56 protein-coding genes and 1 tRNA gene (2 of these 57 only partly in view) are annotated in these 54133 nt (G+C 74.3%); 33 read left to right on the forward strand and 24 right to left on the reverse strand.

Features of this window, described 5'->3' with window-relative positions; all coding sequences use genetic code 11:
• Nucleotides 1–437, forward strand: the 3' portion of a protein-coding gene (locus tag ACH4TP_RS11410) for a GNAT family N-acetyltransferase (protein WP_398437212.1). Its footprint begins 103 nt before the window's first position; 437 of the gene's 540 nt are visible here — the last part of the coding sequence; its start codon lies off the left edge, out of view; the stop codon is at nt 435–437.
• Between the two features lie 5 nt (nt 438–442).
• Here the strand turns inward: ACH4TP_RS11410 and ACH4TP_RS11415 are convergent, their stop codons facing one another.
• A complete protein-coding gene (locus tag ACH4TP_RS11415; protein ID WP_389233233.1) occupies nt 443–775 on the reverse strand; it encodes a DUF6204 family protein in 333 nt (110 codons plus the stop codon).
• 191 nt (nt 776–966) lie between these two features.
• On the opposite strand from ACH4TP_RS11415, the gene ACH4TP_RS11420 reads away from it, so the two are divergent.
• Entirely contained in the window at nt 967–2922 is a 1956-nt protein-coding gene (locus ACH4TP_RS11420; RefSeq protein WP_398437214.1) for a DUF5107 domain-containing protein, read from the forward strand.
• 51 nt (nt 2923–2973) lie between these two features.
• Here ACH4TP_RS11420 and ACH4TP_RS11425 read toward each other — a convergent pair whose 3' ends face one another.
• Both ACH4TP_RS11425 and ACH4TP_RS11430 read right to left on the reverse strand, forming a co-directional pair.
• Complete coding sequence (locus ACH4TP_RS11425) at nt 2974–3810, reverse strand: methyltransferase domain-containing protein (RefSeq protein ID WP_389230558.1); 837 nt, start codon at nt 3808–3810, stop codon at nt 2974–2976.
• Nucleotides 3811–3900: 90 nt separating this feature from the next.
• The gene (locus ACH4TP_RS11430; protein WP_398192208.1) at nt 3901–4419 is read right to left on the reverse strand and encodes a GNAT family N-acetyltransferase; all 519 of its coding nucleotides are present in this window, start codon (nt 4417–4419) and stop codon (nt 3901–3903) included.
• A 164-nt stretch (nt 4420–4583) separates the two neighbouring features.
• Here ACH4TP_RS11430 and ACH4TP_RS11435 point away from each other — a divergent pair, with 164 nt between their 5' ends.
• The 3 genes from ACH4TP_RS11435 (at nt 4584) to ACH4TP_RS11445 (ending at nt 8389) form a co-directional block, all read left to right on the forward strand.
• The gene (locus ACH4TP_RS11435; RefSeq protein WP_398437216.1) at nt 4584–5801 is read left to right on the forward strand and encodes a sulfite oxidase; all 1218 of its coding nucleotides are present in this window, start codon (nt 4584–4586) and stop codon (nt 5799–5801) included.
• A gap of 82 nt (nt 5802–5883) precedes the next feature.
• Nucleotides 5884–7116, forward strand: a complete 1233-nt coding sequence (locus ACH4TP_RS11440) for an aminotransferase class I/II-fold pyridoxal phosphate-dependent enzyme (protein ID WP_389230567.1) — start codon at nt 5884–5886, stop codon at nt 7114–7116.
• A gap of 58 nt (nt 7117–7174) precedes the next feature.
• Nucleotides 7175–8389 carry an MBL fold metallo-hydrolase gene (locus ACH4TP_RS11445; protein ID WP_398437217.1) on the forward strand — a complete coding sequence of 405 codons (1215 nt, stop codon included), beginning with the start codon at nt 7175–7177 and terminating at the stop codon, nt 8387–8389.
• On the opposite strand, the gene ACH4TP_RS11450 is transcribed toward ACH4TP_RS11445, so the two are convergent.
• Nucleotides 8369–9010: a DedA family protein gene (locus ACH4TP_RS11450; RefSeq protein ID WP_389231280.1), complete on the reverse strand. Its 642-nt coding sequence runs from the start codon at nt 9008–9010 to the stop codon at nt 8369–8371. The genes ACH4TP_RS11445 and ACH4TP_RS11450 overlap by 21 nt on opposite strands.
• 106 nt (nt 9011–9116) lie before the next feature.
• Nucleotides 9117–9890, reverse strand: coding sequence for an MBL fold metallo-hydrolase (locus tag ACH4TP_RS11455; RefSeq protein WP_389230573.1), 774 nt, complete (start codon nt 9888–9890; stop codon nt 9117–9119).
• A gap of 126 nt (nt 9891–10016) precedes the next feature.
• Here ACH4TP_RS11455 and ACH4TP_RS11460 point away from each other — a divergent pair, with 126 nt between their 5' ends.
• The 5 genes from ACH4TP_RS11460 (at nt 10017) to ACH4TP_RS11480 (ending at nt 14816) form a co-directional block, all read left to right on the forward strand.
• Nucleotides 10017–10421 (forward strand): hypothetical protein, encoded by a 405-nt coding sequence (locus tag ACH4TP_RS11460; RefSeq protein WP_389230576.1) that lies wholly within the window; start codon nt 10017–10019, stop codon nt 10419–10421.
• A gap of 85 nt (nt 10422–10506) precedes the next feature.
• Nucleotides 10507–12657: a phage holin family protein gene (locus ACH4TP_RS11465; protein ID WP_398437219.1), complete on the forward strand. Its 2151-nt coding sequence runs from the start codon at nt 10507–10509 to the stop codon at nt 12655–12657.
• Between the two features lie 66 nt (nt 12658–12723).
• Complete coding sequence (locus ACH4TP_RS11470) at nt 12724–14133, forward strand: amino acid permease (RefSeq protein ID WP_389230582.1); 1410 nt, start codon at nt 12724–12726, stop codon at nt 14131–14133.
• A gap of 65 nt (nt 14134–14198) precedes the next feature.
• Complete coding sequence (locus tag ACH4TP_RS11475) at nt 14199–14582, forward strand: hypothetical protein (protein ID WP_398437221.1); 384 nt, start codon at nt 14199–14201, stop codon at nt 14580–14582.
• Between the two features lie 60 nt (nt 14583–14642).
• Nucleotides 14643–14816, forward strand: a complete 174-nt coding sequence (locus tag ACH4TP_RS11480) for a hypothetical protein (protein ID WP_398437223.1) — start codon at nt 14643–14645, stop codon at nt 14814–14816.
• Between the two features lie 186 nt (nt 14817–15002).
• Here ACH4TP_RS11480 and ACH4TP_RS11485 read toward each other — a convergent pair whose 3' ends face one another.
• Together ACH4TP_RS11485 and ACH4TP_RS11490 are read right to left on the reverse strand one after the other, a co-directional pair.
• Nucleotides 15003–15746, reverse strand: a complete 744-nt coding sequence (locus ACH4TP_RS11485; protein WP_398437224.1) for an IclR family transcriptional regulator — start codon at nt 15744–15746, stop codon at nt 15003–15005.
• 119 nt (nt 15747–15865) lie between these two features.
• The gene (locus tag ACH4TP_RS11490; protein WP_389230594.1) at nt 15866–17077 is read right to left on the reverse strand and encodes a low temperature requirement protein A; all 1212 of its coding nucleotides are present in this window, start codon (nt 17075–17077) and stop codon (nt 15866–15868) included.
• A gap of 264 nt (nt 17078–17341) precedes the next feature.
• On the opposite strand from ACH4TP_RS11490, the gene ACH4TP_RS11495 reads away from it, so the two are divergent.
• Nucleotides 17342–17767, forward strand: coding sequence for a hypothetical protein (locus ACH4TP_RS11495; protein WP_389230657.1), 426 nt, complete (start codon nt 17342–17344; stop codon nt 17765–17767).
• Here the strand turns inward: ACH4TP_RS11495 and ACH4TP_RS11500 are convergent.
• Entirely contained in the window at nt 17757–18563 is an 807-nt protein-coding gene (locus ACH4TP_RS11500) for a helix-turn-helix domain-containing protein (RefSeq protein WP_389230660.1), read from the reverse strand. The two genes, ACH4TP_RS11495 and ACH4TP_RS11500, sit on opposite strands and share 11 nt — an antisense overlap.
• Before the next feature lie 102 nt (nt 18564–18665).
• Between ACH4TP_RS11500 and ACH4TP_RS11505 the strand changes: the two genes are divergently transcribed.
• Nucleotides 18666–18971 (forward strand): 4a-hydroxytetrahydrobiopterin dehydratase, encoded by a 306-nt coding sequence (locus ACH4TP_RS11505; protein ID WP_389230663.1) that lies wholly within the window; start codon nt 18666–18668, stop codon nt 18969–18971.
• A 21-nt stretch (nt 18972–18992) separates the two neighbouring features.
• On the forward strand, nt 18993–19739 hold the full coding sequence (locus tag ACH4TP_RS11510; protein WP_398437228.1) for a class I SAM-dependent methyltransferase: 747 nt from the start codon (nt 18993–18995) through the stop codon (nt 19737–19739).
• Here the strand turns inward: ACH4TP_RS11510 and ACH4TP_RS11515 are convergent.
• A complete protein-coding gene (locus ACH4TP_RS11515) occupies nt 19726–20220 on the reverse strand; it encodes a hypothetical protein (protein WP_398437229.1) in 495 nt (164 codons plus the stop codon). The two genes, ACH4TP_RS11510 and ACH4TP_RS11515, sit on opposite strands and share 14 nt — an antisense overlap.
• Before the next feature lie 39 nt (nt 20221–20259).
• On the opposite strand from ACH4TP_RS11515, the gene ACH4TP_RS11520 reads away from it, so the two are divergent.
• Nucleotides 20260–21210, forward strand: a complete 951-nt coding sequence (locus ACH4TP_RS11520; RefSeq protein WP_398437837.1) for a helix-turn-helix transcriptional regulator — start codon at nt 20260–20262, stop codon at nt 21208–21210.
• A 225-nt stretch (nt 21211–21435) separates the two neighbouring features.
• Nucleotides 21436–22353 carry a class I SAM-dependent methyltransferase gene (locus ACH4TP_RS11525; protein ID WP_398192194.1) on the forward strand — a complete coding sequence of 306 codons (918 nt, stop codon included), beginning with the start codon at nt 21436–21438 and terminating at the stop codon, nt 22351–22353.
• Between the two features lie 18 nt (nt 22354–22371).
• On the opposite strand, the gene ACH4TP_RS11530 is transcribed toward ACH4TP_RS11525, so the two are convergent.
• The gene (locus ACH4TP_RS11530) at nt 22372–22836 is read right to left on the reverse strand and encodes an RICIN domain-containing protein (RefSeq protein ID WP_389230671.1); all 465 of its coding nucleotides are present in this window, start codon (nt 22834–22836) and stop codon (nt 22372–22374) included.
• Nucleotides 22837–23019: 183 nt separating this feature from the next.
• Between ACH4TP_RS11530 and ACH4TP_RS11535 the strand changes: the two genes are divergently transcribed.
• Nucleotides 23020–24294: an SUKH-4 family immunity protein gene (locus ACH4TP_RS11535; protein ID WP_398437231.1), complete on the forward strand. Its 1275-nt coding sequence runs from the start codon at nt 23020–23022 to the stop codon at nt 24292–24294.
• 205 nt (nt 24295–24499) lie between these two features.
• On the opposite strand, the gene ACH4TP_RS11540 is transcribed toward ACH4TP_RS11535, so the two are convergent.
• The 3 genes from ACH4TP_RS11540 to ACH4TP_RS11550 all read right to left on the reverse strand — a co-directional run bounded on the left by ACH4TP_RS11540 (nt 24500) and on the right by ACH4TP_RS11550 (nt 28489).
• Nucleotides 24500–25294, reverse strand: coding sequence for an aldo/keto reductase (locus tag ACH4TP_RS11540; RefSeq protein WP_389231287.1), 795 nt, complete (start codon nt 25292–25294; stop codon nt 24500–24502).
• Between the two features lie 140 nt (nt 25295–25434).
• Nucleotides 25435–27258: an AMP-dependent synthetase/ligase gene (locus tag ACH4TP_RS11545; RefSeq protein WP_398437234.1), complete on the reverse strand. Its 1824-nt coding sequence runs from the start codon at nt 27256–27258 to the stop codon at nt 25435–25437.
• Nucleotides 27259–27622: 364 nt separating this feature from the next.
• Nucleotides 27623–28489 carry a LysR substrate-binding domain-containing protein gene (locus tag ACH4TP_RS11550; protein WP_398192190.1) on the reverse strand — a complete coding sequence of 289 codons (867 nt, stop codon included), beginning with the start codon at nt 28487–28489 and terminating at the stop codon, nt 27623–27625.
• Between the two features lie 114 nt (nt 28490–28603).
• Between ACH4TP_RS11550 and ACH4TP_RS11555 the strand changes: the two genes are divergently transcribed.
• The 3 genes from ACH4TP_RS11555 to ACH4TP_RS11565 all read left to right on the forward strand — a co-directional run bounded on the left by ACH4TP_RS11555 (nt 28604) and on the right by ACH4TP_RS11565 (nt 30702).
• Nucleotides 28604–29722 carry a bile acid:sodium symporter family protein gene (locus tag ACH4TP_RS11555; RefSeq protein ID WP_398437235.1) on the forward strand — a complete coding sequence of 373 codons (1119 nt, stop codon included), beginning with the start codon at nt 28604–28606 and terminating at the stop codon, nt 29720–29722.
• Nucleotides 29723–29800: 78 nt separating this feature from the next.
• Nucleotides 29801–30322: an isochorismatase family protein gene (locus ACH4TP_RS11560; protein WP_389230686.1), complete on the forward strand. Its 522-nt coding sequence runs from the start codon at nt 29801–29803 to the stop codon at nt 30320–30322.
• Complete coding sequence (locus ACH4TP_RS11565) at nt 30319–30702, forward strand: (2Fe-2S) ferredoxin domain-containing protein (protein ID WP_389230689.1); 384 nt, start codon at nt 30319–30321, stop codon at nt 30700–30702. Before ACH4TP_RS11560 ends, ACH4TP_RS11565 begins: the two co-directional genes overlap by 4 nt.
• Here ACH4TP_RS11565 and fdhD read toward each other — a convergent pair.
• Nucleotides 30699–31535 (reverse strand): formate dehydrogenase accessory sulfurtransferase FdhD, encoded by an 837-nt coding sequence (gene fdhD, locus ACH4TP_RS11570; RefSeq protein WP_398437237.1) that lies wholly within the window; start codon nt 31533–31535, stop codon nt 30699–30701. The genes ACH4TP_RS11565 and fdhD overlap by 4 nt on opposite strands.
• 227 nt (nt 31536–31762) lie before the next feature.
• Here fdhD and ACH4TP_RS11575 point away from each other — a divergent pair, with 227 nt between their 5' ends.
• The 4 genes from ACH4TP_RS11575 to ACH4TP_RS11590 all read left to right on the forward strand — a co-directional run bounded on the left by ACH4TP_RS11575 (nt 31763) and on the right by ACH4TP_RS11590 (nt 34525).
• Nucleotides 31763–32707, forward strand: coding sequence for a beta-ketoacyl-ACP synthase III (locus ACH4TP_RS11575; RefSeq protein ID WP_398192184.1), 945 nt, complete (start codon nt 31763–31765; stop codon nt 32705–32707).
• A gap of 189 nt (nt 32708–32896) precedes the next feature.
• Nucleotides 32897–33439: a hypothetical protein gene (locus ACH4TP_RS11580; RefSeq protein ID WP_389230698.1), complete on the forward strand. Its 543-nt coding sequence runs from the start codon at nt 32897–32899 to the stop codon at nt 33437–33439.
• Nucleotides 33440–33530: 91 nt separating this feature from the next.
• Nucleotides 33531–34220, forward strand: a complete 690-nt coding sequence (locus ACH4TP_RS11585; RefSeq protein WP_389230701.1) for a class F sortase — start codon at nt 33531–33533, stop codon at nt 34218–34220.
• Nucleotides 34221–34437: 217 nt separating this feature from the next.
• Nucleotides 34438–34525, forward strand: a tRNA-Leu gene (locus ACH4TP_RS11590).
• A gap of 53 nt (nt 34526–34578) precedes the next feature.
• On the opposite strand, the gene ACH4TP_RS11595 is transcribed toward ACH4TP_RS11590, so the two are convergent.
• The 3 genes from ACH4TP_RS11595 to ACH4TP_RS11605 are packed head-to-tail and all read right to left on the reverse strand — an operon-like array spanning nt 34579 to nt 36215.
• Nucleotides 34579–35289: a class I SAM-dependent methyltransferase gene (locus ACH4TP_RS11595; protein ID WP_398192181.1), complete on the reverse strand. Its 711-nt coding sequence runs from the start codon at nt 35287–35289 to the stop codon at nt 34579–34581.
• Between the two features lie 27 nt (nt 35290–35316).
• Entirely contained in the window at nt 35317–35790 is a 474-nt protein-coding gene (locus ACH4TP_RS11600; protein WP_398192179.1) for a hypothetical protein, read from the reverse strand.
• Nucleotides 35784–36215 carry an ATP-binding protein gene (locus ACH4TP_RS11605; protein WP_398437240.1) on the reverse strand — a complete coding sequence of 144 codons (432 nt, stop codon included), beginning with the start codon at nt 36213–36215 and terminating at the stop codon, nt 35784–35786. Before ACH4TP_RS11605 ends, ACH4TP_RS11600 begins: the two co-directional genes overlap by 7 nt.
• 271 nt (nt 36216–36486) lie before the next feature.
• Here ACH4TP_RS11605 and ACH4TP_RS11610 point away from each other — a divergent pair, with 271 nt between their 5' ends.
• From ACH4TP_RS11610 to ACH4TP_RS11620, 3 genes are all read left to right on the forward strand, one after another.
• Nucleotides 36487–37362, forward strand: a complete 876-nt coding sequence (locus ACH4TP_RS11610; RefSeq protein WP_389230713.1) for a helix-turn-helix domain-containing protein — start codon at nt 36487–36489, stop codon at nt 37360–37362.
• Nucleotides 37363–37599, forward strand: coding sequence for a DUF397 domain-containing protein (locus tag ACH4TP_RS11615; protein WP_015037566.1), 237 nt, complete (start codon nt 37363–37365; stop codon nt 37597–37599).
• A 73-nt stretch (nt 37600–37672) separates the two neighbouring features.
• Nucleotides 37673–38479 carry an SAM-dependent methyltransferase gene (locus ACH4TP_RS11620; protein WP_389230716.1) on the forward strand — a complete coding sequence of 269 codons (807 nt, stop codon included), beginning with the start codon at nt 37673–37675 and terminating at the stop codon, nt 38477–38479.
• A 49-nt stretch (nt 38480–38528) separates the two neighbouring features.
• Here ACH4TP_RS11620 and ACH4TP_RS11625 read toward each other — a convergent pair whose 3' ends face one another.
• Together ACH4TP_RS11625 and ACH4TP_RS11630 are read right to left on the reverse strand one after the other, a co-directional pair.
• The gene (locus ACH4TP_RS11625; protein WP_398437242.1) at nt 38529–40418 is read right to left on the reverse strand and encodes a M64 family metallopeptidase; all 1890 of its coding nucleotides are present in this window, start codon (nt 40416–40418) and stop codon (nt 38529–38531) included.
• A 73-nt stretch (nt 40419–40491) separates the two neighbouring features.
• A complete protein-coding gene (locus ACH4TP_RS11630; protein WP_398437244.1) occupies nt 40492–41835 on the reverse strand; it encodes a 6-phospho-beta-glucosidase in 1344 nt (447 codons plus the stop codon).
• A gap of 116 nt (nt 41836–41951) precedes the next feature.
• Here ACH4TP_RS11630 and ACH4TP_RS11635 point away from each other — a divergent pair, with 116 nt between their 5' ends.
• On the forward strand, nt 41952–42389 hold the full coding sequence (locus ACH4TP_RS11635) for a YchJ family protein (protein ID WP_398437245.1): 438 nt from the start codon (nt 41952–41954) through the stop codon (nt 42387–42389).
• Nucleotides 42390–42410: 21 nt separating this feature from the next.
• On the opposite strand, the gene ACH4TP_RS11640 is transcribed toward ACH4TP_RS11635, so the two are convergent.
• From ACH4TP_RS11640 to ACH4TP_RS11650, 3 genes are all read right to left on the reverse strand, one after another.
• Entirely contained in the window at nt 42411–44504 is a 2094-nt protein-coding gene (locus tag ACH4TP_RS11640) for an MDR family MFS transporter (RefSeq protein ID WP_398437246.1), read from the reverse strand.
• Between the two features lie 64 nt (nt 44505–44568).
• A complete protein-coding gene (locus ACH4TP_RS11645; RefSeq protein WP_389231290.1) occupies nt 44569–44763 on the reverse strand; it encodes a hypothetical protein in 195 nt (64 codons plus the stop codon).
• 367 nt (nt 44764–45130) lie between these two features.
• A complete protein-coding gene (locus ACH4TP_RS11650) occupies nt 45131–46189 on the reverse strand; it encodes an ATP-dependent DNA ligase (protein WP_398437248.1) in 1059 nt (352 codons plus the stop codon).
• Between the two features lie 52 nt (nt 46190–46241).
• Here ACH4TP_RS11650 and ligD point away from each other — a divergent pair, with 52 nt between their 5' ends.
• Together ligD and ACH4TP_RS11660 are read left to right on the forward strand one after the other, a co-directional pair.
• Nucleotides 46242–47279: a non-homologous end-joining DNA ligase gene (gene ligD, locus ACH4TP_RS11655; protein WP_398437250.1), complete on the forward strand. Its 1038-nt coding sequence runs from the start codon at nt 46242–46244 to the stop codon at nt 47277–47279.
• Between the two features lie 110 nt (nt 47280–47389).
• Nucleotides 47390–48292, forward strand: coding sequence for an alpha/beta hydrolase (locus ACH4TP_RS11660; RefSeq protein ID WP_398437252.1), 903 nt, complete (start codon nt 47390–47392; stop codon nt 48290–48292).
• Between the two features lie 66 nt (nt 48293–48358).
• Here the strand turns inward: ACH4TP_RS11660 and ACH4TP_RS11665 are convergent, their stop codons facing one another.
• Complete coding sequence (locus tag ACH4TP_RS11665; RefSeq protein WP_398437253.1) at nt 48359–49045, reverse strand: TetR/AcrR family transcriptional regulator; 687 nt, start codon at nt 49043–49045, stop codon at nt 48359–48361.
• A gap of 55 nt (nt 49046–49100) precedes the next feature.
• Nucleotides 49101–49892 carry an IclR family transcriptional regulator gene (locus tag ACH4TP_RS11670; RefSeq protein ID WP_389230743.1) on the reverse strand — a complete coding sequence of 264 codons (792 nt, stop codon included), beginning with the start codon at nt 49890–49892 and terminating at the stop codon, nt 49101–49103.
• A gap of 579 nt (nt 49893–50471) precedes the next feature.
• On the opposite strand from ACH4TP_RS11670, the gene ACH4TP_RS11675 reads away from it, so the two are divergent.
• The 4 genes in view from ACH4TP_RS11675 to ACH4TP_RS11690 are tightly spaced (at most 45 nt apart) and all read left to right on the forward strand, a layout consistent with a single transcriptional unit that may run on beyond the window.
• Nucleotides 50472–51527, forward strand: a complete 1056-nt coding sequence (locus ACH4TP_RS11675) for an ABC transporter substrate-binding protein (protein WP_398437255.1) — start codon at nt 50472–50474, stop codon at nt 51525–51527.
• A 45-nt stretch (nt 51528–51572) separates the two neighbouring features.
• On the forward strand, nt 51573–52586 hold the full coding sequence (locus ACH4TP_RS11680; RefSeq protein ID WP_398437257.1) for an ABC transporter substrate-binding protein: 1014 nt from the start codon (nt 51573–51575) through the stop codon (nt 52584–52586).
• A complete protein-coding gene (locus ACH4TP_RS11685; RefSeq protein ID WP_398192160.1) occupies nt 52583–53428 on the forward strand; it encodes an ABC transporter permease in 846 nt (281 codons plus the stop codon). The genes ACH4TP_RS11680 and ACH4TP_RS11685 overlap by 4 nt, the downstream gene beginning before the upstream one ends.
• Nucleotides 53425–54133, forward strand: partial view of an ABC transporter ATP-binding protein gene (locus tag ACH4TP_RS11690; protein ID WP_398437259.1) — the 5' portion only. 35 nt of this gene lie beyond the right edge of the window; 709 of the gene's 744 nt are visible here — the first part of the coding sequence; it begins with the start codon at nt 53425–53427; its stop codon lies beyond the right edge, outside the window. Before ACH4TP_RS11685 ends, ACH4TP_RS11690 begins: the two co-directional genes overlap by 4 nt.

Genomic DNA, 54133 nt, shown 5'->3' on the forward strand with positions numbered 1-54133 from the left:
GCAGGGAGCTCCACCGGCCCTGGCTCTTCCCGCCGTGCACGGCCGAGGCGTACGCCGCCTACGCGGGCGCCCTGATCGAGGACCCGGCGCGGGCGGGCTTCCTGGTGTGCGAGCGCGACGGCGGCGGGATCGCCGGATTCGTCAACATCAACAACATCGTCCGCGGCGCCTTCCGCAGCGGCGCCCTCGGCTACGGCGCCTTCGCGCATGCCGCCGGGCGCGGGCTGCTGACCGAGGCCCTCGGGCTGCTCCTGGACCACGCCTTCGGGCCGATGGAACTGCACCGCCTGGAGGCGAACATCCAGCCCGGCAACACCGCCTCCCGCGCCCTCGTCCGCCGCGCCGGCTTCCGCCTGGAGGGCTTCTCGCCCGCGATGCTGCACATCGACGGGGCCTGGCGCGACCACGAACGCTGGGCGATCACGGCATCGGACTGAGGGGACTAGCGCTTGCGGTTGATCTTCATGGTGTCGAGGTCCGTCACCGTCGACCGCAGCGCCTTGTACCCGTGCCCCAGCTCCCGGAGCGCCGTCTCCACCCGGTCCTCCGCGATCGCGCCCGCCATCTCCTCGCCGTCCTCGGCGTCCGAGACGACGACCAGGCGGTACGAGAAGGCCTTCAGCGTCCGGTCGTAGGCCAGCGAGCCCTCCTCCGTGAACTGCATCGCCGCCATCCCGTGGTCGTCGACCTCGGCGAGCAGCCGGGCCCGGCTCTCCTCCGTCAGACCGTCGAACGTGCCGCGCACGATGACCCGGTAGGTGTGCTGCGTGCCCATGCCTCGTACTCCCTGTGCCACTGGTTCCCGGCCGCCGTCACGGCGGGCCGACCCTCCACACTACGGTGGGAGACGACGGCGGCCGTAGCGAATATCCGGGCGCGCCGACCCCGGGCCCTTTGCCGAAGCCTGACGCGGAGAACCGTGGAGAGCCCCTGGTCAGGACCGGCTCCGGCGTGTTCCATGGATCAATGACGACCGTACGACGTGCCGTACTGACGCTGCCCGTGGCCCCGTTGGGCCCGGACAACCCTCTTCCCGCACTGCGGGCCCCCGCCGGAGCCGGGGCCCACGCGGTCGACGCGCGGACCCTCGCGGAGCTCCCGCGCGACATGGCCCGGGGCATGGGGCGGGCGCCCCTGCGCAGCCTGCTCCCCGCCCCCGTGCGCGACGGCTACGGCCGCGAGCGCACGCCCGCGGACCTCGACACGATCGTGATCGAGAACGACCGGCTCCGGGTGACCGTGCTGCCCGGTCTCGGCGGCCGCGTCCACTCCCTGCACCACAAGCCCACCGGACGCGAACTCCTCTACCGCAACCCCGTTTTCCAGCCCGCCGCCTTCGCCCTCAACGGCGCCTGGTTCTCCGGCGGCATCGAGTGGAACATCGGGGCCACCGGCCACACCACCCTCTCCTGCTCGCCCCTGCACGCGGCGACCGTCCGCGCCCCCGACGGCGGCCCGATGCTCCGCCTGTGGGAGTGGGAGCGCCTGCGCGACCTGCCCTTCCAGGTCGACCTGTGGCTCCCGGAGGACTCCGACTTCCTGTACGTCGGCGTCCGCGTCCGCAACCCCCACGAGCGGACCGCCCCCGCCTACTGGTGGTCCAACACGGCCGTCCCGGAGGAGCGCAGGGTCCTCGCGCCCGCCGACGCGGCCTGGCACCACGGCTACGAACGCGGCCTGGACCGCCTCCCGGTGCCCGTCACCGAGGACGGCACCGACCGCTCGTACCCGCTGAACGGCGCCCACGCCGCCGACTTCTTCTACGACCTGCCCGAGGAGCGGCGCCGCTGGATCGCCGCCCTCGACGCGGACGGCCACGGCCTCGTCCAGACCTCCACCGACGCGCTGCGCGGCCGCAAGCTCTTCCTGTGGGGCACCGGGCGCGGCGGACGGCGCTGGCAGGAGTGGCTGACCGAACCCGGAACCCCCGGCTACGCCGAGATACAGGCCGGACTCGCCCGCACCCAGCTGGAGCACCTGGAGCTCGCGGGCGAAGGGGAGTTCAGCTGGCTGGAGGCGTACGGACCGCTCGCCGCCGACCCGGCCGCGGCGCTCGGCGACGACTGGGCGGCGGCCCGCGCGGACGTCGAACACCGGCTGGAGGCGGCGCTGCCCCGCGCCGCCGTCGACGCGGCGTACACCGCGTGGCGGGAGGGCGCGGCGGACGCCGAGCCGGAGACCGTCCTCGCGGCCGGCTCCGGCTGGGGAGCCCTCGAAGTCCTGCGCGGGGGATACGCGTTGCCGGGCACGCCCTTCCCCGAGTCGACGCTGGGCCCCGAGCAGGAGCCCTGGCGGGAGCTCCTGCGCACCGGCGTCCTGCCGCCCCCGGCGAAGGGCGCGGGACCCGGCGCCCCGCTGGTCGCCGCCCCCTGGCGGGACATGCTGGAGACCGCCCCGGCCGACCCGTCCACCGAGTACCACCTCGGCATCGCCCAGTGGCACGCCGGAGACCGCGCCCAGGCGGTACGGAGCTGGGAGCGCGGACTCCGGCGGGCCGAGGTGCGCTGGCCCCTGCTGTACTGCCTGGCCGTCGCCGACTGCGAGGACGGGCACCCGGCGCGCGCCGCCGAACGGTTCGCCGAGGCCTTCGACGACCACGAGGCCCACGACGCGGGCGAGGCCGTGGCGGCCGCCCTCGGACGCGAGGCCACCGCGGCGCTCCTCGCCACGGGCAGGGCCGGACAGGCCCGGGAGGTGTGGGCGCGGCTGCCCGACGAGGTCCGGGACAGGGGCGCCTTCCGTCTCCTGGAGCTCAGGATCCTGCTCGCCGAGGGCCGTACGGGCGAGGCCCGCGCCGTCTTCGACGCGGGCTTCGAGGTCGCGGACCTGCGCGAGGGCGCGGAGATCCTCGGCGAGGTCTGGGCGGAACTCACCGACGAACCCCTGCCGGACGCCTACGAGTTCAGGATGCGCCCGAGCTGACGAGCGGCGTCGGTCCGCCCGGAGTTCCGGGCGGACCGACGCCGGTACGGGTCAGGACACCCGGCACAGGATCTCGCCGTGCGGGACCATGAACCACGCGTCCTCCTGCTTGCCCCACTCCCGCCAGGCCTCCGCGATCGACGCCAGTTCGGCGGGGGTCGCGTGCCCGCCCCCGGCGGCCAGCTCGGCGTAGACGGAGGCCGTCGTGCGGTCCGCCCACAGGCCGCTCCACCAGTCCCGCTCCTCCGGGGTGGCGAAGCACCAGGTGGCGGCCGTCGTCGTGATCTCGGTGAAGCCGGCCTGCCGGGCCCAGGAGAACAGCCGCCGTCCCGCGTCCGGTTCGCCGCCGTTGGCGCGGGCGACCCGGCGGTACAGGTCCAGCCAGCCGTCCAGGGCGGGCCGCTCGGGGAACCAGGTGAAGGCCCCGTAGTCGCTGTCCCGGGCCGCGACCACCCCGCCGGGCCGGCACACGCGGCGCATCTCGCGCAGCGCCTGGACCGGGTCGCCGACGTGCTGCAGCACCTGGTGGGCGTGGACGACGTCGAAGGAGTCGTCGGGGAAGTCCAGGGCGTGGACGTCGGCGACGGCGAACTCGACGTTCTCCAGCCCGCGTTCGGCGGCGACCGCGCGGGCCTTGTCCAGGACGTCCTCGGCCGCGTCGACCGCGGTCACCCGGCCCGGCGCGACCAGCGCGGCCAGGTCGGCGCTGATGGTGCCGGGCCCGCAGCCCACGTCCAGGACGTCCAGGCCCGCGCGCAGTTCGGGCAGCAGATAGGCGGCGGAGTTGGCGGCGGTCCGCCAGCTGTGCGAGCGCAGGACCGACTCGTGGTGTCCATGCGTGTAGACGGCGGTCTCATGGGCCGCGGGCTGCGCGGAGGCGTGCGTCATCGAACCGACTCCCTCGGTGTGGGTGCGTGCCTCCACCGTACGCAGGGCAGCCGAATAATGAGACCTGCGTCTTGGGATGTGGACAGTCGGTCAGGTCAACAGGTCCCGCCGGTAACGGAGTTCCTCCAGGACCCGGCCGCCCGTCTCCTCCCGCACCGCCGTCCCGTCCGGCCGCCAGCCCGCGGCCTCGTAGAACCTCCGGCCGCGCGCGTTGCCCGCGAACACCCACAGTGCCGCCGCCCGGAACCCGGCCGCGGCGAGCGCCTCGGCGGACGCCGCCATGAGCGCCTGCCCGACGCCCGTCCCCCAGACCTCCGGCAGGGCGTACAACGCCGCCAGCTCCGCCGTGCTCCCCGGCGCGAACTCCCCGTCCGGCCAGGGCCGGAAGCAGGAGAACCCGACCATCCGCCCGCCGTCCCCCGTCGCCACGAGCACCGTGGGCCGGTCCGGGGCCGTGAGGCGGGCGCGCCAGGCGGTGGCGCGCTCCCCGACGTCCAGGGCGTCGAGGTACGGGGCGGGGAGCAGGTCGCGGTAGGCGGCCCGCCAGGACAGCACGTGGACGGCGGCGAGCTCGGCGGCGTCCTCGGGAAGCGCTTCACGTATCGGCATGAGGCATTCTGGCCCGGGAGGCACCGGGGCGACCCGCCGCCCCGTACGCCTGACGGACCCTCGTGTGACAGCACCGTGAACGGACCGTCCCGAGCGCCCTCGCGCCCCTAGGGTGGGCCCGCCGCCGAACGGCGGTCCGCCCCTCCGACGTGCCGAGGAGTCCCGTGCCCCACTCGTCCGCGCCCGCCCGCCGCTCCCTCCTGAAGCTGCTCGCAGCGGGCCCGGCGGTCTCCGCCCTCGGCGGGCTCGCCACCGCCGCCCCCGCGTACGCCGGTCCCGTGGACACCGTGGCGGACCCCGCGCCCGGCATCGTCAAGGACCTCCCGCCGGAGTACTTCACGGTGCGCGGGACCAACGCCGAGGCCCGCTTCGAGACCTTCGCCGACACCGGCCTCCTCACCCCCGCCGACCGCTTCTTCGTCCGCAACCACACCTCCACCCCCGTCCTCGACGCCACCGACTGGAAGCTGACCCTCTGGGGCGACGGACTGCACGGCCGCACCCCCGTCCACTTCACCTACGGGCAGCTCCGCGACCTGCCCTCCGTCACCCGGACGGCCCTGATCGAGTGCGCCGGGAACGGCCGCAGCCTCTACACCACCCAGCAGGGCGAGCCGGTCACCGGCACCCCCTGGACCCTCGGTGCCGTCGGAGCCGCCCGCTGGCGCGGCGTCCGCCTCTCCGACGTCCTCCACCGCGCCGGGATCGCCCACGACGCCGTCGACCTCCTGCCGCGCGGCCTGGACGCCCCGTACGTCTCCGGCGGCGTCGACTACGGCTCGGTCCGCCGCCCGCTGCCGGTCGCCAAGGCCCTCGACGACGTGATCCTCGCGTACGAGATGAACGGCGAGCCCCTCCCGTACGACCACGGCCACCCGGTCCGGCTCGTCGTGCCCTCCTGGGTCGGCATCGCCTCCGTCAAGTGGCTCGGCGACATCGAGGTCTCCACCCGGCCGCTCAGCTCGCCCTGGTCCACCACCTGGTACCGCCTCTTCGGCGACGCCCACCCCGCCGGCGGGAGCGCCCCGATCAGCCGCCAGACCCTCAAGTCCACCTACCAGCTGCCCTTCGGTGCCACCCTGGAGGCCGGCCGCCCCCACCGGCTCACCGGCCGCGCCTGGTCCGCCCTCGCACCCGTGCGGACCGTCGAGGTCTCCACCGACGGCGGCGCCCACTGGCGCCCCGCCCACCTCCACGACACCCCGCGCCGCGACGGCTGGGTCCGCTGGAGCGTGCCCTGGCGCCCCCGCGTCACCGGGCCGGTCACGCTGCTCTCCCGCACCACCGACGCCGCCGGCAACACCCAGCCCGAGCGGGCCGTCCCCAACACCCAGGGGTACCTCTTCAACGCGGTCGTGCGTCACCCGGTCACCGTCGCCTGAACGGGCGGAACCGCCTGAACCTTCGTATAAAGGGCACGGGGGTGCCCGCCCGGCGCCCCCGCGCGCTCAGGAGGTACGGGACATGCGGCAGACGGCTTCGGAGGGCCGCGGGCCGGTGCGCTACGGACCTCCCGCACCCGACAGCGGACTGCCCGTCCTGCCCGGACTCGCCGGGATCCTCGCCGGCGCGGCGGGGCGGACCGCACCCGAGCCGCCGGGGGGCGGGCCCGTGCTGCGGGAGGCGGCGGCCGGGTACTGGTGGCGGCGCGGTCTGCGAACCCATCCCGAGGACGTGGTGGCGGCGCCCGGGGCCCCGGCCCTCCTGCTGGCCCTGATCGCGGCCCACGGCGGCGACCTGCTGCTGCCCCGTCCCTGTCCCGCCTGGTGGACCCCGCAGGCCCGGCTGCTCGGCCGTCCCGCGTACCACGTGCCCACGCCCGCCGAGGCGGGCGGCGTCCCCGATCCGTACGCCCTCCTGGAGACCGTCCGGCGGATCCGCGCCGAGGGCGGCGCCCCCCGGGTCGTGCTGCTGTCCGTCGCCGACGACCCCACCGCCACCGTCGCCCCGCCCGAACTCGTCCGAGAAGCCTGCGAGGCCGCCGTCGCCGAGGGCCTCCACGTCATCAGCGACGAGACCTGGCGCGACACCCTCCACCACCCGCACGACACGGTGCTGCTCAGCCCCGCCGAGATGTGCCCCGACGACGTCACCGTCCTCACCGACCTCGGCGGCGCCCTCACCCCCGCCGCCTGGCCCTGCGCCGTCGCCCGCTTCCCGCCCACCGACCCGTCCCGCGCCGACCGCTGGACCGACCGCAGGGCCCGCGTCCTCGACGTGCTCACCGCCCTCGGCGCCCTCGTCCCCGGGCCCGTCGCCCCCGCCATGGCCCACGCCCTCGACGAACCCGAGGACGTCACCGTACGGGCCCGGCGCGCCGCGACCTCCCACGGGCTCCTCGCGGCGGCCGCGTACCGCGCCGTCCTCGCCGCCGGGGCCCTCGCCCGGCCCCCGCAGGCCGGCCGCCACCTCTACGCCGACCTCGGACCGCTGCGCGCCGGGCTCGCCGCCCGGGGCGTCACCGACTCCCTGGAACTGGAGAGCCACCTCACCGCGCGCCTCGGCGCCCCGGCGACCGGCGGCCACCGCTTCGGCGACGAACTCGGCGCGCTGCGCGTCCGGTTCGGCACCGGCATGTTCCTCGGCGCGACCGAGGAGGAGCGCACCGAGGCCCTCCTGGCGGCCGACCCCGCCGAACTCCCGCACGTGGCCCGTCTTCTGGAGGAGTTCGGGGGAGCCCTGGAGGAACTCCGATGACGGTGACCGCCCCACCCCCTCCACCCAGCGCCGAGCACGAGCGGAACGGAGCCCGCAGATGACCGAACGGACGGCACCCCCCGCGCGGCCCGGACAGACCCCGCACCACCCCGACCCGGTCACGCCCTCTGCTCCCGACCCGGTCACACCCCCCGCTCCCGGCCCGGAATCCGCCCCGGCTCCCGCCCCGGGGTCCGCGCCTGCGTCTGCCCCGGCTTCCGTGCCTGTGTCTGCTCCCGCTTCCGCCCCCGCCCCGGAGTCCGCCCCGGCTCCCGCCCCTACGTCTGCTCCCGCGCCCGCCCCCGCCCCCGTCCTCCAGCCCCTCGGCCGGCTGCGGCAGGACTGGCCCCGCAGCTTCGCCGACCGGCTCACCGCGCCCCTTCCCGGTGTCCGGGCTCTGGCCCGGCTCGCCAGGGAAGGAGCCGTACGCCCCCGTGCCGAGGGGCTCCGTGACATCCCCCTGCTGCCCTTCGAGCCCGGACCGCTGCCGCCCGCAGGGCCCGGTACCCTCGCCGTGACCTGGGCCGGGCACGCCAGTTGGGTCCTGAGGGTCGGCGGGCTGACGGTCCTCACCGACCCCGTCTGGTCGCGCCGCATCTTCGGCACACCGGCCAGGCTCACCCCCGTAGGGGTCCGCTGGGAGGACCTGCCGCCCGTCGACGCCGTCGTCATCAGCCACAACCACTTCGACCACCTCGACGGCCCCACCCTCAAGCGGCTGCCCCGGCACACCCCCGTCTTCGTCCCGGCCGGGCTCGGCCGCTGGTTCACCCGTCGCCGGTTCAGCCGCGTGACCGAGCTCGACTGGTGGGAGGCCGCCGAACTCGACGGCGTCCGCTTCGACTTCGTCCCCGCGCACCACTGGTCCAAGCGCACCCTCCTGGACACCTGCCGCTCCCTGTGGGGCGGCTGGGTGCTCACCGACCGGACCGGGCGCCGGATCCACTTCGCCGGGGACACCGGGTACGGCCACTGGTTCGCCGAGATCGGCCGCCGCTACCCGGGCATCGACCTGGCGCTGCTCCCGATCGGCGCGTACGACCCGCGCTGGTGGCTCAGCGACGTCCACACCGACCCGGAGGAGGCGGTCCGCGCCCACCAGGACCTCGGCGCCCGGCGGATGGCGCCCATGCACTGGGCCACCTTCGTGCTCTCCTCCGAGCCGGTCCTCGAACCCCTCACCCGGGTCAGGGCCGCCTGGGAGAAGGCCGGTCTGCCCCGCGAGGACCTGTGGGACCTGCCGGTCGGCGGCTCACGGGTGCTCGTGCCCTGACGGCGCCTCCTCGGGAGTGCCCCGCACCCGCCGCCACAGCGCCGGGACCGCGCTGATCAGCACCGTCAGGCCGACCGCCGCGACGACTCCCTGCCAGGGCTCCGGGAAGAGCGAGCCGCCCAGGATCCCGATCAGCTGGTACGTCGCCGCCCACGCCAGGCAGGCCGCCACGTCCGCCCGGACGAAGCGGCGCAGCGGCATCTGGGCGAGCAGGCACGCCAGCATCACCGGGATCCGCCCCGCCGGCACGAGCCGGGACAGCACGAGCACCGACACCTGATGGGTGTCGAGCCGCTCCTGCGCATGCGCGAGCCGCTCCGGCGTCACCCGGGACCGCAGCGCGGCGAGCCACCGCGAGCCGTTGCGGGAGCGGACCCCGCGCTGCCCCAGCCAGTACAGCGCCGTGTCGCCGAGGCACGCGGCGGAGGACGCCACCAGGAAGACGAAGAGCAGCGAGAACGGCGAGGACTGGTGGAAGGCGACCACCGCCGCCGAACTGACGATCGCGCCCGTCGGCACGACCGGCACCAGCGCGCCGAGCGCCACGAGCAGGAACAGCGAGGGATACCCGACCGCCTGCTGCGTCGACTCCGGCGGAAGCTCCCGCACCACCGTGACCATGCCGGTGAGCCCACCGATCACCGCGCGACCTCCGGCCGCGCGGCCCCGCGGGACAAGGTGCGCTCTCCCGTCACCGCGTGGCCCTCGGCCTCCACGAGACCGCCCGTCACCGCGCGACCTCCGGCCGCACCCGTTCGCCGTGGCCGAGGAGGTGGACCGCGACCTTCGGCGCGAGCCGGGCCGCATGCCGGACGAACTCGTCGCCAGGAGCGTGGAACTCGTGCGGACGGACCCCGTCGAGCCCGATCGGCCAGTACGTGCCGTAGTGCACCGGCACCGCCGCCGCCGGCGAGAGCGCGGCGAGCGCCTGGGCCGCCCGCCCCGCGTCGAGGTGGCCGTGGCCGAGGTAGGGGCCCCAGCCGCCGACCGGCAGCAGGGCCACGTCCACCGGGCCCACCGCGTCCGCCATGCCGTCGAACAGGCCGGTGTCCCCGGCGAAGTACGTGCGGGCCTCGCCCTCGACGACGTATCCGAGCGCGGGGGAGCGGTGCGGCCCGACCGGCAGCCGCCGCCCGTCGTGGAGCGCCGGGACGGCCCGTACCGTCACGCCCTCCACGCTGACCGCGTCGCCCGGCCCCACCTCGGTCAGCCGCAGCCCGTTCCGGTCGAGCCTGCGCAGCCCCGGTACGGCGGCGGGCGCGCCGCGCGGCACGAGGACCCGCGTCCCCGGCGGGAGCAGGGCCAGGGAGGGGAGGTGGAGGTGGTCGGCATGCAGGTGCGAGACGAGGACGGCCTCGGCGCGGGCGGCCTCCGGCGGCGGCAGGGCGCCGCGCCGGCGGCGCAGATGCGCGAGCCGCCGGGCGAACAGCGGATCGGTGAGGAAGCGGATCCCGGAGTCCTCGACCGTGCAGGTCGCGTGGCCCCACCAGGTGACCTCCACCGGCTGCCGCCCTTCCGCCGTCCGCCGTCCGCGCCCGCCGCGCGGGCCCGTTCCGTAACGAGGGTAAATGTCCGGAGCTCGCTCCGGAGGATGTTCGGCCGTCACGATCCCCAGTAGGGTCGGCCCATGGACGACGTTCGGGTGGCGGCGATCGCCAGCCTCACCCCGCTCGAAGAGCTGGACAGCGACCCCTTCCTTGTCGACACGCGCGGCCAGCACGCGGTGTGCGCCCGCTGGGCCCGGGACAAGGGGTACGTGCTGGCCCGTCAGCTGTTCTGCTACGGAATCCGCCCGGACCACGCGGAGCTCTGGGCCGATGTGGAGGCCGGGACGGTGGACCTCTTCGTGGCCCCCAGCGAGCGGGTCCTCGCCCGCGCGCTGACCTCCGTGCCGGGCTTCCGCGCCGAGTGCGAGCGGCGCGGTGTGCGGGTGGAGACGGTCGGACTTGACGAACCCCTGTACGACACGGCGGCCAAGGGGGGCGTGCACCGGCGGCTCTCGATGCCCACCGCCGGATACGACGGCGCCTGAGGCTCCGATTCCTGACGCGTACCCCGCCCGGTCGGGGCCGTTGTGCCACGCTTGAGGCAGGAAACGGGCGAAAGGTGAAGCGGGCGTGGGTGACGGGCGATGGGGTGGCGCCGACCGCTGGCGGTCCGCGGGCAGGACGGTGGTGCGGGTGATCGTGGTCTGGGCGGTGTCCACGCTCACGATGCTCGTCCTCGCCGGACTCCTTCCCGACTTCCAGCTCCAGTCCGCCGACGGCGACAGCCTCACCAGGACCGCCCTCACCGCCGCCACGGCCGCCGGCGCCTTCGGCCTGCTCGGCGCGCTCGTGTGGCCGGTGATCGTACGGGCCCTGCTGCTCGTCCCGGCGCTCGTCCTCGGCCTGCTCGTCTTCTTCCTCAACGGCTCCCTGCTGCTCGTCGCGCTCCGGCTGATCCCCGACGGGCGCGGCGCCGCCGCCCCCGAGACGGCCGTCGTGGTCGCCGCCGTCATGTCCGCCGTCGCCTCCGCCACCTCCACCGCCCTCGCGGTACGGGACGACGACGCGTACCGCCGCCGGCTCTACCGGCTCACCGGCCGCACCCGGCCCCGCGATCCCGGCGACACGGCGGGGGCCGTGCCCGGCACGGTCTTCCTCCAGCTCGACGGCGTCGGCCACCACGTGCTGCGCGGCGCCGTCGCCGACGGGCTCATGCCGACCGTCGCGGGCTGGCTGGCCGCCGGTCACCGGCTCACCCCCTGGCGCACCGACTGGTCCAGCCAGACCGGCGCCAGCCAGCTCGGCATCCTGCACGGCTCCAACGAGGACGTGCCCGCCTTCCGCTGGTACGAGAAGGACACCGGGCGCCTCATGGTCTCCAACCGCCCGGCGAGCGCCGTCGAGCTCCAGCGGCGGGCCGTGCGCCGCACCGGGAACGCCGGTCTCCTCACCGTCGACGGCGCCTCCCGGGGCAACCTCTTCAGCGGGGGCGCCGACCAGCTCGCCCTGGTCCTGTCGATGGCGGCCCGGCGCGGCCGCCGCAACCGCTCCCGGGCCGGCTACTTCGCGTACTTCTCCGACCCGGCCAACGCCGTCCGCACCGCCGGATCGCTCCTCGCCGAGTGCGTCCGGGAGATGTGCCAGTCGACGCGGGCGCTGCTGCGCCGGGAGACCCCGAGGGTCTCGCGCGGCGGCACGTACCCCTTCGTCCGCGCCTTCGCGACGGTCGTCGAGCGGGACGTCGTGGTCTCCGCGGTGATGGGGGACATGCTGGCCGGGCGGACCGCGGTCTACGCCGACCTCGTCGCGTACGACGAGGTGGCGCACCACTCGGGACCGCACGGCCGGGACACCGACCAGGTCCTCGCCCGCCTCGACCGGGCGATCGCGCTCATCGCGACCGTCGCCGAGCACGCCCCGCGCCCGTACCGGATCGTGCTCCTCTCCGACCACGGGCAGAGCCCCGGCGAGACCTTCGAGTCGGCGTACGGGCTGACGCTCAAGGAGCTCGTACGGGCCGGGTGCGGGCTTCCGGTGCCGCGCAGGGTGCGGCGTACCCGCAGCGGGAGCGAGGCGCGGGACGCGGCCAGGGACGCGCTGCGCAGCGCGCTGCACCGGCCGGTGGACGAGGGCGGCGAGGCGGCGCGGGAGCTGTCCGCCCGGCCCTCCGAGCCGGTGGTCCTCGCCTCGGGGAACCTGGGGCTCGTCTCCTTCCCCGACGTGCCGCACCGGATGACCCGGGAGGAGATCGACCGGCGCCATCCGGCGCTGCTCCGGACCCTGGCGCACCACCCGGGGATCGGTTTCGTGCTGGTGGCGAGCGCCGAGCACGGCTCGGTGGTGCTCGGCCCCGACGGGGTGGAGGTGCCGGTCGCCGAGCTCGCGGACGACGGCCCGCTCGCGGTCTTCGGGCGCGGCGCGGCGCGGGCGGTGCGGCGCACGGACGGCTTCCCGCACGTCGCGGACATCATGGTCAACTCCATGTACGACCCGGCGACCGGGACCGTGCATGCCTTCGAGGAGCAGATCGGCTCGCACGGCGGTCTGGGCGGCGAGCAGTCGCATGCCTTCCTGCTCTCGCCGCCGGACCTGTCCCCGCCGGTGCGGGAGGGGGAGGAGCTGGTCGGGGCGGAGCGGGTGCACCGGGTGCTGCGGCGCTGGCTGCGGGAGTCCTCGGGGCCGCAGGTGCCGCTGGGCCTTCTGGAGATTTCCCCGTCCACGGGCGCGCCGGAATCAGTTCTTCCGGCTGACGGCCCGGTCTCGCCGGACAAAAATCACTGATTTGGACGCCTGTTCGCCGTTACCGGACGATGGTCCGGATTTGTACGACGGAAGGCGCACCACCCCATGAGCACGGCCACCACAACTCCACAGCGGGACGCGGCGCGGCAGGAGGACACCCGGCACGAAGAGGGCACCCCGCACGCCCGCCGCTTCGGACTCCCCATCGCGACCGCCCTGGTCATGGGCAACATCATCGGCGGCGGAATCTTCCTGCTGCCGGCCTCCGTCGCCCCCTACGGCACCGTCAGCCTCCTCGCCTTCGGCGTCCTCACCCTCGGCGCGATCGCCCTCGCCCTCGTCTTCGGGCGGCTCGCCCACCGCCTGCCGCAGACCGGCGGACCCTACGTCTACGCCCGCGCCGCCTTCGGCGACTTCGCCGGCTTCCTGGCGGCCTGGAGCTACTGGATCACGGCCTGGGTCTCCAACGCCGCCCTCGCCGTCGCCGCCGTCGGCTACCTCGACGTCCTCGTCCCCGTCCACGAGTCCAAGCCGGCCACCATCGCCGCCGCCCTGGCCCTCCAGTGGCTGCCCGCGCTCGCCAACCTGGCCGGCACCCGCTACGTCGGCGCCGTGCAGCTCGTCTCGACCGTCCTCAAGTTCGTCCCGCTGATCCTGGTCGCCGTCGGCGGCCTGTTCTTCTTCGACAGCGCCAACCTCGGGCCGTTCCAGGCGGGCGGGGGCGGCACGCTCGGCGCGGTCTCCGCCTCCGCCGCGATCCTGCTCTTCAGCTACCTCGGCGTCGAGTCCGCCGCCGTCAGCGCCGGCGAGGTCCGCGACCCCCGCCGCAACGTCGGCCGCGCCACCGTCCTCGGCACCCTCGGCGCCGCCGCGGTCTACCTGCTCGGCACCCTCTCCGTCTTCGGCACCGTCGCCCACGACAAGCTGGTCGCCTCCACCGCGCCCTTCTCCGACGCCGTGAACGCCATGTTCGGCGGCTCCTGGGGCGGCGCCGCCGTCGCCTGCATGGCCATGGTCTCCATGCTCGGCGCCCTCAACGGCTGGACCCTGCTGAGCGCCCAGGCCCCCTACGCGGCCGCCCGCGACGGACTCTTCCCGAAGGTCTTCACCGTCAAGCGGCGCGGCGTGCCGACCGTCGGCGTCCTCGTCACCGTCGTCCTCGCCTCGTGCCTGACGGTCTACAACTACACGGCCGGCACGAAGGGCGTCTTCGAGATCCTCGTCCTCGTCACCACCTTCACCGCCACCGTGCCCTACCTGCTGTCCACCGCGGCCCAGATCTACTTCCTGCTCTCCGGGCAGTCCGAGAAGGTCTCCCGGGCCCGGCTCGCCCGCGACGGCGTCCTCGCCCTCGCCGCCTTCGGATTCTCCCTCTGGCTGGTCGCCGGCTCCGGCTACGCCGCCGTCTACCAGGGCGTCCTGTTCCTCTTCGCCGGCGTGCTCGTGTACGCCTGGATGGCGGCCCGCAAGCAGCGCGCCTCCTCCCAGGGGGTGAATCCGCAGGCCCGCGCGTAGGCCGCCCGGGCGGATCTCGGAGCGGGGCGGCCTACCGGCCGTGCGGCGGGGCAGTACGGATCTCCGTGAGCCCCGCGCACCAGCCGCCCGTCGCGCCCGCCACCCCGGCGGGGCCCCGGACGCGCCCGGACCGGGGCCGCCACCGGTGGATCGCGCTCCTCCTCGTCCTCGCCGCGCTGCTCGGCACCGGGGCCACCGCCGCGCTCTCCGTCGCGGAGACGCGCGTCGCGGCCGCCGCCCCGACCCCCGACCCGGGCGGCGAGACCCACGACCAGGCCGCCACCGAGGCCGGACTCCCCGGCCGCGCCCGCCAGGACGGCACGCGCCTGCGCCCCGCCGGGCCCGGAGCCCGGCCCCAGGGTCCCGGAACCCACCCCCGGACCCCCGCCCCCGACCCCGTACCCGCCCCGAGCGGCGACGCGCTCCGGTGCGTGGTGATGCGCTGCTGAGAGGCCCCCGCCTCCCCGCAGTTCCCCCGACATCACCCCCGCACCACGAGGAGCTCCGCCATGCCCGTCGACCCGTACGCCGTCCTCCAGGCCCTGCTGCGCGCCGAGGCCTCCCGCGCCCGCCGCACCGAACGCACCGCCCCCGAGCCCGGAGCCGCGACGCCCGCCCGCACCCCCGAGCCCCCGGCCCCCGCCCCCGAGCCGCCCGCCCACCGGGCGGACCCGCTGCACTGAACACCGGCACCGGCCTCCCGGGGCTTGGCTCCGGGGGCCGACGCCTGGGGCCGGCTCTGGAGGCCGGCGCCTGAGGCCAGCTTCGGAGGTCGGCTCCGGGAGGCCGGCGTCTGAGGTCAGTTCCGGGAGGCCCGCTCCGGGGCCGGCTCCGGAGGCCGGTTCCGGAAGGCCGCAGGAAGGCCGGCCTCAGGTCATGACCGTGAAGGCCTGGGCCTTCAAGGTCCGTTCGAGCCGTGCCCGCAGCCGCAGCGCCGTCCCCTCCAGGCGGTCTTCCTCCTCGACCGGCAGCGAGAAGCCCACCGCCGAGTGGACCCCGCCGACCGTGATCGGCACGGCCCCGCACACCACGCCGAGCACGTACTCCTCCCGCTCCAGCGCCGGCGAGCCCCGGCGGATCCGGGCCAGCCTGCGCATGAACACCTCCTCGTCCGGGACCGTCCGCGGCGTCAGCCTGCTCACCGGCCGCCGCGCCAGGTACTCCCGGCGGGCCTCCGGGTCCAGCTGGGCGAGGAGGCACTGCCCGAGCGCGTGGGCATGCGCGGTGGCGCGGAACTCCGCCCACTCCTCGACGGCCGGCCGTGCCGGGCTGTCCACGCTGCTCACGAGCTCGACCTCGCCCCCCTCCAGGACCGCGTAGTAGACGGGCGCGTCGAGCTCCTCGCGGAGCAGCCGCAGCCACTCGGGAAGCCGCGCGCCGCGCCCCTGCCCGGCGAGCCGGGGCGCGGCCGGGCCGAGCCGGAACGTCCCGCGCTCGTTGCGCAGATGACCGTCGTGGACGAGCGTGCGCAGCAGGTGGTACGTGGTGGCCAGGGGCAGCCCGGTCATCCGTGAGAGGCGCTTGGCCGTCAGCTCGTGGTGCTCGGCGACGAGTTCGAGGAGGGTCAGCGCGCGACGGACGGAGCCTATGAGTGTGGGGTTGGTGGGGGCCATGAGGCCAGTGTGACCAGATGGACGCGGCTTCGCGTCCATCCTGTGGATCTTGTGGAATCCTCCCGGCCGCCTGCGCCGCAGCGCCACGAACCTCCGACTCCCGGCCGCGTCGACCCCGCTCAGACCCCGGACGTCCCGGTCCCGCTCAGGCCCCGGGCGCGCCTGGAGTGCAGCCCCACGAGGACCGCCGCCGCCGTGGCGAGGACCGTGAGCGCCACCAGGGCCGGGACCAGGCCGACCAGCGGGCCCGCCGCCAGGCAGCACACCCCGCCCGCGGTCAGGGCGGCCGGCAGCCGGCCCGAGGTGCGCAGCACGATCGCGGCGGCGCCGAGCAGATAGACGCCGACGCCCCCGGTCAGCGACCAGGCCACGGCGCCGTGCAGCGGCTCGGCGAGACCGTAGTGCCCGGTGTCGGCGACCTGCTGGAGGACCTTCTTCATCCCGAGCGCGCAGAGCACGATCCCCGCCACCAGCGGCAGGTGCAGGAACGTGTAGACGTCCCGCGCGAAGCGGGTGCGGTCGTCGCCGTCCAGCCCGGTGAGACGGTGCTCGGCGGCCTCGCCGAGCTGCCGGAAGTACAGCCGCCACAGCCCGGCCGAGAGCAGCAGCCCGGCCGCCGAGGCGCCCAGCACGGCGTACGAGAGCGGGAAGCCGCCGACGCCGACGCCCATCGCCACGATGGACTCGCCCAGGGCGATGATCACGATGAGACCGTGCCGCTCGGCGAAGTGCCCGGGGGAGTTGACCCGCCAGCCGGAGGAGCCGGTGAGGTAGACGCCGCCGTAGTCGACGGCCACCGCCCCCAGCCACAGCAGGAGCTGGACCCGGCCGCCGTACGCGCAGCCGACCAGCAGCAGCACCAGCGGCGGCAGCACGGACAGCAGGGCCGTGCGCCGCAGGGTGGCCCGCAGCGCCGCGTCACCCGGACCGGACACCCAGTACGAGACGAGGTGCAGGACGCGCACCGCGCCGTAGCAGAGCACGAACACCAGCGGCGGGGAGAGCCCTTCCGGCACGTCCGCGAAGACCTTCGGCACGGCGAGGGACACGATCAGGACGACGGCCATGACGGTGACGAGGACACCGAACAGGGCGCCGGAATCGGCCCGTACGACATTGCCCAGCCAGGCGAAGCAGCACCAGCACCACCAGAGGAGCGCGAGGACGACCATCGCGCCCACCATCCGCCCCGGCGAGGGCGCGGCCGCCATGAGGGCGGTGACCTGGGTGATCGCGTACACGAAGACCAGATCGAAGAAGAGCTCCGCGGGCGTCACCTTGTGATCGCCCCCGGTGGCCACCATGCGGGCCCGTTCCCTGTTCCACGCCATCTGCGTTCTCCCCCTCCGGGGCACCGGTCCCGGCCACCCCGGCGCGAAGACTACTCACACCCGGGGGAGCGGCGACGCGGCAGTCCGGGGAACGGCACGCCCACGGCACGGAGTCCGGCATGGCCTCCCGCATTACCTCCGGCGTAATCGACCCCCTCCGCGCCGCCCGGCATCCTCATGGACACCGGAACCCGGGCGGCGCACTCCGCTCGGGCTCCGGGCCCACCACCAGCACGAACGTCCCCCTTTGGAGGGTGATCCGTCATGTCCCAGGCACTGCTCGCCGGCCTCGCCCGCACCACCCGGCCCCAGTCCGCGGTGCGCCGCTTCCTCGCCCTCGACGCCGTCGTCACCGGGGCCAACGGGATCGCCTACCTCGCCGCCTCCGGCCCCCTCGGCGAGCTCCTCGGCGTCGACGCCGGACTCCTCCTCGGACTCGGCGTCTTCCTCACCGCGTTCGCCGCGGGCGTCGCCTGGCTCGCGAGCCGCCCGCAGCCCCCGGCGCCCGCCGTGAAGCTCGTCGTCGACGCCAACGCGATCTGGGCCGTCCTCAGCGTCGTCGCCCTCGTCGCCTGGCTGGAGCCGACCACCGCCGGCCTCGTGTGGACCCCGGTGCAGGCGGCCACCGTCGCCGGTTTCGCCGCACTCCAGTGGGCGGCCCTCAGGGCCGTCGCGTCGGCTACGCGCTGAGCGACCGCAGGTACGCGACCGTCTCCGGGTCGGCCGGGAGGAACGTCTCGATGGCCAGCTCGGCGACGGTCACGTCCATCGGAGTGTTGAACGTCGAGATCGACGACACGAAGGACAGCACCCGGCCGTCGTGCTCGATCCGCAGCGGCAGCGCGAAGTACGGGTACGGCTCCGCGTCCGGCCGGTCCTCCGGGTCGATCCGCTCCGGCAGCGGATAGGCCGCCACCTCCTCGTACAGCGCGCGCAGCGACTCCGAACGGGCCAGCGCGATCTGACGGTCCATCTGGGCCAGGAGGTGGCCCCGCCACTCCCGCAGGTTCCGGATCCGGGGCGCCAGGCCCTCCGGGTGCAGGGTGAGCCGCATCGCGTTCATCGGCGGGGCCAGCAGGTGCTCCGCGACCCCGTCGAGCATCAGCTCGATCCCCCGGTTGGCGGCCACCACCGTGTACGTGCCGTCGACCACCAGCGCCGGATACGGCTCGTACCCGTCCAGGAGCTGCTGGATGCCCCAGCGCAGCGTCTCCAGGCGCGGCGCGTCGAGCGGCGACTCCGCGTACCGGGGCGCGTAACCCGCCGCGAGCAGCAGCGCGTTCCGGTCCCGCACCGGCACGTCCAGGTGCTCGGCGAGCTTCAGGACCATGTCCTCGCTCGGCCGGGAGCGGCCCGTCTCCACGAAGGAGATGTGCCGTGCCGAGGAGTCCGCGCGCAGCGCCAGCTCCAGCTGGCTCAGCCGCCGCTGCTCGCGCCATCCGCGCAGCAGCGGCCCCACCCCCGTGTCGCTCACGACAGTTGTCATGGCCAGACGGTATCCCAGAGGGGGACGCCGGGTAGCTTTCCCCCCGGGGCCCCTGCCCGTCACCCCGTCACCCCGCACCACCCGACCGGAGGGAGCACCACCGTGCCCACACAGCCGCTGTCGCAGAAGGAGATCGAGGACCGCCTGCGGGAGCTTCCCGGCTGGTCCGTCGACGCGGACCGGCTCATCCGCACCTACCGGCTCGGCGACCACTTCGCGGCGACCGCGCTCGTCGTCCACGTGGCCCAGATCCAGCAGGAGCTGAACCACCACTCCGACCTCACCCTCGGCTACGACACGGTCGCCGTCGCGGTGAGCACCCACTCCGCCGGCGCCGTCGTCACCGAGAAGGACTTCGAACTCGCCGAACGCGTCGAGCGGATCGCTCCCGGCCACGGGGCGAGCTGACCCGTCGTCAGGATCGCGGACATGGGGGAGACCACGCTCGACTACGAGGCCGAGGCCGCGCACTACGACCGGACCCGCGGCGGGGTGCCCAGGGCACGGGCGGCCGCCGAGGCCGTCCTGCGGCTCGTGCCGCCCGACGCCCGCACCCTGCTCGACCTCGCCTGCGGCACCGGCCTCGTCACCGAACGCCTCGCCCGGCCCGGCCTCCGGGTGTACGGGGCCGACGCCGCCCACGCCATGGCGCGGGTCGCCGCCGGCCGGGCCCCCGGGCGCGTCGTACGCGCCGACGCCCGGCGGCTGCCGCTGCCCGACGCCTCCCTGGACGCCGTCACGGCCGTCTGGCTGCTGCACCTCGTGCCCTTCGCGGCGGACCTCGTCGCCGAGGCGGCCCGGGTGCTGCGTCCCGGCGGCGTCCTCGTCGCCACCGTCGACAAGGACGCCGCCCACGACGTCGGCAGCGACGTCGACGCGCTCCTCCGCCCGTACCGCTCCGCCGCCGCGGCCTCCGACCGCGCCGACCTGATCACCGCACGCGCGGCCGCCCACGGCCTCGACCCCGCCCCCGGCACCCACTTCACCGGCCACGGCCAGGGCGCCACCCCACGCGACACCGTCCGCAAACTCCGCGCCGGCTACTTCGCCTCCTGGTTCGACGGCGACCCGGCGACCACCGACAGCCTCGCCGCCGCCCTGTCCGCCCTCCCCGACCAGGACCGCCCCCGAGCCGCCCCCCGTTACCGGCTCGCGAGCTTCGTCAGGCGCGGCTGAAGCCGGCGCGCGGCCCCGTCGTCCCGGACGGCAGCGAGTCCGCGAGGTAGCCCGCCAGGTCCGGAGTCTCCGGTGTCAGCATGTGACGCACCCAGGCCTCCCGTTCGTGTCCGAGCGGAGGCAGCTCCCACACGCAGCCGATCCAGGAGCGGTCGACCCGGACGAAGTGCGTCGGGTCGGTGTCGGGGCAGTCCAGGGCGGGCTGGCCGGCGGCTCCGCCGCCGAAGTGGAGCACGTTGTCCCACACCCAGCTGTAGGCGTTGAGGTACGCGCCGCTGTCGCCGCCCCGGTGCAGCACCACGAAGCCCGCCGCCGGGGTGCCGTCCAGGGACGGCAGCAGCTCCGGAAGGAGTGCGTAGGCCGCCTTCTCCACCTCCGGTTCGATGCCGGCGGGGTCCGAGGTGACGTGGTAGCGCTTGAGGTGCCGACCGGCGATCTCGACCGGCGGCAGCGCGAGGAGGTTCTTCTCTGCGAAAGCCATGGCTGGACCGTAAGGACCCTTCACTGACACCGTGTGTCAGTGAAGTCCGGCCGGCTCGTCTCGCTCCTGCTCCTGCTCCAGACCCGCGGTCCGCTGACGGCCGCCCGCCTCGCCGCGGAGCTGGAGGTCTCCGTCCGCACCGTCTACCGCGACGTGGAGGCGCTGCAGGCCGCCGGAGTGCCGCTGTACGGGGACGCCGGGCACCGCGGCGGCTACCGGCTGCTGGCCGGATACCGGCACCGCCTCGCCGAGCTGTACGCCCGCGAGGCCGAGGCCTTCGTCCTCGCCGGGCTGCCCGTCGCCGCCGACGAACTCGGGCTCGGCCCGCACTTCGCGGACGCCCGGCTGAAGCTGCGGGCCGCGCTGCCCGCACCGCTGCGCGAGCACGTCGACCGGCTGCGGGCCCGGTTCCACATCGACGCCCCCGGCTGGTACGCGGAGTCCACCGAGGCCCCGTTCCTGCCCGAGGTCGCCGACGCGGTCCGCGCCGGACGCGTCCTGGAGGTCCGCTACCGGCGCTGGAAGGAGCCGACCGACGTCGACCGGCGCCTGGAGCCGTACGGACTCGTCCTCAAGGCCGGCCGCTGGTACCTGGTCGCGGGACCCGGCCCCCGCACCTACCGCGTCGACCAGATCCTCGCCCTCGCCGTCACCGACGAGGATGCCGTGATCCCGGAGGGCTTCGACCTCGCCGCCCACTGGCGGGCGGCCCAGGAGGACTTCCACGCCCGGCTGCACCAGGGAGAGGCGCTCGTACGGATCTCCCCGCGCGGCGCCGCCCGGCTCACCGGGGCCGCCGCCCGGGCCCTCGCCGCCACCGGCACCCCCGAACCCGACGGCTGGACGCGCGCCGCCCTCCCCGTCGAATCGCCCGAGCACGCCCACGACACCTTCCTCGGCCTCGGCGCGGAGGTGGAGGTCCTCGCCCCGGAGGACCTCCGCGACCGCCTCGCCGCGACCGTGCGGACCCTGGCGCAGCGGTACGCCTGAACGGCCTCGGAGACCTCCCGCGACGAACCCGGCCGGAGCGTCGTCCTCGACCCCGGGCCCTCGACCCGCTGCCCGTCGCCCGGAAGATCGGCTCCGGCGGCGCCTCCAAGCGGGTACGGGGCGTCAGCCCGCAGGAACACCGGGGCCGGCGCCGAGGCGGACCGGGACTTTGCCGGACCGGCAACATTTCTCGCCTCCCCGGCCGTCCCGTCGCACCCTGGAGCCATGAGCCAGCATCACGCGTCCCACCCCGGTCACTCGCACGGCGAGGGCCACGGCCACGGTCACCGTCACGACCACACCCACCTCGACTGGAGCGAGATGGCGCCGCTCCTGGAGCGGCAGGCCGAGATCGCGAGCCCCGCGTACACGGAGGCCGCGGCCTGGCTGGGCACCCTCGCGCCGGTGCAGGGCGTCCGCCGGATCCTCGACGTCGGCAGCGGTCCCGGGGTCGTGACGAGCCTGCTCGCCGAGGCGTTCCCGGCCGCCGAGGCGGTCGCCGTCGACGGCAGCCCCGAACTCCTCGCCCTGGCCCGGGCCCGCGCCGAGGCCCGCAACCTCGGCGCCCGGGTCTCCACCCTCCACGCCGAACTCCCCGAGGGGATCGGGGCCCTGGGGCGGGCCGACCTCGTCTGGGCGGGCAACTCCCTGCACCACATGGGCGACCAGAGCGCCGCGCTCGCGGAGTTCGCCGGCATCCTGAACCCCGGCGGCCTGATCGTCCTCGTCGAGGGCGGGCTGCCCCGCCGGCACCTGCCCCAGAACATCGGGATCGGCCGGCCCGGCCTGGAGGCCCGACTCGACGCCGCCCACGCCGACTGGTTCGGCGAGATGCGCGCCGAACTCCCGGACTCCAAGGACGAGCCGGACGACTGGCGGGCGCTGCTCACCGGCGCCGGCCTCACCCCGGCCGGCACCCGCACGTTCCTCGTGGACGTCCCCGCGCCCGTCTCCCCGGCCGTCCGGGAGCTGGCCCTCGCCCACTACGAGCGCCTCCGGGACGGCCTGGCCGCCCGGCTCGACGCCGACGACAAGGAGACCCTCGACCGGCTGCTCGACCCGGCCGACGCGCTGTCCCTGCACCACCGCACGGACCTGTTCCACCTCACCGCCCACACCGTGCACACCGCCCGCAAGGGCTGAGCCCGCACGGGGCCCGGGTCAGGGCACCGGCTCCAACCGCCACCACTGGAACGGCGAGTCGGTGTCCTCCCACTGCCGGACGTTCCCCCCGTCCTCCTTCGACTCGTCGGCGACCTCCAGGAAGAGGCCGCTGATGAAGCTCACCAGGGCCACCGTCCCCGGCGACTGGAGGTCCTGCTCGATGATCCACTCCTGCGCGCCGAAGTTGTTGGCCTTCCACTGCTGGATGTTCGCGCCGTTCTCCGTGGACGCGTTCGCGACGTCGAGCCGTTTGCCGCTGGCCGCGTTGACCAGGTGGTAGAGCCCGCCGCCGTTCGGCACGGGCGTGATGTGCCAGTGCTGGCCGGGAGTTCCGTCCCCGGTGGCCTGCTGGACGTTCGCGCCGCTGCGGCCCGACCCCTGGTACACCTCCAGGAGCAGCCCGCTGGCCACGTTCCGCACCCGGTAGAGGCCCTCCCGCACGGGCTCCGGGGCACCGCTCACCGTACCGACTCCTTCTCCTCGCCGGGCAGTTGCACCGCGCGGCCGTCACCGCCGCGCGCACCCCTCAGGGGCCGTCTCCGACTCTACGTCCCGGGTACGACAACGGCCCCGGCTCCGGCCCCAGCCCCGGCCCGGCCTTGGTCGCCGCCGCCCGCCCGGTGCGGCGGCTGGCACGATGGGCCGGTGAACGATCCCGAACTCCGTACCCTGCTCGACGACCCCGCCGAGGTCCTGCGCCAGGACCGCGCCGAGCTCCGTGCCCGCATCGACGCCCTGCCGGACGACCACGGCGGCGTCGGCCGCGAGGTGTTCACCCAGGCCGAGGCGGTCTTCGGAAGCGCCCCGACGGCCTCCGCCGAGTTCGCCTCCTGGCTGCACTTCGCCGCGACCGTCCTCGGCCACCGTGAGTACGCCGAGCGCGTCGCCGCCGCCGAACCACGGCTTCCGTGGCGGACGGTGTGGGCCTGGTGGCGGCCGGTCGGCGCCCACGAGGCCGCGCCGAACCTCAGCGGCGACCGCTCCGCCGAGGTGTACGAGGCCGAGGGCGTCCCGCTCCTGAAGGTCTGGGCCCTGTGGTGCGAGGACACCTGGTTCGACCTGGCCACCGGCCGGCCCCGGCCCGCCCCCGCCGAGGGCACGGCCGAACCGTACGAGGAGACCGAGCCCGACGGCCCCTGGCTGTTCGACGGCGACGAGGAGTCCTGGGCGCTGCGCCACCCCGACTCCTGGGAGGAGCCGATCCCCCTGGACGGCGGCCGCTACGTCTTCCTCGACGCGCGCGGCGTGGCCGTGGTGGAGCAGAACGACGCGGCCCTCGCCGACTGGCCGACGGGCGGGGCCGATTCCTCCCGCCCGGTCCCGGCGGACGGCGGGCCCTGGTTCCGGCCCGGCACGCGGGACGCGGACGGCCCGCTCACCGCGGCCCGGCTCGACGGGGTCTTCGGCCCCTCCGGAGTCCTCCGCGTCCCGGCCGCCGACCAGCCCGCCGCCCTCACGCACGCCCCGACCAGGGCACTGCTCGCCGAGGCCGGGCTGCCCCGCCACTGGGCGGCCGGCGTCACGTCCTTCGCGCTCGCCGACGAGCCGCTGGGCCCGGGCCCCGAGGGCCTGCTGCGCGTCGGCGCGTTCGACCTCGGGTACTGCGACCCCGGGGAGGTCTTCGTCCACCCCGGGACCGGCGCCGTCGGAATGCGCCAGCCGGACGGCAGCCACGGCCCGGGCGGCGACGCCGTCTTCCCGCTCGCCCGCGGCCTGGAGTCCTTCGTCCGGTTCCTGGAGGGCGTCCGCCGTCACATGGGCGCCTGCTGGGACCCGTACCCGGGGGAGGAGGGCGTGAAGAGCTTCCTCCGGGAGATGACGGAGGTGGACGCCGGGGCGCTGGCCGACGGCGCGCCCGGCGCCGAGGTCTGGGAACACCTCTTCGCCTCGATCACCGAGCTCGGCGTGGACGGCTACTGAGCCCGGCCCGGACGGTCCCCGAGCCTGGCGCGGACGGTCACCGAGAGCCGGCCCGGACGGTCCCCGAGCCTGGCGCGGACGGTCACCGAGAGCCGGCCCGGACGGTCACCGAGCCCGGCGCGGACGGTCACCGAGCCCGGCGCGGACGGTTGCCGAGCCGGCGCACCGCCGAAGCGGCGCGCCGGCCCCACCCCCTCCGTCTCCTTCAGGCGCCGACGTTGAACTCCGCCGGGTTCGGGCCCAGCCGGTGGTTCTCGTCGAGGGCGGCGATCGCCGCCAGGTCCTCGGCGTCCAGCTCGAAGTCGAAGACGTCGATGTTCTCGCGGATGCGGGAGGGGGTGACCGACTTCGGGATCACCACGTTCCCCAGCTGCAGGTGCCAGCGCAGCACCACCTGGGCCGGCGTCCGCCCGTGCTTCCGGCCGATCGCGACGATCGCCGGCACGTCAAGCAGCCCACGGCCCTGGCCGAGCGGGGACCACGCCTCGGTCGCGATGCCGTGCTTGGCGTGCACCTCGCGCGACTCCGCCTGCGCGAGCTGCGGGTGCAGCTCGATCTGGTTGACGGCGGGCACGACCGAGGTCTCGCCGATCAGCCGCTCCAGGTGCTCCGGGAGGAAGTTCGAGACGCCGATCGCCTTGGCGCGCCCGTCCGCGAGGATCTTCTCCAACGCCCGGTACGTGTCGACGTACGCGTCCTTCGCCGGCACCGGCCAGTGGATGAGGTACAGGTCGACGTAGTCGAGCCCCAGCTTGCCGAGGGAGTCGTCGAAGGCGCGCAGCGTCGAGTCGTACCCCTGCTCGCTGTTCCACAGCTTCGTGGTGACGAACAGCTCCTCGCGCGGGATCCCGGAAGCGGCCACGGCCTCGCCGGTGCCCCGCTCGTTCTCGTAGATCGCCGCCGTGTCGATGGAGCGGTAACCGGCGTCCAGTGCGGTGCCCACGGCCTTCGCGGCCTCGTCGTCCGGCACCTGCCAGACACCGAAGCCGAGCTGCGGCATCGCCACGCCGTTGTTCAGGATGACCGAGGGGACCTTGCTGTCCGTGCTCACGTGGGGTGGATCCTTACCTTGTCGCGGGAAACTCGGGTACTCCCAGCGTCAACGATCACGGACCGTCCCGCATTCCGTCGGCTGTCCCGTCAGCTGTACAGCGCCGCGACCTCCGCCGCGTACGCCCGTTCGATCGCCTTGCGCTTCAGCTTCAGGGAGGGGGTGAGCAGCCCGTGTTCCTCGCTGAACGGGTGGGCCAGGATCCGGAAGGTGCGGATCGACTCGGCCTGGGAGACCAGGGTGTTCGCGGCCACCACACCGCGCCGGATCTCCGTCTCCAGGGCCGGGTCGCGCACCAGCTCGGCGGGGGAGAGCGGGGCGCGGCCCTGCATGGCGAGCCAGTGCTCCACCGCTTCCTGGTCGACCGTGACGAGGGCGGCGATGTACGGCCGGTCGTTGCCGACGACGATGCACTGGGCGATCAGCGGATGGGCCCGCACCCGCTCCTCCAGGGCGGTGGGGGAGACGCTCTTGCCGCCGGAGGTCACCAGGATCTCCTTCTTGCGGCCGGTGATCGTCAGATAGCCGTCGGCGTCGAGGGCGCCGATGTCGCCGGTGGCCAGCCAGCCGTCGTTGAGGACGGCGGCCGTCGCCTCCGGGGCGTTCAGATAGCCGGAGAAGACCTGGCCGCCGTGCAGCCACACCTCGCCGTCCTCCGCGATGTGCACCGTCGTCCCCGGGACCGGCTGGCCCACGGTGCCGTACTTGGTCCGTCCGGGCGGGTTCGCCGTGGCGGCGGCCGAGGACTCGGTGAGCCCGTACCCCTCGAAGACCGTGATGCCCGCGCCCGCGAAGAACAGCCCCTGCCGGCGGTCCATGGCCGAACCGCCCGACATCGCATGCCGCATCCGCCCGCCCAGGGCCGCGCGCACCTTCACGTACACCGTCTTCTCGAAGAACTGGTGCTGCACGCGCAGCGCCGCCGACGGTCCGGGACCGGTCCCGAAGGCCTTCTGCTCCAGCGCCTCCGCGTACGCGACCGCCACCTCCACGGCCTTGTCGAAGGGGCCCGCCTTCCCCTCCGCCTCCGCCTTGCGGCGGGCCGCGTGGAAGACCTTCTCGAAGACGTACGGCACGGCCAGGACGAACGTCGGCCGGAACGCCGCCAGATCCGGCAGCAGCTCGGCCGCCGCCATCACCGGCTGGTGCCCCAGCTTCACCCCGCCCCGGACCGCCGCGACCTCCACCATCCGCCCGAAGACGTGCGCCAGCGGCAGGAACAGCAGCGTCGAGGCCTGCTCGTCGGGCCGGGAGCGGAAGACCGGCTCCCAGCGGCCCGTCAGCGCGTCCGTCTCGAACATCAGGTTCGCGTGGGTGATCACACAGCCCTTGGGGCGGCCGGTCGTCCCCGAGGTGTAGATGACCGTCGCCACCGTCTCCGGCGTCACCGCCCGCCGGTGCCGGTGCACGACCTCCTCGTCGATGTCCGCGCCCGCCGCCGTCAGCTCGCCCACCGCGTCCGCGTCCAGCTGCCACAGCCGCTGGAGCCGGGGGAGCCGGTCGACCACCGAGCCGATCGTCATCGCGTGGTCCTCGTGCTCCACCACGCAGGCCGTGACCTCGGCGTCGTGCAGCGTCCAGAAGACCTGCTCGGCGGAGGAGGTCGGATAGACCGGCACGGGCTGCGCGCCCAGCGACCACAGCGCGAAGTCGAAGAGCGTCCACTCGTACCGGGTCCTGGCCATGATCGCGACCCGGTCGCCGAACCGCACGCCCTCCGCGATCAGCCCCTTCGCGAGCCCCACGACCTCGTCCCGGAACCGGGCGGCGGTCACGTCCTGCCACTCCCCGTCCGGGCCCTTCCGGCCGAAGGCGATCCGGCCGGGATCGGCGAGCGCGTGGTCGAACACGGCGTCCGCCAGACCGCCGACCTGAGGCGCCGCCTCGACGGGCGGCACGGTGAACTCGCGCACTGACCTGCTCCTCGACGGCTCGATGGCTGGAAACGCCCTGTCGCACTCCGTACGGCGCCGGTGACGGTACCCCAAGCGACCGGCCCGCGGGAGGGCCTTCACCAAGCCGGGACATTCCGCGTTCTCACAGGTCAGAGCCGGTGAGGCGGGCGAGTCGAGGGCGTCTCGGGGCCGTGGCTGACCGGACGGTACGTCCTTCGGGGGGCGAATCTCCACGGAATCTGTACCGGCCGCTCACGCCCCCGCCCCGGAAGCCCCGCCTTGGCGCCTTCTCGACGCCCTGAGGCCCAAGCCCTGCGGCCCGCGCCCCCGCCCCCCACGTCCCGCGCCCCCCGCGCGGGAGCCGCAGGTGGTCGGCGCCCGTTCAGCGCGGCCGGTGCAGCCGGTCGCCGCCCGCGAGGATCGCCTCAGCGAGGGCGTCCGCGGCCTCCTGGGTCTCCCCGCCGCGGCGCCCCCTGCGCAGGACGAAGCCCACGTCCCCGAGTTCCGGAAGCCCCGCGCGGACCGGTACCGGGACGAGCCCCTGGGGCACCAGGCCCCGCGTGTGGGCCATCACCCCGAGCCCCGCGCGGGCCGCCGCCACGTTCGCGCTCAGGCTGGAGCTCGTGCATGCGATCCGCCACGCCCTGCCCTGCGCCTCCAGGGCCTCAAGGGCCCGCGCCCGGGTGATCCCCGGCGGCGGGTACAGGATCAGCGGCACCGGGCGGTCCGGATCGAGCCGCAGCCCCGGCGCCCCGATCCAGATGAGCGTGTCCTCCCAGACGAGCCGCCCCTCGCTCTCCGTACCGCGCCGCTTGGCCAGGATCAGATCGAGCCGGCCGGCCGCGAGCCGGGCCTGGAGCGTCCCGGACAGCTCGACCGTCAGCTCCAGGTCGACCTCGGGGTGCTCGCGCCGGAAGGACTCCAGGATCTCCGGCAGCCGGGTCGCGACGAAGTCCTCCGAGACGCCGAACCGCAGCCGCCCGCGCAACCGCGTCCCGCCGAAGAAGGCCGCCGCCCGCTCGTGCGCCTGGAGGATCGTGCGCGCGAAACCGAGCATCGCCTCGCCGTCCTCCGTCAGCTCCACGCGATGCGTGTCCCGGGCGAACAGCGGCCGCCCCGTCGCCTCCTCCAGCCGCCGCACGTGCTGGCTGACGGTCGACTGGCGCAGCCCGAGGCGCTCCGCGGCCCGCGTGAAGCTCAGCGTCTGGGCCACGGCGAGGAAGGTGCGCAGCTGGGTGGGCTCGTACACGCCGACGAGGCTATCGCGGATCGTGATGACAGTCAGAGATCTGTACGGGATTCCCGATCACCACTCCCTGGAGCAGGATGGACACGCGCGACCCCCGTAGGAGCACAGGAGCCCATGACCCCCCGCACGCCCGGCCGCACCGCCGTCCGCCGCCCCCTCCGCCTGCCGTCCTGGCTGCCCGTCGACGGGTACGTCCTCGCGCTGCTCGGCACGGTCGCCCTCGCCGCGCTCCTCCCCGCCTCCGGAGTCGCCGCGCGCGTCACGGAAGGCGCGTCGACCGGGGCCGTCGCCCTGCTCTTCTTCCTCTACGGGACCCGGCTCTCCACCCGCGAGGCCCTCGACGGCCTCAAGCACTGGCGGCTCCACCTCACCGTCCTCGGCTGCACCTTCCTGCTCTTCCCGCTCCTCGGGCTCGCCGCGCGCGGCCTCGTGCCCGGCGTCCTCACCCCCCAGCTCTACAGCGGCTTCCTCTTCCTCTGCCTGGTGCCGTCCACCATCCAGTCCTCCATCGCCTTCACCTCGATCGCCCGGGGCAACGTGCCCGCCGCGATCTGCGCCGGCTCGTTCTCCTCGCTCGCCGGCATCGTCCTCACCCCGCTCCTCGCGGCGCTGCTCCTCGGCAACAGCGCGGGCGGCCTCTCCGCCGACGCGCTGGTGAAGATCGTGCTCCAGCTCCTCGTGCCGTTCCTGGCCGGGCAGTCCACGCGCCGCTGGGGGAACAAGAGGGGCCGCGCGCAGCGCGTCAGGCAGGGTGGCGGTGGGCGACGGGAGGGCGGCTTCCTCGTCCGGCACAAGAAGGTCCTCGGGTACGTCGACCGCGGCTCGATCCTCCTCGTCGTCTACACCGCGTTCAGCCAGGGCATGGTCGCCGGGATCTGGCACCTGGTGACCCCCGCCCGGCTCGGCGCGCTGCTCGCCGTCGAGGCCGTGCTCCTCGCCGTGATGCTGGCCCTGACCTGGTACGGGGCCCGCCGCCTCGGCTTCGACCGGGGCGACCGGATCGCCATCCAGTTCGCCGGCTCCAAGAAGAGCCTCGCGGCCGGGCTGCCGATGGCGAGCGTCCTCTTCGGCCCGCAGGCCTCCCTCGCCGTCCTCCCGCTGATGCTCTTCCACCAGATGCAGCTGATGGTCTGCGCGGTCATCGCGAAGCGTCGTTCGAAGGACCCGGAGGAAGCCACGGCGGCCGTCCCCGAACCCGTACGAGCCCCCGAGGTGCCGGCGGCCGGCGCCTGACCCCGTACACCCGCTCCGTCGGCCGGATCACACCCGCACCCGGACCGGGATGATCATCCGGGCCGCTACGGTGCTCCCATGCCCGCACTCGATCCCGGCAGCACCGCGCTCGTCCTCGTCGACCTGATGGAACGCATCGTCGCGCTGCCGCTCGCCCCCCGCCCCGGCGCCGACGTCCTCGCCGCCTCCGCCCGGCTCGCCGACACGTTCCGGGCGGCCGGAGCGCCCGTCGTCCACATCCGTGTCGAGCGGCCGAACGTCGCCACCCAGCCGCCCGGCAGCGAGCTCGTCCCCGACCTCGTCGAGGACGGCGACGCCGTCGTCGTCAAGCGCACCATCGGCGGCTTCCAGGACACCGGACTCCACGAGCTGCTCGCCGGGCTCGGCGCCACCACCCTCGTCCTCGGCGGCATCGCCACCAACCTCGGCGTCGAGTCCACCGCCCGCGCCGCCTGCGACCTGGGCTACGAGCTCGTCTTCGCCGAGGACGCCATGGCCGCGCTCACCGCGGACGAGCACCGCGCCTCCGTCGACCTCGACTTCCCGCGCCTCGGCACGGTCGCCCCCGTCTCCGCGATCACCCTGGACGGCCCCGAGTGACCCGCGTGCCGATACGGTACGGGGCCCGCCCCTGCTCCCTCGTCGTCTGCCGGGGCTGCTGCTGCGGAGACCCCCGCAAGAACCCCGGCATGGACCACGACGGGCAGCTCACCCGCCTCCGCGAGGCCGCCGCGGCCTCCGGCGGCCGGCTGATCGTCCGCACCAGCGACTGCCTCGGCCCCTGCGCACAGGCGAACGTGCTCGTGGTCCAGCCGTCCACCGAGGGGCGGCGCAGGGGAGGCAGGGCCGCCTGGATCGGCTGGAGCGCCGACGAGGACTGCCTCGACGAGGTCCTCGCCTGGACGGCCGCCGGCGGCCCCGGCGTCGTGCCGCCCCCGGCGACCCTCGAACTCCAGATGATCGACCCGCCGAAGAACTAGGGCGCCTTCACATCGATCCGGTGCTCGCCCGCGTACACGTTCATGTTCGGCCCGCGCAGGAAGCCGACCAGCGTCAGGCCCGTCTCGGCGGCCAGGTCCACGGCGAGCGAGGACGGCGCGGACACCGCGGCGAGCACCGGGATCCCCGCCATCACGGCCTTCTGCGCCAGCTCGAACGAGGCCCGCCCCGACACGAGCAGCACCGCCCGCTCCAGCGGCAGCAGCCCCTCCCGCAGCGCCCGGCCGACCAGCTTGTCCACGGCGTTGTGCCGGCCCACGTCCTCCCGTACGTCGAGCAGCTCGCCGTCCTCCGTGAACAGCGCCGCCGCGTGCAGCCCGCCGGTCGAGTCGAAGACCCGCTGGGCCGCCCGCAGCCGCTCCGGGAGTTCGGACAGCAGCTCGGGGGTCAGCCGGACCGGGGGAGCGTCGGCGATCGGGAAGCGGGCCGTGGTGCGGACCGCGTCCAGGCTGGCCTTGCCGCACAGGCCGCACGAGGACGTCGTGTAGACGTTCCGCTCAAGGGTGATGTCCGGGACCTTCACCCCGGGGGCGAGCTGCACGTCCACCACGTTGTACGTGTTCCGGCCGTCCTCCGTGGCGCCCGCGCAGTACACGATGTTCCGCACGTCCGAGGCCGCCGCGAGGACCCCCTCGCTCACCAGGAAACCGGCCGCGAGCGCGAAGTCGTCGCCCGGCGTGCGCATGGTGATCGCGATCGGCCGTCCGTTCAGCCGGATCTCCAGCGGCTCCTCCGCCACCAGGGTGTCGGGCCGGGTGCTGACCGCACCGCCCCGGATCCGCACGACACGCCGGCGCTCGGTGACCCGTCCCATCGTGACCGCACTCGATTCTCTCCGCAGGAAAGGCCGGGAAGGCCCTGACCGCCTCATTCTCCGCCACGCCCCACCACCGCGCCCGCACCGGTCCGTACCTGGCCGGTTGTCGCGGTCGGCCAAGCGATAAGGGGGAATGTTGGTGGTTTACGTCACCTGTTACTGATCAGTCGCTGGCAAGACTGGGTGGCCCTGCCGACGAACGAACCACCTAGGGGGTCCCGAGAATGACGGGCACTCGCATTGCCGCGCTCGGGCACTACCAGCCCGCCAAGGTGCTGACCAACCACGACGTGGCCGAGCTGGTCGACACGAGCGACGAGTGGATCCTCAGCCGGGTCGGCATCCGCACCCGGCACGTCGCCGGGCCCGACGAGCCCGTCGACGAACTCGCCGCCCACGCGGCCGGCAAGGCCCTCGCCACCGCCGGCCTCACCGCCGGTGACATCGACCTGGTCCTCGTCGCCACCTCCACCGCGATCGACCGCTCGCCCAACACGGCCGCGCGCGTCGCCGCCCGCCTCGGCATGGGCTCGCCCGCCACCATGGACCTCAACGTGGTCTGCGCGGGCTTCACCCACGCCCTGGCCACCGCGGACCACGCCGTCCGGGCCGGGGCGGCCCGCCGCGCCCTCGTCATCGGCGCCGACAAGATGACCGAGATCACCGACTGGACCGACCGCACCACCTGCGTCCTCACCGGCGACGGCGCGGGCGCCGCGATCGTCGAGGCCACCGAGACGGACACCGGCGCCATCGGCCCGGTCCTGTGGGGCTCCGTCCCGGAGATGGGCCACGCCGTCCGCATCGAGGGCACCCCGCCCCGCTTCGCCCAGGAGGGCCAGTCCGTCTACCGCTGGGCCACCCAGCAGCTGCCCGCCCTCGCCCGGCAGACCTGCGAGCGCTCCGGCATCGCCCCCGAGGACCTCGCGGGCGTCGTCCTCCACCAGGCCAACCTGCGGATCATCGAGCCGCTCGCCGCGAAGATCGGCGCCGTCAACGCGGTCGTCGCCCGGGACGTCGTCGACTCCGGCAACACCTCCGCCGCCTCCATCCCGCTGGCCCTGGCCAAGCTGGTCGAACGCGGCGAACTGTCCTCCGGCGCCCCGGTCCTGCTCTTCGGCTTCGGCGGCAACCTCTCGTACGCGGGCCAGGTCGTCCGCGTCCCCTAGTGCCCGCCCGGCGGGGCCTGTCCCACCCGGCCCGCCCCACCCGGCCTGTCCGGCGGGGCCATGCCCCGTTCGGCGGAGCCCGGTGGCGGTGGGCCGGGGGCGGACCTAGCTTCGATCGCGGTGAGGGTCGTCCCTTCCGGAGGCGGAATCGCTCCGCGTCCGAGCCCTCGCGTGATCTGGAGGACCGCCATGCGCGCGATACGTGCCGCTTCCGTCGCCCTGCTCAGCGCCATCGCCGTGGTGTCGGTCGCGCCCCTGGCCCTGGCCGGTGACGGCAACGACCACGGCAACAACAACATCACGTCGTTCGGCTTCTCCGTCACGCCCACGACGATCGCCCCCGGCGGCACCGTCACCCTCACGTCCGAGGGCTGCGAGGTGCCGTCCGTGACCGTCACCTCCACCGTGTTCGAGACCGTGACCCTCAACGAGGGCCGCCCGGGCACCGCGACCGTGGACGTCGACGCCAAAGCCGGCAGCCAGGTCGAGATCACCTTCGACTGCAAGGGCGAGCGGGGCACCACCCCGCTGACCATCGCCGAGGGCGTCGACACCGGCACCCACACCGGGGCCCACAAGGGCGTGAAGGCCGGCTACGGCACCACCGCCGCCTCCGGCACGGCCGCGGAGGGGCTCGGCACGACCGAAGCGGTCACGGGCGTCCTGCTCATCGCCGGAGCGCTCGGCGCCGCCGTCGTGCTCACCCGCCGCCGCGCCGGCGGCCGCGCCTGACGGCCGGGACCACGGGGGCCTGAGACGGCCCCTCCGCCCCGGTGTGACGAGGTCCGGGGCGGAGGGGCGCCAGTACGCGAGGAGGGTGGACGTGGGGCCTGCGGACGGCACGGCGGAGGATCCGGGAGCGCGCCCGGACGGCACCGGACGGCGCGGCGCCTGGGGCGTCATCGCCGTCGTCCTCCTCATCGGGGTGCACCTCGTGCGCGGCGGCGCGGGGGAGCTCCCGGCCGGCGGCCCGCCGCAGCCCCTCGCCGCGGCCGCGCCCGACGGGACGCGGGCCGGGGCTCTCGCCTTCGCCCCCGTCTCCGTACCCGCCCCGCTGCCCGCCTCGCCCCCGGTCCGGGTCCGCGTCCCCGCCGTCCGCATCGACGCGCCCGTCACCGGGGTCGGACTCGACGCCGAGGGCTGGATCGAGGCCCCGCCGCCCGAGGACGACCGGCTCGCGGGCTGGTTCACCGGCGCGGTCACCCCCGGCGAACGCGGCACCGCCGTCGTCGTCGGCCATGTCGACACCCCGAACGGCCGGGCCGTCTTCTACGACCTGGGCGCCCTCGGCAAGGGACACCGCGTCGAGATCGCCCGCCGGGACGGCCGGACCGCCGTCTTCGCCGTGTACGGGGTCGAGGTCGTCCCCAAGGAGGGCTTCCCCGCCGCCCGGATCTACGGCGACTCCGGCTTCCCCGAGCTGCGCCTGATCACCTGCGGCGGCACCTTCACGGAGGAGAACGGCTACGCGGCCAACGTGGTGGTCTCGGCGCGTCTGGTCGAGGTCCGCTGATCCGCCCCCGCCGACCTGACGGACTCCCCCCGGGCCATTGGCCTGGACCGCACCCCGGTCGTCAAGGTGGCTCCGACGGAGCCGGCGTCGGGGGGCGCCGGGCTCCCACCCGGGGGTCACCCCACTGACCATGGGAAACGCTGGTGAAAGGCGCCTCGAACCCCTGGTAGAGTTATCTCTGTCGCCGCGGGGAAAACCCCGAAACGACAATCACCTGGTCCGGGTGGCGGAATGGCAGACGCGCTAGCTTGAGGTGCTAGTGCCCTTTATCGGGCGTGGGGGTTCAAGTCCCCCCTCGGACACCACACGAAGTGCCGGTCGATCTCGTATCGACCGGCACTTCGCGTTTCCCCGTTCCTCACGCCTTCCGCGCCACCACCAGCCTGCAGCGCGGGCTGCCGTCCTCCCGGCGGCCCAAGGCGTCGACCGGGACGAGGGAGACGTGGAAGCCCGCCTCTTCCAGCCGGGTGCGGACGTCCGCGAGGCGGAAGGTGCGGTAGTACATGACGAAGGGCGGGCGCCAGACGGCGTTCCTGAGGCGCATGGCGGCGTCGAAGCCCCACAGGGTCCAGTAGAGGCGGGAGCCGACCGGGGGCGGGGCCGGGAGGGGGAAGGCGAAGGTGCCGCCGGGGCGGAGGGAGGCGTGGACCTGGGTGAAGAGGGTGCGCTGGGCGTCCGGGAGGAAGTGGCCGAAGGCGCCGAAGCTGACCGCCAGGTCGAAGACCGGGGCGAAGGGGAGAGCCAGGGCGTCGGCGCGGACCAGGGTGGCGGTCGGGTGGGCGTACCGGGCCTGGGCCAGCATGCCCGTACTGAAGTCGACGCCCGTGACCCGACCCGCGCAGACCGAGCGGAGGACGCCGAGTCCGGCGCCGGTGCCGCAGCAGACGTCGAGGCCCGAGTCGAAGGGGCCGAGGGCCTCCAGGGTGCGGGTGACCGCGCCCAGGAGGCGGTCGGAGGTGCGGAAGGGGGTCGCGTCGAACTTGGCCGCGAGCAGGTCGTAGCCGTGCTCGACCGAGGAGAGGGCCTGACTCGTCAGCTCGCGGAGGCTGGGACCCTGCGGGGTGAACATGCACCGAGCCTAGGGCCCTCGGGCCCGTCAGAGCGAGCTTCCCACCGGTGGTGCCGGCCAGGACGGGGCGATGCCCGTGAGCTGGCAGACGAGGAGGTAGAGGGGGATCGGCGGGGTGTACGGGGAGGTGCCGTCGGGGTGGTGGATGAGGCGCGGGCCGCGGTCCGGGATCTCGGCGCCGGGGGCGTAGCAGGCGGGCAGCGGCCAGGTGAGGTCGTGGTCGGAGCCGGCGGGGACGAGCCACCACCACCAGTCGGAGTCGGCGTAGACGCAGCCCTTGGCGGGGAGGCGCGAGAGGATCTTGAAGCCGAAGCGGGCGGGGACGCCGACGGCGTCGCAGCCGAGGCCGGTGTGGAGTCCGACGGGGACGGCGAGGCGGGTGGCGCCGAGCTCGCGTGGAAGGGCCTGGAAGCGGGGGGAGTCCGGTGAGCGTCGCGGGGCCGGTACGGAGGCTTCGGGAGACCTGAGGGCGCGCGGGATGACGCGGATCGACCTCAGCACGGGTCCCCCATGCCGTGGGCGAGTTCCGCCCAGACGACCTGTGCCGTGCCGTGGCCGGTGCGGTCGGCGCCCCAGGCGGTGCAGAGCGCGTCGACGATGAGGAGTCCGCGGCCGCGTTCCTCCTCGCCGCAGTCGCGTATCCGTGGTCCGGCGGGCCCGCCCTCGTCCCGTACGGCTATGCGGAGGGTCTCCTCGCCCTCGCGGAGCTCGCAGACGACGCGGTCGCTGGCGGTGTGCACGACGGCGTTGGTGACGAGCTCGGAGACGACGAGGGCGACCGTGTCGCGTATCCCGGGGTCGCAGCCCCAGATGATGAGGCGTTCCTCCGCGAGCCGGCGGGCGCGGGCGACCGAGGAGGTCAGGGCCGGGAGCTCGAAGGCGAAGCGGCGGACGGGATCGGTGTGCGGCTGTGGGCGCTGGGCCATGACCCGAGGGGCTGCAGGGCTCATGAGACCTGAGGGCTGCGCGTTACCAGAAGCCACGACCGGTTCCTCACAACAGTGGGCAGGACTGCCGTACGGCGCTGTCGCCGTGGCGCGGTGGCGCACGGCGGCAGCGTGTACTGGTTCACCGGAACACTGTCCTCCTGCGTCGGACACTTGGCAAGTGGCACTCTGAAAATTGCAGAGTGCTGTGTTCTCTCTGGACCCGCTTCGTGGCACACTCATCGAAACAGCGCGTCGGGGAGGTCTGAGAGTGAGCGAGCCGCGGTCCGCCCCGACGGTGGGACAGGTCGTCCTCGGAAAGCGTCTGCAGGACCTGCGCGAGCGGGCCGGCATGAAGCGGGAAGAGGCGGCGAAGATCCTGCGGGTGGCCCCGGCCACCGTCCGGCGGATGGAGACCGCCGAGGTCGCGCTGAAGATTCCGTACGTGCAGCTCCTGTTGAAGGAGTACGGGATCACGGACTCCGAGGCGGAGGGCTTCGTCGCCCTCGCGGAGGAGGCCAACCTCCCCGGCTGGTGGCAGCGGTTCCACGACGTGCTGCCCGGCTGGTTCTCCATGTACGTCAGCCTGGAGGGGGCCGCGAGCCTCATCCGGGCGTACGAACCCCAGTTCGTCCCCGGTCTCCTCCAGACCGAGGCGTACGCCCGCGCCATTCTGCGCAGCGGGGCGGTCGGTGGCGGCAGCGATGCCGGCAGAGACGAGGACGCCGAGCGCCATGTAGCCCTGCGGATGGAGCGCCAGTCCCTGCTGACCAGGGACGACGCTCCGAAGTTCTGGGTGATCATGGACGAGACGGTGTTCCGCCGACCGGTCGGTGACGGGCCCGAAGTGATGCGCGACCAGCTCGACCGGTTGCTCGAAGCGTCCGAGCTGCCGAACGTCACCCTGCAGATCGCGGAGTTCGCGTCCGGCCACCATCCCGGCACCTACGGACCGTTCGTCCTCTTCCGCTTCGCCATGCCCGAACTCCCGGACATGGTCTACAGCGAGTACCTGACCGGCGCCGTCTATCTCGACGCGCGTCCCGAGGTGGCGTCCCACCTGGAGGTCATGGACCGCATGGCGGCGCAGGCCGCGACTGCACAACGCACGAAGGAGATCCTCCGGGATCTCCGCAAGGAGCTGTGAATGGATCGCATATACAACGGCATGCCCGCCGCGGAGCTCGGTGCCGAGGGTTGGCACAAGCCCTGGAGCGGCGGGAACGGGGGCAACTGCGTGGAGGCCATGAAACTGGCCGACGGCAGGGTCGCCGTGCGACAGTCCGCAGACCCTGAAGGACCAGCGCTCATCTACACCCACGGGGAGATCGCCGCTTTCATCCAGGGCGCCAAATCCGGTCAGGCTGATTTCCTGCTCACCTGAACCTTCCGTCCCACCCCTACCATCGCGTAACTCTTGTTTCAGTGCCACCCGTTCGACCCGACCAGGAGAGCCGATGACCCAGGACCCCGCATCCGTGAGGATCGACACCAGCAAGCCGCATCCCGCGCGCATGTACGACTGGTTCCTGGGCGGCAAGGACAACTACCCGGTCGACGAGGCGATGGCACGTCAGCTGCTCACCGTCGACGCCCGGGGCCGGGACATGGCCCGCGTCAACCGGGCCTTCATGCACCGCGCCATCCGCTGGCTCAGCGCCCACGGCGTCCGGCAGTACCTGGACGTCGGCACGGGCATCCCGACCGAGCCCAACCTGCACCAGATCGCGCAGGAGGCCGCGCCGGAGTCCCGCATCGTCTACTGCGACAACGACCCGATCGTGCTCGCGCACGCGGCCGCCCTGCTGCGCTCGACCCCGGAAGGGGCCACCGAGTACATCCAGGCGGACGCCCGCGAACCCGAGATCATCCTCGAAAGGGCCGGAAAGGTCCTTGATTTCGACCAGCCCATCGCCCTGTCGATGCTCGCCCTGCTGCACTTCGTGGGCGACGAGGACGGGGCGTACGAACTGGTCTCCAAGATCGTCGACAAGCTCGCGCCGGGCAGCTACCTCGTCCTCTCCCACGTCACCGGGGACTTCGACCCCGAGGGAGCGGCGAAGGCGGCCGCCATGTACAAGGCGCGCGGGCTGACCCTGCGGCCCCGCTCGCGCGACGAGCTGGCCGCGTTCTTCGACGGGCTCGAGTTCGTGGAGCCCGGGGTCTCGCTCACCGCCGACTGGCATCCGGAACTGGGCGAGCCCGTCCCGGTCCCGGGCGACGACCCCATCCCGGGATGGGCCGCGGTCGCCCGCAAGCCCTGACCCCGAGCCGTACGAGAAGGGGGCCCGCCGACGGGCCCCCTTCGTGCTGCTACCGCTCCACCAGCGTCACCAGGAAGCTCCGTGCCCGGCCGACGTTGCCGGCCGCGTCGACCGTCCGGTACTCGACGGTGTGCGTGCCGTAGTCCGGGCTCGCGTCGTCCCACGGCACCGCACGGCTCCGGCCCAGCTTCCCGTACACGAGGTCGTCGACGACCGTGCCGCCCGGCGAGAAGAGGAACGGCGCGCCGGCGTCCGTCGGCCAGCCGTAGTACGTGTACCAGCCGTCGCCGTCGACCCGGAACTGGCTGACCACGGCGCCCTCCTGGTCGTCCCGCGCGGTCAGCCGCATCGTGAACGCGCCGTCGTAGACGTACTCCACCGGGCGCCCGGGGCGCCGTACCGTCCGCAGCGGCTCGGACAGCTCGTACGCGGCGGTGGCTGGACGGGCGTCCACCGTCCAGCTCAACTCCTCGTCCGTGCCCGCGAGTCGGGCCGTGAGGGTGTGGGTCCCCGGCGCGATCTCCAGCGAACGCAGGTCCAGATCAAGGTCGTTGCGGCCGTACGGGGAGACCGGCCGCCCGTCCAGGCGCCAGCGCACGGCGGGGGTGCCGTCCACCGCGTGGGTGGTGTCCGCGTGGACGACGCTCCGGGCGCCGACGGGGGCGCCGGTGGGGGTGTGCCCGGTGAAGCCGGGAGCCCCCGGGGCCCGTACGGTGGTCAGCGCGGGGTCGACCGTCCAGCTCACCGTCCGGGTGAGCGCCGCCGAGGCGCGGACCGCCGGGTCGCGGACGAAGGGCGTCGGGTCGGTGACCGTGGCGGTCAGGGCGTGCGTGCCGGGGGAGAGCCGCAGCCTCCGCAGGTCGAGCGTGCGGGCGCCCCCGGTGTCGAGGGTCCGCCCGTCCAGCTTCCAGGTCACGGCGAGCGCGCCGCCCACCGGGTGCAGGGTGTCCACCCACACCGTGCGGTCCGCCCCGATCGGCGCCGCGTCCGGGGTGTGGTCCTGGACCAGGTTCACCTTGGCCGAGATCGCCCGGACCATCACCTCGCGCTCCACCTGGTCGAAGGCGTAGCCGAGGGTCTTCATGAGGGAGTGGCGGCTCGGGCGCCAGACGCCCTTCGTGCTGTACATGCCGCCCTCGTGGCGGCCGATGACCCCGCCGGACTCGCTGGGCTCGCCGAGCCAGCGCCACCACTTGGCCCGCTGCTCCCGCATCTGCTCCTCCGTCAGGAGCGTGTGGTGGACGGAGGACGGCTCGGGCCCTTCGTACGCCTCGCCCGGGACCCCGCGCGCGTAGTAGTCGTACTCGTCCTGGAGCCCGCCGAGCGAATGCCCTATCTCGTGCGGGGTGATGAGCGAGGACAGCGCGTTGCCGCCGGAGGCCGTGGCGTAACTCCCGCCCGCGCCGCCGTAGGTGGAGCTGTGGGCGAGGGCGACGATCTGGCGGTTGGCGCGGCTCGTGCCGGGGACGAGGTCGGCGAGCGCGGCGGCCTTCCGGCTGTCGACGGTGAGCAGCCGCTGCACGCTGTCCGGATCGCAGCCGCCCCAGAAGCCCATGTCGAGCGCCGTGTCCCGGGCCGGGGCGCCGAGCCCCGGGTCGCAGTCCACGCCGGACTCCGCCGAAGGGACCTCCACCGCCCACACGTTGACGTACGAGCGGTACGAGGCGAAGGGCTCGATGCTCCACAGGGTGTTCAGGTGCCGCTCCAGGTCCGCCCGGAACGCCGGCATCTCCGCCGCGGTGTAGCCGTCGCCCATGAACACCAGGTTGAACCGCTTGTCGGCGGGCCCGGTGGTCTGTACGGGGACGACGGTCGGCCCCTCGCCGGGCAGGGGTGTCTCGGCCGCCGCCCGCGTGGTTCCCACCAGGCCGGCGGCCAGCAGGCAGGCCGCGGCGAGCCGGGCCACGGCACGCCGAACTCCCTTGCGCTGTGAGGTCATGGGGCGCGAGCCTAGGCCGCGCCCCCGACCGCGTAAAGGTGTTCGTCAGCCGTCCGTTCGCCGACCGGCCATCTCAGCTTCGCAGCCAGGCAAGGCCCGGGTGCTCCGCCGTGTAGCCCTCCACCAGACGGCGGGCCACCGCCACCGAGTCCACCAGCGGGTGCAGCGCGAAGGCCTTGACGGCCGTCGCCCGCGAGCCGCTCTCCACGGCGGCGAGGACCTCGCGCTCCACGGCCTTCACCGCCGTCACCAGTCCGACGGCGTGGTACGGCAGCGGGGCCACCGACACCGGGTGGGCACCGTTCGCGTCCACGAAGCACGGCACCTCGATCACCGCGTCCGCGTCGAGCACGGACAGCGTCGAGCCGTTGCGCACGTTGAGGATCAGCGTGGTCCGCTCGTCCCGGGCGATCGCCCGCATGAGCGCCAGCGCCACCTTCTCGTAGCCGCCCGACTCCAGGTCCTCCTCGTCGCGCTCCCCGATCCCGGCGGCCTCCCGGTTGGCGGCCATGTACGTGGCCTCCCGGTCGGCGAGCGTACGGTGCCAGGCGTCGAGCGCGGGCGTGTCGGGCTTGCCCATCTCCTGGTAGAAGGCGCCCTGCTGGTCGCGCAGATAGGCTCCGCGCGTCCGCTCGGCCGTCCGGTAGGCGTGGACCGCCTCCCGGTTGAAGTAGTAGTAGTGCAGGTACTCGTTGGGGACCGCGCCGAGCGAGCGCAGCCAGTCCGGGCCGAAGAGCCGGCCCTCCTCGAAGGAGCCGAGCTTCTCCTCGTCGGCGAGCAGCCGCGGCAGCACGTCCTGTCCGCCGACCCGCAGCCCGCGCAGCCAGCCCAGGTGGTTGAGGCCCACGTAGTCGATCCAGGCCTCGTCCGGGTTCGCGCCCAGGACGCGGGCGACCCGGCGGCCGAGGCCCACGGGGGAGTCGCAGATGCCGATGACCCGGTCGCCGAGCACCCGGGACATGGCCTCGGTGACCAGGCCGGCCGGGTTGGTGAAGTTGATGACCCAGGCGTCGGGGGCGAGTTCGGCGATCCTCCGGGCGATCCGCACGGCCACGGGCACGGTCCGCAGCCCGTACGCGATGCCGCCCGCGCCCACCGTCTCCTGGCCGAGCACGCCCTCGTCGAGCGCGATCCGCTCGTCGGCCGCCCTGCCCTCCAGGCCTCCCACCCGGATCGCGGAGAACACGAAGTCCGCCCCGCGCAGCGCCTCGTCCAGCTCCGTCGTCGCCGTCACCGCCGGCGCGTCCGGCACCCCCTCCGCCTGGTCCGCGAGGACCCGCGCGATGGCCGAGAGCCGCCCCTCGTCGAGGTCGTACAGGGTGACGTGGGTGACCCGCCCCTCGGCGTGGTCGCCGAGGAGAGCGCCGTACACCAGCGGCACCCGGAATCCGCCGCCTCCGAGAATCGTCAGTTTCATGCTTCGTACGCTACTCGGACGGGCCCTCTGAGCAGGGGGGATTCCGGGACGCCGTCCACGCCGGCGTCCACGTCCCGGGCGTCCGTCCCCCGCGAGGGGTGGGGGACAATGGCGTCATGTCCCGACGCAAGACCCGCCCCCGCACGTCCCCGGCCGCCCCCGCCGTGACCGCGACCTCGCCCTGCCCCTGCGGTCTCGACGCCGTGTACGGCGCGTGCTGCGGCCGCTTCCACTCGGGCGGCGGCACGGCGCCGACCGCCGAGCTCCTCATGCGCTCCCGCTACAGCGCCTTCGTCGTCCGCGACGAGGCGTATCTGCTGCGCACCTGGGCGCCGGAGACGCGGCCGGGCGAGGTCGACTTCGACCCGGGGATGCGCTGGGCGGGCCTGGAGATCGAGGAGACCGGCGAGGGCACCGCCTTCCACCAGCACGGCACCGTCACCTTCACGGCCCGTTACGTCCACGGCGGCGAGCCCGGCGCCCTGCACGAGCGGAGCCGGTTCGCCCGCCACGAGGGCGCGTGGGTGTACGTGGACGGCGACTTCGCCGAGTAGGGCGAAGGCGAGCGGCGGGGCTCAGCGGGCGCCCACGCCCGCCGTCACCCGTTCCCTCGGGATCCCGTGCGCGAGGTCCTCGGCGACGATCTTCTTGGCGATGGCGTCCGTCGCCCTCCGCAGCTCGGGCCCGCTGGGGCGGCCGCGCTCCTGCTCGACCCGGTCGGCCAGCCAGTCGCCCCAGGCGCGGGTGATGACCTCCGCCTCGCGCTTGCCGGCCGGGGTGTGGGAGAGCAGATTGCCGTCCCGGGTCAGGAAGCCCTCGTCGACCATCCGGTCGAAGACCGGCAGGAGCACCTCCGGCGGCACCCTCCGGCCGGCCGAGATCAGGCCCAGGCTGGCGTGTCCGACGGTCCGGGTGTAGAGCTCGACCTGCATGACCGCCCAGGCCCCGGCGAAGTCGAGCCGGGTGTCGGAGCCGACGACGATCCGGCGGGCGGTGTCCATGTCCTGGCGCCGCAGGATCCGGCCGACGGAGAGTTCGAGGAGCTTCTCCGAGTCGCCGGACATGGTGGGGGAGCCGAAGCCCTCGCCCATGTCGGGGGCGGCGGAGCGGGCCGAGTCGCGCAGCTCCACCTGCTTGAGGAAGAGGGCGACGACGAAGCCTACGGCCGCGACCGGCACCGTCCAGAGGAAGACGGTCTGGAGGGTGTCCGCGTACGCCTGGACGATCGGCTCGGCGATCCGCGGGGGCAGCTTGTGGAGTCCGGCCGGGCTCTGCGCGGCCTTCGCGACCACGGCCGGGTTCACCCCGAGGCTCCCGGCGACGGCGGCGGCCTCGCCGATGCCCGCGGTGAGGTTGGGCTTGAGGGAGTTGGCGTAGATCGTGCCGAAGACGGCCGTGCCGAAGGAGCTGCCGAGGGTGCGGAAGAAGGTGACGCCGGAGGTGGCGGTGCCGAGGTCGGCGTAGTCGACGGTGTTCTGCACGGCGATGGTCAGGACCTGCATGCACAGGCCGATGCCGACGCCGAGGACGAACATGTACAGCGACTCCAGGCCGGTGCCGGTGTCCGGCCCCATGAGCGAGAGCAGGAAGAGGCCGACGCCCATCACCAGGCAGCCGACGATGGGGAAGACCCGGTAGTGGCCGGTCTTGCTGACGACGTTGCCGCTGAAGATGGAGGCGATCAGCAGGCCGACGACCATGGGGAGGGTGCGGATGCCGGACATGGTCGCCGACTCCCCGTCGACGTACTGCAGATAGGTCGGCAGGAAGGTCATCGCGCCGAGCATGGCGAAGCCGACGACGAAGCTGAGCACCGAGCAGACGGTGAAGACCGGGTTCCGGAAGAGCCGCATGGGCAGCATGGGTTCGGCCGCCCGGGTCTCCACCCAGCAGAACAGGCCCAGGGCGACGATGCCGCCCACGAAGAGCCCGATGATGACGCCGGAGCCCCAGGCGTACTCGTTGCCGCCCCAGCTGGTCGCCAGGATCAGGGCGCTGGAGCCGATCGCGACCAGCGCGATGCCCAGGTAGTCGATGACCGGCCGGCTCGCCGAGCGCACCGAGGGGATCGTCCGGGCGGCGGCGATGACGACCAGGATCGCGATCGGCACGTTCACGTAGAACGCCCAGCGCCAGCTGGCGTGGTCGGTGAACAGGCCGCCGAGGAGCGGCCCGATGACCGTCGAGACGCCGAACACGGCCCCGATCGCGCCCTGGTACTTGCCGCGTTCGCGCAGCGGGATCACATCGGCGATGAGCGCCATCGAGGTGACCATCAGACCGCCGGCGCCGATGCCCTGGAGGCCGCGCCAGACGATCAGCAGCGTCATGTTGGTGGCGAGACCGCAGAGGAACGAGCCGGTGATGAAGACGACCGCGGAGATCTGGAAGATCACCTTGCGGCCGAAGAGATCGCCGAACTTGCCGACGAGGACGGTCGCGACGGTCTCGGCGAGCAGGTACGAGGTGACCACCCACGACATGTGGGCGGCCCCGCCGAGGTCCGAGACGATCGTGGGCAGGGCGGTGCCGACGATCGTCTGGTCGAGGGCGGCGAGGAGGACGCCCAGCATGATCGTGCCGAAGACGATGTTGCGGCGGCGGCTGTCGAGCACGGGTGGCTCGGTGGCGGCCGGGGGCGCGGGCGCTGCGTCGCTGGTCGTGGTCACGTTCGCAGCGTCACACCGTCACCGCCCCCGCGCATGTGGGGGACGGCCGGACGGGTGTACTCCGTCAGGGCGTGACGGGCAGCTGGGGGTGGTGCTTGGCGAGGATCTTGTTGGCCCGCGCGAGGGCGGCGAGGGCGTGCTCGCGGTCCGCCCGGTCCTCCGCGCAGAGCGGCCCCCGGAAGCTGTACACCTCGCGCGCCGCGCAGTCCGCGTCGACCTCGGCCTGGAGGACGTGGAGCGGCAGACAGGCGCCGATCATCGCGGCCACGCTGTCGGGGATCGGGACGGGAACGAGGCGCGAGGGCGAGGTGATCACGGGTCAGTCCTAGTCGGTCCGGGAAGGATGGGGAAGGGTCTCCTCTCCATACGTACCGGATCGCGGTACGGGTTCCGGCACGGCTCTGTCGCGCTCCGGCAACGGCGGCGCGGGACGGCGGAGGGGCGGGCGGGCCGGACCGGGCGACCGGTGGCCGGATGTTTACGCAGGTACGGGGCCGGGCGGCGGCCGTCGCATATGTCCCCCGCCCTTGCGCGCCGCCCGGAGGTCCGGGCGGGCGCGGACGGCTCGGGGATGCCGGGTGTGTGGCATATCACGTTGCGGCCCGACGGCTCTCCGGGAGGGACGCCTACGCGAGGACCTCGGCCAGGTCGTACGAGACGGGCTCGTCCAGCTGCCCGTAGCCGCAGGACTCCGGCGTCCGGTCCGGGCGCCACCGCTTGAACTGGGCGGTGTGCCGGAAGCGGTCCCCCTCCATGTGGTCGTAGCCGACCTCGCAGACCCGTTCCGGCCGCAGCGCCACCCACGACAGGTCCTTCCCGCCCGACCAGCGGCTCGGCGCGCCCGGCAGCCTGGCCTCCTCGTGCGCGGCCTCGTCCGTCCATGCCGCCCACGGGTGCCCGTCCGAGGGGTCCGTCCGGAGCGGCTCCAGCTCCTCGACGAGCTCGGCGCGGCGGGCGGCGGTGAAGGCCGCGCACACGCCGACGTGCTGGAGGACGCCCCCGTCGTCGTACAGGCCGAGCAGCAGCGAGCCGACGACCCGCCCGCTCTTGTGGAAGCGGTATCCGGCCACGACGACGTCGGCCGTCCGCTCGTGCTTGATCTTGTACATCAGGCGGGCGTCCGGCCGGTACGGCAGGTCGAGCGGCTTGGCCACCACCCCGTCGAGCCCGGCGCCCTCGTACCGCTCGAACCAGCGGGCGGCGAGCTCGGGGTCCCGCGTCGCCGACGCCAGGTGGACCGGCGCCTCCACGCCGTCGAGGACCCGCTCCAGGGCCTCCCGGCGCCCGCTCAGCGGGGTGTCGAGCAGGGAGTCGTCCCCGAGGGCGAGCAGGTCGAAGGCGACGAACCGGGCCGGGCTGGTCTCCGCGAGCAGCCGCACCCGGGAGTCCGCCGGGTGGATCCGCTCGGCGAGCCGGTCGAAGTCGAGCCGCCCGTCGTGCTCGATCACGATCTCCCCGTCGACGACGCACCGCTCCGGCAGCCGCGCCGCGAGCGCCTCGACCAGCTCGGGGAAGTACCGGGTGAGCGGCTTCCCCGTACGGCTGCCGATGACGAGCTCCGGCCCGTCCCGGTGCACGATCGCGCGGAAGCCGTCCCACTTCGCCTCGTACTGCATCCCGGGCGGGATGTGCTTCACGGACTTGGCGAGCATCGGTTTCACGGGCGGCATCACCGGAAGGTCCATGGGGTGATTGTCCGGTATGCGGGAGTCGTGGGCGAGGCCTAGGCTGGCCGGCATGGCAGGCAGGGCGGCAGCGGTGGAGATCGAGGTCGGCGGCCGGACCGTGCGGGTCTCCCACCCGGACAAGGTGTACTTCCCCGAGCCCGGCTACACCAAGATGGACCTGGTCCGGTACTACCTGGCCGTGGGCGACGGCATCACCCGCGCCCTGCGGAACCGCCCCACCACCCTGGAGCGCTACCCCGACGGGGTGGCCGGCGGGTCCTTCTTCCAGAAGCACGCCCCGAAGTACCTGCCCGACTGGATCCCGACGGCCCGCGTCGCCTTCCCCAGCGGCCGCTCGGCGGACGAGCTGTGCCCCACCGAGCCGGCGGCCGTGCTCTGGGCGGCCAACCTCGGCGCCGTCACCTTCCATCCCTGGCCGGTGCGCCGGGACGACACCGACCATCCCGACGAGCTCCGCATCGACCTCGACCCGCAGCCGGGCACGGACTACGCCGACGCCGTCCGCGCCGCCCACGAACTGCGCGCGGTCCTCGACGAGCACGGGCTGCGCGGCTGGCCGAAGACCTCGGGGGGCCGGGGCCTCCACGTCTTCGTGCCGATCGCGCCCGCATGGACGTTCACGCAGGTCAGGCGGGCGGCGATCGCCTGCGGGCGTGAGCTGGAGCGGCGGATGCCGGAGCGGGTCACGACGAGGTGGTGGAAGGAGGAGCGCGGGGAGCGGATCTTCGTCGACTACAACCAGGCGGCCCGGGACCGCACGATCGCCTCCGCCTACTCCGTACGCCCCCGCCCGCACGCCCCCGTCTCGGCGCCGCTGCGCTGGGAGGAGATCGACGAGGCCGTGCCGCGGGACTTCGACATCAGGACGATGCCGGTCCGGTACGCGGAGGTCGGCGACGTCCACGCGGACATGGACGACGAGCGGTTCGGTCTGGAGTCCCTGCTCGAACTGGCCCGGCGGGACGAGGCGGAACGCGGCCTGGGCGACCTGCCCTACCCGCCGGAGTACCCGAAGATGCCGGGCGAGCCGAAGCGGGTGCAGCCGAGCCGGGCGAAGGGGGAGCCCGGGGGGGCCACGGAGGAGTGAGGGCCGGGGACGCCTCCGGGTGGGCTTCCCGGCCCTCGTCGCCCACTCTAAAACAATACGAACGGTCGTGCTAGCATTTTTCCCATCCAGGACGACCGAGGAGATCCGGCATGTACCCGATGGCTCCGCTCATCCGCACCGCCCTGAACGCCACCGCGCGCGTCGCCCCCGGCCCGGCCGGCCGCTGGGCCTTCCACCTCTTCGTCCGCCCCCTCGGCAGGGCGAAGGCGAAGCCGGGGGAGCAGGCGCTCCTCGCCGCCGCCCGCACCGGGACCCTCCGCGTCCGGGGCGAGGAGGTCGTCACCTATGCCTGGGGCGACGGGCGGCGGCCCGTCCTCCTCGTCCACGGCTGGTCCTCCCGCGGCTCACGGCTCGGCGCCTTCGCCGAGGAGCTCCTCGCGCGCGGGTACAGCCCCGTCGCCTTCGACGCGCCCGGCCACGGCGAGTCCTCGGGCAGAGCCGCCAACATCGTCGAATACCGGGAGATCATCCGGGAGTTGCACGCCCGGCACGGCGACTTCGAGGCCGTCGTCGCCCACTCCTTCGGCGTCCTCGCCTCGCTCTTCGCCCTCCGCGACGGAGTCCGCACGGCCCGCTTCGTGGGCCTCGGCGGCGTCGGTTCCTTCGACATGCTCCTGAAGGGCTTCCAGGCCGGACTGGGCCTGGACGACCGGGTGATGCGAGCCATGCGCGCGTACGTCGAGCGGCACCTCGCCCCCGGCGAGCCCGGCGTCTGGGACCGCTTCGGCGCCGACCACGCCCCGGACGAACTCGGCGCGCCCGTCCTGCTGTTCCACGACGAGGGCGACGACACGGTGCCCCCGGAGCAGGGGCGGTTCCTCGCCCGGGCCCACGGCGAGCGGGCCAGGCTCGTCGTCACCCGGGGCCTCGGCCACCGCCGCATCCTCAGGGATCCCGACGTCGTGGCCGAGGCGGTGGAGTTCATGACCGCCGGTTCCGTTCCGGAGCCGACGGCCGGTGCGCGCGAGGGGGTCGGCTCGACGGCGTCGTGACCGTCGACCGGCCGGGGTGGTGCGAGGCCGGCCGGGTGGTGCGAGGCCGGCCGGGTCCTTCCCGGCTCAGGCTTCGTCGGTTCGGGCTTCTGCGGTGAGCGCCGCCCGGCCCCTGTCCGTGGCCGAGGAGAGCAGCCGGGCCGTGATGCCGCGCTCGGCGCGGGCGTACGCCCCCGGGTCGCCGAACAGCACGGAGCGCGCGTTGGCCGCCTCCATGAGGGCGATCACCTCGAAGGCCAGCTGCTCCACGTCCAGGTCCTCGGCGAACTCCCCGACGGCGCGCGCCTCCGTCAGGGCCCCCTCCACGTAGGCCGTCCAGTCCCGGCGGGTCCCGGCGACGGCGTCGTGGACCGGACCCGTGCGGGCGTCGAACTCGGCCGAGACCGCGTAGAAGAAGCAGCCGCCGGCGAAGACCCGTTCCGCGGAGTACGCGAGCCAGTTCCGGCACAGCTCGCGCACCCGTCGGGTGCCCGGCGGCAGGTCCTTCAGCGGGGCGACGACGCGCTCGGCGAAGACGGCGACGGCGGCCCTGACGGTGGCGAGCTGGAGCTCCTCCTTGGAGCCGAAGAGGGCGAAGACACCGCTCTTGCTCAGCTCCAGCTCGGTCGCGATCCGTCCCAGGGAGAGCCCTTCGAGCCCCTCGACCGAGGCGATGTCCATCGTCCGGCCGAGGACGAGGCGCCGGGTCTGGTTGCCCCGCTCGACGCGCCCGTCGGTCCTGGTCCCGGTGCCGCTTCCGGTGCTGCCGCTCATGACCCCATCGTACTGAACGCACGACCGTGCGGACATCTCGGCGCCGCCCCGGGGGCTACCCCGCCCGCTCCGGGTCCCGCCGCTCCGACGGGGCGAGCAGCAGCACCTCCAGGGCCCGCGCGCAGGCCCGCGCCTGAGCCAGGTACCAGTCGAGCCGCGCGTCGGTGATCAGCTCCGGGGTCGCGCGAACCGCGAGCGCGAACCGCGCGCACCCCGTGCGCTCCAGGACCGGTACGGCCACGGTCCGCACCCCGAGGGCCGACTCGCCGTCGTTCAGCGCGTACCCCGCCTCCCGTACGCGCGCCAACTCGGCCGCAAGGGCGGGAGGTTCGACGATGGTCCGCTCGGTGAACGCGTACAGCGGGGGCAGCGAGCGCGGGCCCGCCTCGCCCGCCCGGGGCCACGCGAGCAGCACCTTCCCGAGCGCCGTCGAGTGCAGCGGCCGGCGCAGGCCCACCTTCGGGGTCACCGACCCGCCCGCCACGATCACCGCGTGCGGGCCGCTGCGCAGCGCCAGGTCGGCCGTCGCGCCGGTCCGTTCGGCCAGATCGGACAGCTCGGGAGCCGCCAGGTGCAGCCCCCGCTGGTGGTACGAGAGACGGCCCAGCTCCGTCATCGCCGGACCGAGCCGGTAGCGCGCGGTCCGGGCGTCCTGCTCCAGGAATCCCGCGCCGAGCAGGGTGCGGGCGAGCCGGTGCGCCGTCGAGGTGGAGAGGCCGAGCCTGCGCGCGAGGTCGGAGGCGCTCAGGTCGGGCCCGTTGTCGTGGAAACAGTGCAGCACGTCCAGTGCGCGGCGGACCGCCTGGGCGCCCGCCGGGGGTCGCACGATGCCGGCCTCGGTCGTCATAGGGGTCGTCATAGGGTTCGCTCCCCGTGGGTGATCGGGCTCCCACGCTCCCACATGGCGGGAGCCGAATCGGGCCGCGGGCGGGGTCGGAAACACTCCGTTCATACGCAATCCCACATCGTGGGAGCCGAGTTGTGGACGGCGGAGCGGCCGTGGCAAGGTTCCGGCCAGGACAGCCCAGCGGCAGCGACCCGGAAGGAGCCGGCAGGCGATGAACGCACGACACATACCGCTCGCCCTCACCCGGCGCCGCCACATCGACCTGGCGCGCGTCACCGGCACCGGCTGTCGCTGACCCGGGGCCTCCGCCGACGCGCCGTGCCGCAGCTTTCGCGCCACGCCGTCGGCGCCACACGCACCTCATGCGCCGTCGGCACCACACGCACCTCACATGCTGAGGGCGCCGTACGCGCCTCATGCGCCGGGGGCGCCGTAAGCCCACGCCCGCCGGTCCTCCACCGGTCCGCAGGCCTGCTCTCCTCCTGCTCCCCTCCTCTTCTTCCTCCTTCTCCTGCCCCTTCTGCTTCCGGCCGCGCCCCGCCGCCGTCTCCCGACCCACCACACCCCGGGATGCCCTCCATGACGTACGCCCGCGTTCCCGACACGCTCTGGTTCACCCGCTGCCCCGTCCCCACCGCCACCGGCGTCGCCGCCGACCGGGGCTGGCTGGCCGAGGAGTTCGCCCCGGACGGCATCGCCGTCCGCTCGCTCCAGGACGCCGACCCCGGCGCCGACCGCGCCACCCACTTCACCCACGCCCTGCCCGGGCTCTTCCGCGAGGGCGGCAACGTGCCCGCGCTGTGGGCCCGTTCGCGCGGCGAGCGGACCCGGCTCGTCGGGCTCACCTGGATCGAGGAGCGCCAGGTGGTGCTCGTCGCCCCCGGCTCCCCGGTGCGCGGGGCCGCCGCCCTGCGCGGACTCCGGCTCGCCGTGCCCCGCCACTCCGTGCCCATCGACTTCTGGCGGGCGATGGCCCTGCGCGGCTTCGAGGGCGCCCTCGCCTCGGCGGGGTACGGACTCGACGACGCCGTCCTCGTCGACGTACCGGCCGACGGTCATCAGGGGCAGTGGGCCGCCGGCCTCGACGCCCTGCGCCGGGGCGAGGTCGACGCCGTCTACGTGAAGGGGGCCCTCGCCGTCGAGGCGGCGCGGCGCGCCGGTGCCGAGGTGGCCGTCGAGCTGGACGACCTGCCCGACCCCGCGCACCGCGTCAACAACGGCACCCCGCGCCCCCTCACCGTCCACCAGGACCTCCTGGACGCGCACCCCGAGCTCGTCGCCCGCTTCCTCTCCGTACTGCTCCGCGCCGCCGACTGGGCCGCCGGCGAGCCCGCCGAGGTCGCCCGGATCCTCGGCGCCGAGACCGGGGCGGGCGCCGAGGGCGTCGCCGGCGCCTACCGGCCCGGCACCCACCGCACCCTCCACCCGGACCTGTCCGGCACCCGCCTCGACCTGCTCGCCCGGCAGGAGGAGGCCCTGCGCACCCACGGCTTCCTGCCCGAGGCCGTGGACGTACGGGCCTGGGCCGACCCGGAGCCCCTGCGCCGCGCCCACCTGCTCGCGACCGCCGCCGCACCAGCGGCGCCCGCGCAGGAACCGTCCGCGCCGCGACCGTCCGCGCAGCCCGTCCCGTAACACCACCCGCCCCGCACGCCCCTCGATCCCCGGAGGACGACCGCCATGCGCCCACTGACCACCCCGCTCGCCGCTCTGGCGGCCCTCGCCGCCCTCACCACCCTCACCGCCTGCGGCGGCACGGCCGAGGACGGCGAAGCGAAGGGGAAGAAGAGCGGGGAGGGAACGGTCACCGTCCGCATCCCCGACCCCGGCAACGCGGGCGTCCTCGCCCGGGGGAAGAAGGACGGCAGCCTCGACAAGGCCCTCGCCGCCGTCGGCGCCAAGGTCGCCTGGACCGGCAGCGCCGGGCCCTTCGCCCCGGCCGCCCAGGCGATGAACGCCGACCAGCTCGACATCGCGACCGGCTCCATCACCTCCGGCATCACCTCCCTCTCCCAGAGCCCCGGCTTCGCCTTCTTCACCGCCACCGACCCCGACCCCGTCGGCGAGGGCATCCTCGTCCGCGAGGGCTCGGACATCGCCTCCGTCCAGGACCTCGTCGGCCGCAAGGTCGCCGTGAACAAGGGCGGCACCGGCGAGTACCTGCTCCTCAAGGCGCTCGCCAAGGCCGGGATCCCCGCCGACAAGGTCGAGCGCGTCTATCTGCGCCCCGACCAGACCGCCGCCGTCTTCAACGCCGGACAGGTCGACGCCTGGGCCGTCTGGTCCACGTACGCCGTCGCCGAGATCGGCAGCGGCAAGGCCCGGTTCGTCGCCGACGGCACCGCCATCAGCTCTGACAACTACAGCCTCAACGCCGTCCGTACGGGCTTCGCCAAGGACCACCCCGAGATCGTCAAGGCGCTCTACGCCTACCTCCACGAGCACAGCGCCGAGGAGAAGAAGGACCCGGCCGCCTACCTCAACGTCTTCACCGACGCCGGCCCCACCGCCCTGAACGGCAAGGCCAAGGACGTCCAGATCGCCTTCACCGCCAAGGGCGGGACGGTCGACCCCATCGGCCCCGAGGACATCGAGCGCTTCGAGACCGTGGCCCGGTTCTACGCCGACCAGAAGGTCACCCCGGGCAAGGTCGACATCGCCGCCCACCTCCTCGACGTGGAGAAGCTGTCATGACGGCCGCCACCGGCGAAGGGGAGCGCACGGACGGGCTGGTCGCCCCGCGCCCACCCGTCCGCCGCGCCCGCCCCCGCACCTACGTCGTCACCGTCCGCGCCCTCGGCCCCGTCGCCCTGCTCGCCCTCTGGTGGGCCTCCTCCGCCACCGGCCTCCTGACCCCCGACGTCCTCGCCTCGCCCCCGCAGGTCCTCGACGCCGTAGGGGAGTTGTGGGGCAACGGGCAGCTGCCCGACGCGCTCGCCACCTCCCTCACCCGCTCCGGCCTCGGCCTCGTCATCGGTCTCGCCGCCGGACTGGTCCTCGGCATCACCACCGGCTTCACCCGCCTCGGCGACGAACTCCTCGACTCCTCCCTCCAGACCCTCCGCACCATCCCCTTCCTCTCCCTCGTCCCCCTCTTCATGGTCTGGTTCGGGATCAACGAGACGGCGAAGATCCTGCTCATCGCCGTCGCCACCACCTTCCCCATGTACGTCTCCACCACCGGCGGCGTCCGCGACACCGACCGCAAGCTCGTCGAGGCCATGCGCAGCTTCGGCCTCGGCCGGCTCGCGATCGTCCGCCAGGTCGTCCTGCCCGGCGCGCTGCCCTCGCTCCTCGCCGGACTGCGGCTGTCCATGACGCTCAGCGTCATCGCGCTGATCGCCGCCGAGGAGATCAACGCCACCGAGGGCATCGGCTATCTGATGTCCCAGGCCCAGAGCTACGCCCGCACCGACATCCTCGCCGTCTGCATCCTCGTCTACGGACTTCTCGGCCTCACCGCCGACGTGTTCGTCCGCGGCCTGGAGCGGATCCTCATGCCCTGGCGCACCGCCGGACCGGGAGGGACCACATGACCGCCGTACGCGTACGGGGACTGCGCCGGGTCTTCGGCGACCGCGCCGTCCTCGACGGCCTCGACCTCACCATCGGGCGCGGCGAGTTCGTCGCCCTCCTCGGCGCCAGCGGCAGCGGCAAGACCACCCTGCTGCGCATCCTCGGCGCCCTCGACGGAGCCGACGGGGGAGAGGCCCTGGTCCCCGCCGTCCGCACCATCGTCTTCCAGGAGCCCCGCCTCATCCCCTCCAAGAGGGTCCTCGCCAACGTCACCGTCGGGCTGCCGCGCGGCGCGGAGACCCGGGCGACCGGCCTGCGGGCGCTCGCCGAGGTCGGCCTGGAGCGGCATGCCGAAGCCTGGCCGGCGACCCTCTCCGGCGGCGAGGCCCAGCGCGTGGCCCTGGCCAGGGCCCTGGTCCGCGAGCCCGAACTCCTGCTGCTCGACGAGCCGTTCGCCGCGCTCGACGCGCTGACCCGGCTCCGCATGCAGGACCTGGTCGGCGAACTGCGCCGGATCCACCGGCCGGCCGTCCTGCTCGTCACCCATGACGTCGACGAGGCCGTACGGCTCGCCGACCGGGTGGCCGTCCTGCGCGACGGGCGGCTCGTCACCGACGAAGCCGTGACCGTGCCCCGTCCCCGCGACCCCGGCGACCCGGCCTTCGTGGCCCTGCGCCGCCGCCTCCTCGCCGACCTCGGCGTCCACGCCCCCGAGGAACCGTCCA

Origin of the sequence: Streptomyces sp. NPDC021012 (genome assembly GCF_044333355.1) — a bacterium.
Taxonomy (GTDB): domain Bacteria; phylum Actinomycetota; class Actinomycetes; order Streptomycetales; family Streptomycetaceae; genus Streptomyces.

Bases quoted from the DNA above. Each gene is read 5' to 3' on its own strand.
- ACH4TP_RS11635 (WP_398437245.1), top strand. From the start codon at position 41,952: ATGTCCCGACGCAAGACCCGCCCCCGCACGTCCCCGGCCGCCCCCGCC.
- fdhD (WP_398437237.1), bottom strand. From the start codon at position 31,535: ATGGGACGGGTCACCGAGCGCCGGCGTGTCGTGCGGATCCGGGGCGGT.
- ACH4TP_RS11685 (WP_398192160.1), top strand. From the start codon at position 52,583: ATGACGGCCGCCACCGGCGAAGGGGAGCGCACGGACGGGCTGGTCGCC.
- ACH4TP_RS11625 (WP_398437242.1), bottom strand. From the start codon at position 40,418: ATGACCTCACAGCGCAAGGGAGTTCGGCGTGCCGTGGCCCGGCTCGCC.
- ACH4TP_RS11615 (WP_015037566.1), top strand. From the start codon at position 37,363: ATGGATCGCATATACAACGGCATGCCCGCCGCGGAGCTCGGTGCCGAG.
- ACH4TP_RS11580 (WP_389230698.1), top strand. From the start codon at position 32,897: ATGCGCGCGATACGTGCCGCTTCCGTCGCCCTGCTCAGCGCCATCGCC.
- ACH4TP_RS11540 (WP_389231287.1), bottom strand. From the start codon at position 25,294: ATGCCGCAGCTCGGCTTCGGTGTCTGGCAGGTGCCGGACGACGAGGCC.
- ACH4TP_RS11595 (WP_398192181.1), bottom strand. From the start codon at position 35,289: ATGTTCACCCCGCAGGGTCCCAGCCTCCGCGAGCTGACGAGTCAGGCC.
- ACH4TP_RS11500 (WP_389230660.1), bottom strand. From the start codon at position 18,563: ATGACAACTGTCGTGAGCGACACGGGGGTGGGGCCGCTGCTGCGCGGA.
- ligD (WP_398437250.1), top strand. From the start codon at position 46,242: ATGGCAGGCAGGGCGGCAGCGGTGGAGATCGAGGTCGGCGGCCGGACC.
- ACH4TP_RS11445 (WP_398437217.1), top strand. From the start codon at position 7,175: ATGACCGAACGGACGGCACCCCCCGCGCGGCCCGGACAGACCCCGCAC.
- ACH4TP_RS11660 (WP_398437252.1), top strand. From the start codon at position 47,390: ATGTACCCGATGGCTCCGCTCATCCGCACCGCCCTGAACGCCACCGCG.
- ACH4TP_RS11665 (WP_398437253.1), bottom strand. From the start codon at position 49,045: ATGAGCGGCAGCACCGGAAGCGGCACCGGGACCAGGACCGACGGGCGC.
- ACH4TP_RS11645 (WP_389231290.1), bottom strand. From the start codon at position 44,763: ATGATCGGCGCCTGTCTGCCGCTCCACGTCCTCCAGGCCGAGGTCGAC.
- ACH4TP_RS11675 (WP_398437255.1), top strand. From the start codon at position 50,472: ATGACGTACGCCCGCGTTCCCGACACGCTCTGGTTCACCCGCTGCCCC.
- ACH4TP_RS11490 (WP_389230594.1), bottom strand. From the start codon at position 17,077: ATGGCGTGGAACAGGGAACGGGCCCGCATGGTGGCCACCGGGGGCGAT.
- ACH4TP_RS11525 (WP_398192194.1), top strand. From the start codon at position 21,436: ATGAGCCAGCATCACGCGTCCCACCCCGGTCACTCGCACGGCGAGGGC.
- ACH4TP_RS11415 (WP_389233233.1), bottom strand. From the start codon at position 775: ATGGGCACGCAGCACACCTACCGGGTCATCGTGCGCGGCACGTTCGAC.
- ACH4TP_RS11430 (WP_398192208.1), bottom strand. From the start codon at position 4,419: ATGCCGATACGTGAAGCGCTTCCCGAGGACGCCGCCGAGCTCGCCGCC.
- ACH4TP_RS11515 (WP_398437229.1), bottom strand. From the start codon at position 20,220: ATGGCTTTCGCAGAGAAGAACCTCCTCGCGCTGCCGCCGGTCGAGATC.
- ACH4TP_RS11480 (WP_398437223.1), top strand. From the start codon at position 14,643: ATGCCCGTCGACCCGTACGCCGTCCTCCAGGCCCTGCTGCGCGCCGAG.
- ACH4TP_RS11470 (WP_389230582.1), top strand. From the start codon at position 12,724: ATGAGCACGGCCACCACAACTCCACAGCGGGACGCGGCGCGGCAGGAG.
- ACH4TP_RS11680 (WP_398437257.1), top strand. From the start codon at position 51,573: ATGCGCCCACTGACCACCCCGCTCGCCGCTCTGGCGGCCCTCGCCGCC.
- ACH4TP_RS11670 (WP_389230743.1), bottom strand. From the start codon at position 49,892: ATGACGACCGAGGCCGGCATCGTGCGACCCCCGGCGGGCGCCCAGGCG.
- ACH4TP_RS11440 (WP_389230567.1), top strand. From the start codon at position 5,884: ATGCGGCAGACGGCTTCGGAGGGCCGCGGGCCGGTGCGCTACGGACCT.
- ACH4TP_RS11560 (WP_389230686.1), top strand. From the start codon at position 29,801: ATGCCCGCACTCGATCCCGGCAGCACCGCGCTCGTCCTCGTCGACCTG.
- ACH4TP_RS11460 (WP_389230576.1), top strand. From the start codon at position 10,017: ATGGACGACGTTCGGGTGGCGGCGATCGCCAGCCTCACCCCGCTCGAA.
- ACH4TP_RS11420 (WP_398437214.1), top strand. From the start codon at position 967: ATGACGACCGTACGACGTGCCGTACTGACGCTGCCCGTGGCCCCGTTG.
- ACH4TP_RS11425 (WP_389230558.1), bottom strand. From the start codon at position 3,810: ATGACGCACGCCTCCGCGCAGCCCGCGGCCCATGAGACCGCCGTCTAC.
- ACH4TP_RS11620 (WP_389230716.1), top strand. From the start codon at position 37,673: ATGACCCAGGACCCCGCATCCGTGAGGATCGACACCAGCAAGCCGCAT.
- ACH4TP_RS11485 (WP_398437224.1), bottom strand. From the start codon at position 15,746: ATGGCCCCCACCAACCCCACACTCATAGGCTCCGTCCGTCGCGCGCTG.
- ACH4TP_RS11630 (WP_398437244.1), bottom strand. From the start codon at position 41,835: ATGAAACTGACGATTCTCGGAGGCGGCGGATTCCGGGTGCCGCTGGTG.
- ACH4TP_RS11605 (WP_398437240.1), bottom strand. From the start codon at position 36,215: ATGGCCCAGCGCCCACAGCCGCACACCGATCCCGTCCGCCGCTTCGCC.
- ACH4TP_RS11450 (WP_389231280.1), bottom strand. From the start codon at position 9,010: ATGGTCACGGTGGTGCGGGAGCTTCCGCCGGAGTCGACGCAGCAGGCG.
- ACH4TP_RS11510 (WP_398437228.1), top strand. From the start codon at position 18,993: ATGGGGGAGACCACGCTCGACTACGAGGCCGAGGCCGCGCACTACGAC.
- ACH4TP_RS11555 (WP_398437235.1), top strand. From the start codon at position 28,604: ATGACCCCCCGCACGCCCGGCCGCACCGCCGTCCGCCGCCCCCTCCGC.
- ACH4TP_RS11650 (WP_398437248.1), bottom strand. From the start codon at position 46,189: ATGGACCTTCCGGTGATGCCGCCCGTGAAACCGATGCTCGCCAAGTCC.
- ACH4TP_RS11495 (WP_389230657.1), top strand. From the start codon at position 17,342: ATGTCCCAGGCACTGCTCGCCGGCCTCGCCCGCACCACCCGGCCCCAG.
- ACH4TP_RS11575 (WP_398192184.1), top strand. From the start codon at position 31,763: ATGACGGGCACTCGCATTGCCGCGCTCGGGCACTACCAGCCCGCCAAG.